Consider the following 57,671-nt stretch of genomic DNA (forward strand, 5'->3'; position numbering starts at 1 on the left):
AGTACCACGATTCACCCTTCAGGTTTTGCGATAGCTGAACAACAGATGACGTGAACGGCCTACCGGCCTGGCGAAGATCCTGGCATAAAAATCGGCTTTAAGAAGCCGATGGGCTTTTTAGGATCGTCAGGCGCGATTCTCATCGTGGCGCTGGGGCATGCCCCAAACAGACGCCGGATAGATTTAAGCAAGCCAACCACACCACCCGTTAATCAGTATTGCAAAAATGGGGGCGACCATAGATTTTTTGTGCTCTCTCGGACAAAGCGAATCAACCCCCGCGCTGTGTGCGGGGGTTGTCGGAACGCTTACTGAGCTTGAATCAGTTTGCTTTCAGCGACGCCGGCGCGGCCGGTCTGGTCGTCGACGACTTGCAGGCTGTTACGCGCCTTGATGAAACCCACTTTCACTTCCTGCCAGACAAAGTAATTTTTGCCCGCTTCTGCGGTGAGTTTCAGTTCCGAATCGTTTTCTGCGGAAGATACCAAGGTCTGCTGACCGGCCGGGACCGAAAGCATCAGATAAGACTTGGCGACGGTCTGGCCTACAGGCTTGCCGTTCAGCGCCACCGGCATTTTCACGCCAGCGCCCATGCTTTCGTTGCGATACACGTAGATGTGGGCTTTATCCGGGGCCACCTGGAATGTTTTGGCCTGAGCGTCCTGGCTTTCATCCGCCATTTTTACCGAAGCACAACCACCAGTCAGAGCGGTCAGTGCCAGCAAAGCGGTGAAGGTTAACTGCTTGAACATCCTGTTTCTCCATAGTTTGATGAATGCAGAAACAATTATCGGCCGACCAGATCAAGGCTAAAGGCCACCACTCAAAATCCACTCTAACAAAACGCTCACCAATGCCAATTGGTGTGGCCAACGGAAATGAAAAAGGCGCCTTTTGGGCGCCCATTCGCAGATTGATCGTCTTGGTATTTGATTCAATCCCTCACGTACTGGCATGTAACTTGAGTCCCAAAGCCTTGATGACTTTCAGTATGGTGCCGAACTCTGGATTCCCATCACCCGACAATGCACGGTAAAGGTTTTCTCGAGAAAGCCCCGCATCGCGGGCGACCTGAGTCATGCCGCGGGCACGTGCAATGGTCCCGAGAGCTTTGGCGATGAACGCCGGATCATCCCCCGCCTCTTCCATGCAAGCGTCCAGATAATTTGCCATGTCCTCTTCGGTCTTGAAGTACTCGGCAGAGTCCCAGCGAGTGAACTGTTCGGTCATGGGTTTTGCTCCTGCCAGGATTTCGCAATAAGCCTGGCTTGTTTGATATCACGAGGTGTAGCGTTTGAGCTACACCCGCTCAATCCGGATTTCTGATCATTCGATGTTTGGTAGTCAGAGCCAACCATTAAAAATAGTCACGCCTGCAACGGCTCAACCTTCCTCGTCAGCAGTTCGACAAACGCCCGCGCCATCGCCGACTTCTGATCCTTGCGCTGCACCAGCCACACCGCCGACACCGCCGCCGGATCGAGCAGCGGGCGGTAGACCACACCGTCAATACGCATCCGCTGATAAGACGCCGGCAGCACCGAAATGCCGAGCCCTGCCGCTACCAGCCCAATGATGGTCATCGCCTCTCCGGCCTCTTGGGCGAAGTGCGGGCTGAAGCCGGCGTCCCGGGCCAGGCTGAGCAGTTGGGCGTACAAGCCACTGCCGTAGCTGCGTGGAAAAAACACGAAAGGTTCTAGGGCCAGGGCTGACAGAAACAAGCCCTCCTTGCTGCCCTCTACCAACGGGTGCTTGGAGCTAAGCACCGCGACCAGCGGTTCACGCATCAGTTCGACCACGCTAAGACAGTCCGGCAACCCGAGCGGCCGCATGATCCCGACTTCAATCGACTCGTCCACCAGCGCATCGGCCACCTGGGTGCTGCTCATTTCCCGCAGGTTCAGTTGGACCGCCGGGAAGCGCTGGCGGAAAGAGAAAATCGCCTGGGGAATGGTCGAGTTGAAGGGGGCCGACGAGGTGAAGCCGATTTTCAGCTCACCCAACTCACCCAACTGCGCCCGTCGCGCGACATCCGCTGCTTTGTCGACCTGCGCCAGCACCAGCCGCGCCTCTTGCAGAAACAGCCGACCGGCCTCGCTCAGCTCGACCCGACGATTGGTACGTTCGAACAGACGTGCTCCGACTTCCTGTTCCAGCGCCTGAATTTGCTGGCTCAGCGGCGGCTGGGAGATGCCCAGCACCTGTGCGGCGCGGCCAAAATGCAGTTCTTCGGCGACGGCGATGAAGTAGCGCAGGTGACGCAATTCCATGGAAAACCCCATTAGGTCGTAAAAGCTATCAAACAGGTCGAACAATATATTGGATTGAATCATTAGCCAGCTATATGATTTTTTCATTGCCTGACCGGCTGCGTCCTCCGAGGTCCAACGTGAAAACTGCTGTCGCCCCACTCGCCCATGAAGTTCCTCCCGCAGCGCCGGACGCTATCGCCGCTGAGCTGGCGGAAATCCACATCGAAAAAGGCACCCCGGCGTTCATGCGCACGGTGCTGGCGTTGTTCTGCGGCGGCTTCGCGACTTTCGCCCTGCTCTACTGCGTACAGCCGATGATGCCGCTGCTGTCCCACGAGTATTCCATCAACGCGGCGCAGAGCAGCCTGATCCTGTCTATCGCCACCGGCATGCTTGCCATCGGCCTGCTGATCACTGGCCCGATTTCCGACCGTATCGGGCGTAAACCGGTGATGGTGGCAGCACTGTTCGCCGCTGCGCTGTGCACCATGGCCAGTGCGATGATGCCGAGCTGGCACGGTGTGCTGCTGATGCGTGCGCTGATTGGATTGTCGTTGAGCGGTCTGGCTGCGGTTGCGATGACTTACTTGAGCGAAGAGATCCACCCACAGCACATCGGCCTCGCCATGGGTTTGTACATCGGTGGCAACGCGATTGGCGGGATGAGCGGACGCTTGATCACCGGAGTATTGATCGACTTCGTCAGCTGGCACACGGCGATGCTGGTGATCGGTGGCCTGGCGCTGATTGCCGCGGCGGTGTTCTGGAAAATCCTCCCGGAATCGCGCAACTTCCGCGCCCGCTCGCTGCACCCGCGCAGCCTGCTCGACGGTTTCACCATGCACTTTCGCGACGCCGGCCTGCCGCTGCTGTTTCTTGAAGCCTTTGTGTTGATGGGCGCGTTCGTCACGCTGTTCAACTACATCGGCTATCGCCTGCTGGCCGCGCCGTACCACATGGAACAGGCCTTCGTCGGGTTGCTGTCGGTGGTGTACCTGTCGGGCATCTACAGCTCAGCGAAAATCGGCTCGCTGGCCGACAAACTCGGTCGCCGCAAAGTGCTCTGGAGCACCATCGCGCTGATGATCGCTGGCCTCGCTTTGACGATGTTCACGCCGCTGCCGCTGGTGATCATCGGCATGCTGGTGTTCACCTTCGGCTTCTTTGGCGCCCACTCGGTGGCCAGCAGCTGGATCGGCCGCCGCGCCACCAGGGCCAAGGGGCAGGCATCGTCCTTGTACCTGTTCAGCTACTACGCCGGGGGGAGCATCGCCGGTACGGCGGGCGGCGTGTTCTGGCATATGGGCGGGTGGAACGGGATCGGGTTGTTCATCGGCTCGCTGCTGGTGATTGCACTGCTGATCGCGTTGAAGCTGGCGAAGTTGCCGCCTCTGGTTAATGTGAAGGCCTGAAGACAAAAACCTGTGGGAGCAACGCCCGGCATAAACCGGGCGTTTTTTAATTGGCTGCCGATCACTCGTGATACTGCGCCGACAATTCATGCACAGCACGCAGGAATGCACCAGCATGCTCCGGATCGACTTCCGGCGTGATGCCATGACCGAGGTTGAACACGTGGCCGCTGCCCTTGCCGTAGCTGGCGAGGATCCGGCCGACTTCAGCGCGGATGGCTTCTGGCTTGGCGTAAAGCACGGTCGGGTCCATGTTGCCTTGCAGGGCGACTTTGTTGCCGACGCGTTGACGGGCTTCACCAATGTCGCAGGTCCAGTCCAGGCCCAGTGCATCAGCGCCGGCGTCGGCGATGCTTTCCAGCCACAGACCGCCGTTCTTGGTGAACAGGATCACCGGCACCTTGCGGCCTTCGTGCTCGCGGATCAGGCCGCTGACGATTTTTTTCATGTAGACCAGGGAGAACTCCTGGTACGCCGCAGCCGACAGGTTGCCGCCCCAGGTGTCGAAGATCTGCACGGCCTGTGCACCGGCCATGATCTGGCCGTTGAGGTAGCTGGTGACCGACTGTGCGAGCTTGTCCAGCAACAGGTGCATGGCTTGCGGGTTGTCGTAGAGCATGGCCTTGGTCTTGCGGAAGTCTTTCGACGAGCCGCCTTCGACCATGTAGGTCGCCAGGGTCCACGGGCTGCCGGAGAAACCGATCAACGGCACACGGCCGTTCAGTTCGCGGCGGATGGTGCTGACCGCGTCCATCACGTAGCCCAGGTCTTTCTGTGGGTCAGGAATCGGCAGGGCTTCGATGTCGGCCAGGGTGCTGACGACTTTCCTGAAGCGCGGACCTTCACCGGTTTCGAAGTACAGGCCCTGGCCCATGGCATCGGGGATGGTCAGGATGTCGGAAAAGAGGATCGCCGCATCCAGCTGTGGATAACGGTCGAGCGGCTGCATCGTGACTTCGCAAGCGAACGCCGGGTTCATGCACAGGCTCATGAAGTCGCCGGCCTTGGCACGGCTGGCGCGGTATTCAGGCAGGTAGCGACCGGCCTGACGCATCATCCACACTGGGGTGACGTCTACGGGTTGCTTGAGCAGGGCGCGCAGGAAACGGTCGTTCTTCAGGGCAGTCATGTCGGCATCCGGAAAAAAAGTGAGGGCATTTTCTCAGAGCCGGGCGCAAAAGGCACGGCAAGAGCGGAGGCTTTTGTCTATCGGGTCAATTTGTCGCAATGAAATACGGAGTTTAGCAACACCGCGAAACAACTGTGGGAGCGAGCCTGCTCGCGAAGGGGCCGGTACATCCAACATTGATGTTGGCTGACAGACCGCTTTCGCGAGCAGGCTCGCTCCCACATTTGATCCCATTTCAAATCGAAATCGGGTTTTAAACGCCCAGGTAATCCAGGATCCCTTCCGCGGCATTACGGCCTTCGAAGATCGCCGTCACCACCAGGTCGGAACCGCGCACCATGTCGCCACCGGCGAAGATTTTCGGGTTGCTGGTCTGGTGCTTGTACTGACCTTGTTCCGGCGCCACTACGCGGCCCTGGCTGTCGGTCTGGATGCTGAACTGCTCGAACCATGGCGCCGGGCTCGGGCGGAAACCGAAGGCGATGACCACGGCGTCGGCCGGGATGATCTCTTCGGAACCCGGGATCGGTTCGGGGCTGCGACGGCCACGGGCGTCCGGTTCGCCGAGACGGGTCTCGACCACCTTCACGCCTTCGACCTTGTCTTCACCGACAATGGCGATCGGCTGGCGGTTGTAGAGGAATTTCACGCCTTCTTCCTTGGCGTTCTTCACCTCTTTGCGCGAGCCTGGCATGTTCGCTTCGTCACGACGATAAGCGCAGGTCACTGACTTGGCGCCTTGGCGGATCGAGGTCCGGTTGCAGTCCATCGCCGTGTCGCCACCGCCGAGTACCACGACCTTCTTGCCTTTCATGTCGACGAAATCTTCCGGCGACTTTTCAAAGCCCAGGTTACGGTTGACGTTGGCGATCAGGAAGTCCAGCGCGTCATACACGCCCGGCAGGTCTTCACCGGCAAAACCGCCCTTCATGTAGGTGTAGGTGCCCATGCCCATGAATACCGCATCGTATTCTTCGAGCAGTTGCTCCATGGTCACGTCCTTGCCCACCTCGGTGTTGAGGCGGAATTCGATGCCCATGCCGCTGAAGACTTCGCGACGATTGCTCAGCACGGTCTTTTCCAGCTTGAACTCGGGGATGCCGAAGGTCAGCAGGCCACCGATTTCCGGGTTCTTGTCGAACACCACCGGGGTCACGCCACCGCGCACCAGCACGTCGGCACAGCCCAGGCCAGCAGGCCCGGCACCGATGATCGCGACACGCTTGCCGGTTGGCTTGACCTTGGACATGTCCGGGCGCCAGCCCATGGCGAACGCGGTGTCGGTGATGTACTTCTCCACCGAACCGATGGTCACCGCGCCGAAGCCGTCGTTGAGGGTGCAGGCACCCTCGCACAGACGGTCCTGCGGGCACACCCGGCCGCAGACTTCCGGCAGGGTGTTGGTCTGGTGCGACAGCTCGGCGGCCTGGAGGATGTTGCCCTCGGCCACCAGTTTCAGCCAGTTGGGAATGAAGTTGTGCACCGGGCACTTCCATTCGCAATACGGGTTACCGCAACCCAGGCAGCGGTGGGCCTGGTCGGCCGACTGCTGGGGTTTGAAGGGTTCGTAGATTTCCACGAACTCTTTCTTGCGTTGACGCAACAGTTTCTTCTTCGGATCCTTGCGCCCGACCTCGATGAACTGGAAGTCATTATTCAGACGTTCAGCCATTTTAAAACCTCATCAAACTCTTCAGGCGCATATCACTGCGGATTGGCACGGGTGCTGGAAAGCAACGATTTCAGGTTGGCAGCCTTGGGCTTGACCAGCCAGAAACGGCGCAAGTAGTCATCGAGGTTTTCGGCGAGTTCACGACCCCACTCGCTGTCGGTTTCCGCGACGTACTCGTTCAGCACGTTCTGCAGGTGGCTGCGATAGGCTTCCATCGCCTCGCCGCTGATCCGCTGGATTTCCACCAGTTCGTGGTTGACCCGGTCAACAAAGGAGTTGTCCTGGTCGAGCACGTAGGCGAAACCGCCGGTCATGCCAGAGCCGAAGTTGTAACCGGTCTTGCCCAATACGCAGACGAAACCACCGGTCATGTACTCGCAGCAGTGATCGCCAGTGCCTTCCACGACGGTGTGGGCACCGGAGTTACGCACGGCGAAACGCTCGCCCGCGGTGCCGGCGGCGAACAGCTTGCCGCCGGTGGCGCCGTACAGGCAGGTGTTGCCGATGATGGCACTGTCCTGTGTCCGGTAGACGCTGCCCTTCGGAGGAACGATCACCAGCTTGCCGCCGGTCATGCCCTTGCCGACGTAGTCGTTGGCGTCACCTTCCAGGTACATGTTCAGGCCGCCGGCGTTCCACACGCCGAAACTCTGCCCGGCCGTGCCTTTGAAACGGAACGTGATCGGTGCGTTGGCCATGCCCTGGTTGCCGTGCTTGCGCGCGATTTCGCCGGAGATCCGTGCGCCGATGGAACGGTCGCAGTTGCAGATTTCCAGGGCGAACTCGGCGCCGCTCAGGTCATTGATCGCCGAGGTGGCCATAGTGACCATTTTCTCGGCCAGCAGGCCCTTGTCGAACGGCGGGTTGCGCTCCACGCCACAGAACTGCGGTTTGTCCGCCGGCACGTGGTCGCTGCCCAGCAACGGGGTCAGGTCCAGGTGATGTTGCTTGGCGGTCTGGCCTTCGAGGACTTCCAGCAGATCGGTACGGCCGATCAGCTCTTCGAGGGAGCGCACGCCCAGCTTGGCCAGCCACTCACGGGTCTCGGTGGCGACGTAGGTGAAGAAATTCACCACCATGTCGACGGTACCGATGTAGTGATCCTTGCGCAGCTTCTCGTTCTGGGTCGCGACGCCGGTGGCGCAGTTGTTCAGGTGGCAGATGCGCAGGTATTTGCAGCCCAGGGCAATCATTGGCGCGGTGCCGAAGCCGAAGCTTTCAGCGCCGAGGATCGCCGCCTTGATTACGTCGAGGCCGGTTTTCAGGCCGCCGTCGGTCTGTACCCGGACCTTGCCGCGCAGGTCGTTGCCGCGCAGGGTCTGGTGGGTTTCGGCCAGGCCCAGCTCCCACGGAGCGCCCGCGTATTTGATCGAGGTCAGCGGCGATGCACCGGTGCCGCCGTCGTAGCCGGAGATGGTGATCAAGTCCGCGTAGGCCTTGGCCACACCGGCAGCGATGGTGCCGACGCCCGCTTCCGCTACCAGCTTCACCGAGACCAGCGCCTGCGGGTTGACCTGTTTCAGGTCGAAAATCAGCTGCGACAAGTCTTCGATCGAGTAGATGTCGTGGTGCGGCGGTGGCGAAATCAGGGTGACGCCCGGTACTGCATAACGCAGCTTGGCGATCAGACCGTTGACCTTGCCGCCCGGCAGCTGACCACCTTCGCCAGGCTTGGCGCCTTGGGCGACCTTGATCTGTAGCACTTCAGCGTTGACCAGGTATTCCGGGGTTACACCGAAACGGCCGGTCGCCACTTGCTTGATTTTCGAGCTCTTGATGGTGCCGTAGCGCGCCGGGTCTTCGCCGCCTTCGCCGGAGTTGGAACGCGCACCGAGGCGGTTCATGGCTTCGGCCAGGGCTTCGTGAGCTTCCGGCGACAGGGCGCCCAGCGAGATGCCGGCGGAGTCGAAGCGCTTGAGCACCGATTCCAGCGGCTCGATTTCGCTCATATCCAATGGAGTATCGAGTGTTTTGACTTTCAGCAGGTCGCGGATCATCGACACAGGGCGGTTGTCCACCAGCGACGTGTATTCCTTGAACTTGCTGTAGTCGCCCTGCTGCACAGCGGCCTGCAGTGTGTTGACCACGTCCGGGTTGTACGCGTGATATTCGCCACCGTGGACGAACTTCAGCAGGCCACCTTGCTGGATCGGCTTGCGCGGACTCCAGGCTTCAGTGGCCAAGGCTTTCTGCTCGGCTTCGATGTCGACGAAACGCGCACCCTTGATACGGCTCGGCACGCCACGGAAGCTCAGGTTGCAGACTTCCTCGGACAGGCCGATGGCTTCGAACAACTGCGCACCACGGTACGAAGTGATGGTCGAGATGCCCATCTTCGACAGGATCTTGAGCAAGCCTTTGGTGATGCCTTTACGGTAGTTCTTGAACACCTCGTAGAGGTCGCCCAGGACTTCACCGGTACGGATCAGGTCACCCAGCACTTCATAGGCCAGGAACGGGTAAACGGCAGAGGCGCCGAAACCGATCAACACGGCGAAGTGATGCGGATCGCGAGCGGTCGCGGTTTCCACCAGGATGTTGGAGTCGCAACGCAGGCCTTTTTCGGTCAGGCGGTGGTGCACCGCGCCAGTAGCCAGGGACGCGTGGATCGGCAGCTTGCCCGGGGCAATGTGACGGTCACTCAGCACGACCTGAGTACGGCCCGAGCGTACGGCTTCTTCAGCCTGATCGGCAACGTTGCGGATCGCAGCTTCCAGGCCGACGCTTTCGTCGTAGTTCAGATCGATGATCGCGCGCTCGAAGCCCGGACGATCGAGGTTCATCAGCGAGCGCCACTTGGCCGGGGAAATGACCGGCGAGCTGAGGATCACGCGCGAAGCGTGTTCCGGCGACTCCTGGAAAATGTTGCGCTCGGCACCGAGGCAGATTTCCAGCGACATGACGATGGCTTCACGCAGCGGGTCGATCGGCGGGTTGGTCACCTGGGCGAACTGCTGGCGGAAATAGTCGTACGGCGTGCGCACACGCTGGGACAGCACGGCCATCGGCGTATCGTCGCCCATCGAGCCCACGGCTTCGTAGCCCTGTTCGCCCAGTGGACGCAGCACCTGGTCGCGCTCTTCGAACGTGACCTGGTACATCTTCATGTATTGCTTGAGCTGATCGACGTCGTAGAACGCCGAACCGTGGTCGTTGTCTTCCATGGTCGCCTGAATGCGCAGGGCATTCTTGCGCAGCCATTGCTTGTACGGATGACGGGACTTCAGGCGGTTGTCGATCGCATCGGTGTCGAGGATCTGACCGGTTTCGGTGTCCACGGCAAAGATCTGGCCCGGGCCCACACGGCCCTTGGCGATCACGTCTTCAGGCTGGTAGTTCCAGACACCGATTTCCGAGGCCAGGGTGATGAAACCGTTCTTGGTGGTGACCCAACGCGCCGGACGCAGACCGTTACGGTCGAGCAGGCACACCGCGTAGCGACCGTCGGTCATTACCACGCCGGCCGGGCCGTCCCACGGTTCCATGTGCATCGAGTTGTATTCGTAGAACGCACGCAGGTCCGGGTCCATGGTCTCGACGTTCTGCCACGCAGGCGGAATGATCATCCGCACGCCACGGAACAGGTCGATGCCACCGGTGACCATCAGCTCGAGCATGTTGTCCATGCTCGAGGAGTCGGAACCGACGCGGTTGACCAGCGGGCCGAGTTCTTCCAGGTCCATCAGATCGTTGGTGAACTTGGTGCGACGGGCCACGGCCCAGTTGCGGTTGCCGGTGATGGTGTTGATCTCGCCGTTGTGCGCCAGGAAGCGGAACGGTTGGGCCAGCGGCCATTTCGGCAGGGTGTTGGTGGAGAAGCGCTGGTGGAACACGCAAATCGAAGTTTGCAGGCGCTCATCGCTCAGGTCTGGATAGAAGGCGGTCAAGTCCGCCGGCATCATCAGGCCTTTGTAAATGATGGTCTTGTGCGAAAAGCTGCAGACGTAGTGGTCGGTGTCAGCGGCGTTGGCCACGGACGAGCGACGACGGGAGGTGAACAGCTTGACGGCCATGTCCTGATCGCTCAGGCCTTCACCGCCGATGAACACTTGCTCGATCTGCGGCAGGCGCTCAAGGGCCAGGCGGCCGAGAACGCTGGTGTCGATCGGCACTTTGCGCCAGCCGACCAGTTGCAGGCCAGCGGCCAGGATCTCGCGGTTCATGTTCTCGCGAGCGGCTTCGGCTTTGACCGGGTCCTGGTTGAAGAAGACCATGCCCACGGCGTATTGCTTGGGCATTTCGACGCCGAAGGTTTCCTGGGCGATGGCTCGCAGGAACACGTCCGGCTTTTGAATCAGCAGACCGCAACCGTCACCGGTCTTGCCGTCGGCATTAATCCCACCGCGGTGGGTCATGCAGGTCAGGGCCTCGATGGCCGTTTGCAAAAGGGTATGACTGGGCTCGCCCTGCATATGGGCTATCAGGCCGAAACCGCAGTTATCCTTGAATTCATCTGGTTGGTACAGACCTGCTTTCATAGACACTTTCTCACCAGGCTGCCTCTGATCGAGGCAAATTTCTTTTCAATTCAACCACTTGCCATCCACGCCGAACGCACGCCAGCTTTGCGGGGGCAAAAGGGAGGTCATTGTACACACCGACACTTAGCCTCACAAATTTGACGACGAAATGTCGCAAATCTATGTCGCATTTGTGAAAGGTTTAAAGCGATCTGCTGTGCTAGTCAAAACTTTTTTTAATTTTGACCGCAACGACTCAAAGACTACTGTGACGCAGACACCACAAGGCACGCAGTCTGTAGAGACGGCGCGCACTTGTAGAAATTTTGAGGTGCTTGGAGAGGCGGCCTGGGTAAGGCCGCCGAATCTTCAGCGAGTTGTTGCCAGTTCCTGTTGGACGCTGGCGACAGTGCGAGGCCAAGGTTTACCAGCCTGAACCTTCGCTGGCAAGGCCTTGATGGCGGAAACGGCTGCATCACGATTGGCGAAGTTGCCGTAGGTGATCACGTAAAGCGGCTTGCCGTTGAGGACTTTCTTGAAGTAACGGTACTCGCCGCCCTGCTCCTTGACGAAGTTTTGTGCGGACGCTTCGGAGCTGGTGCCGAGGATCTGCACCACGTAGTTGCCCGGTGCTTGCCCTGCGTACCAGGTGCCGCCAGCCGCCTTGGCCACCGGGGCTGGTTTCTCTGCAGGCTTGGCCGCAGCAGCAACGGCTGGCTTGGCCGGTGCTGGAGCAGGTTTAGCCACTGGAGCAGGCGCTGGCTTGGCACTGGCGACCTGAGTCGGCGCAGGGGTAGGCTTGGCGGCTGGCGTCGGCGCAGGACCGGCAGGAACACCCACAGGCGGCGCGGTTGTGGTGACGGTCGGCGGCGTAGCGCTGGAACCTTCGACCGGCACGCCATCGTCGCCTTCGGTGATGCCGCCTGCGGCTTCAGCCAGCGGACCTCGCATGACTGGCTGCGAATTGCCGACCAACGGCAATGGCATCGGCTGCGTGTTGCCGGCGAATTCGACGGCTGGAGCACCGCCACTATTCGCTGTTGGCTGGCCCTGACCAAGCGGCAGTTGCGCCTGTTCGTTGGCCGGTGTACCCGTGGTCGGTGCCTTGTTGCGACCCGGCATCAACCAGGCGGCAGCTACCGCGACCACGACCACGGCGGAAATCGCCAATACGTGTTTCTTCGGCATATTGAACCCCATTTTTGGACGCTTGACCGCTGAGCGGCTGGCGATCATGGCTTCGATCATTGCATCGCGGGCGACCTGATTGATGCTGCCAGGCCAACCTTCGGAGCTTTCGTGAATATCAGAGATCTGATCTGCGGTGAAAAGTTCGATACCGCGACCAGCGCCTTCAAGCCGCTGCTCCAGATATTCGCGAGTTTCTTCTTCGGTGTAGGGCTGTAGTTCGATGACGTGGAAACGCTCTTCCTCGAGATGCAAAGCCTCAAGCTGAGCAATCAGCGAGGTTTCACCGAACAGGAACACATGCGGGCGGCCTTCAGGCGCGCCGGCAGCGAGGATCATCAGCGCCTCAAGGGCGGACTCGTCCAGTTGTTCGGCGTCATCGACCAGCAGATAGACTTCCTGCCCGGTCAGTGCAAGCTGCACCACTTGGGCCAGAATAGCGTCGGCATCAGCCTGGGCAACGTTCAGCGCCTGGGCCACCTGACGCAACACTCCGGCCGCATCGCCGGCGCCACGGGCGGACACCACCAGACTTTGTACCGATTGCTTGTTGGTACTGGCGACCAGGGCCTGGCGCAACAGGGTCTTGCCACTGCCCTCAGGACCGGTGACCACCAGCAGTAACTGGCTGTAACGCGCCAGGTGATGCAGTTGTCCCAGCACGGGTTTGCGCTGGGCCGGGAAAAACTTGAAGCCAGGCACCCGAGGAGCAAAAGGGTCATGACTCAACTGGTAATGGCCGAGGAAAGCCTCGTCGGCATGCAAACTAGTCATTGTGTTCTTATTAACCTTTAAGCTGGGCCAGGGCGCGGTAGTCTGCCCCCAGCGTGGCCTGTAGAACCTCTTTCGGATAATCGTCGGTCACCACCGCTTCACCCATGTGGCGCAGTAGCACCAGGCGCAAACGACCGTCGATCACTTTTTTATCAATGGACATGTGTTCGAGGAAATCGGCTTCTGTCATCTCTTCTGGCGGTATGACCGGCAGCCCCGCACGCTGGAACAGGCGAATGCCGCGATCGCGCTCTTGCTCGCTGATCCAGCCCAGTCGCGCGGACATTTCCAGCGCCATTACGGTGCCAGCAGCCACTGCTTCACCATGAAGCCATACACCATAGCCCATGTGGGTTTCGATGGCGTGGCCAAAAGTGTGGCCCAGGTTCAACGTGGCACGAACGCCCGTCTCCTTCTCATCGGCACCGACCACCGCTGCCTTGGCCGCGCAGGAGCGCTCGATGGCATAAGTCAGGGCTTGTTGATCCAGATTGCGCAGACGGTCGACGTTGTCTTCGAGCCAGGTCAGGAACGGCTCATCGCAGATCAGCCCGTACTTGATGACTTCGGCCAACCCGGCGGACAGCTCGCGCGCCGGCAGGGTATTGAGGCTGGCGGTATCGATCAGCACCACGTTCGGCTGATAGAAGGCGCCGACCATGTTCTTGCCCAGCGGATGGTTGATCCCGGTCTTGCCGCCCACCGAAGAGTCGACTTGCGACAACAGTGTGGTCGGAACCTGAATGAAATCGACGCCGCGCTGGTAGCAGGCGGCGGCAAAGCCGGCCATGTCACCGATCACACCGCCACCGAGGGCGATCACTGTGGTGCGGCGGTCATGCCGGGCGGTCAGCAGGCCGTCGAAAATCAGTTGCAGGGTTTGCCAGGTCTTGAAGGCCTCGCCGTCGGGCAGCACCACGGAAATCACCGAGAACTGCGCCAGGCTGCGGGTCAGACGCTCGAGATAGAGCGGCGCAACAGTCTCGTTGGAGATGATCGCTACTTGCCGTCCGCGAATGTGCGGGGCCAGCAGCTCAGGCTGATCCAATAAACCTTCGCCAATATGAATCGGGTAGCTGCGCTCGCCTAGATCGACCTTGAGTGTCTGCATGTGTCCCCACAGTGAAGATGAATCAGGCATCCTGCCCTGAGTTTACGGATATCCACGGCCTCTGCTGGTGTGACGCCGTTCGCAAGCCATCCGCCACAACCTTGAGCGGTCATGGCGCGACGTCGAGGATAGCGCATTTCGCGCGGCGCTTTAACGGGGTGGCAACTGCTGCAAGCGCTCTAGAATGTCGAGTACGACCATTCGTGGCGGTCGCTCATCGGTTTCGACCACCAGGTCGGCAATTTCCCGATAAAGCGGATCGCGGATCGCCAACAGATCCCGAAGGGTCTTGGCCGGATCGGCAGTACGCAATAATGGCCGATTGCGGTCGCGGGCCGTGCGGCCGACCTGCTGTTCGACAGACGCATGCAGATAAACCACCCGCCCACCGGCATGCAGTGCCCGGCGATTGGCTTCGCGCATGACCGCGCCCCCGCCTGTCGCCAGCACCACACCGTCGTAATCGCACAGCTCGGCAATCATTGCCTGCTCGCGATCGCGAAAGCCCGGTTCGCCTTCTTTATCGAAGATCCAAGGGATATTGGCGCCCGTGCGCAATTCAATTTCCTTATCGGAATCTTTGAATGGCAGGCGCAGCTCTTTGGCCAGCAACCGGCCGATGGTGCTTTTTCCAGCACCCATCGGTCCAACAAGAATCAAATTTCGCACAGAATCAATGACTCACAGCAATCGCCTGGTTATTCATGATACGCGGAGTGAGGAATACCAACAGCTCGGATTTTTTCTCCGAAACCACATCACGCCGGAAAAGGCGGCCAAGATACGGCACATCGCCAAGAAATGGCACCTTATCTACGACCTTGCTCTGAGTATTTGAGAAAACACCGCCAATGACGATGGTCTCGCCATCGTTGACCAGGACCTTGGCGTTGACTTCGTTTTTCTTGATGGGCGGCACATCCTGGACCTTGTTCAGGAAGTCCGGTTCGTCCTTGGTCACCTTGACCTCCATGATGATCCGGTTGTCGGGCGTGATCTGCGGCGTCACCTCCAGCGACAGCGAAGCCTCCTTGAACGACACCGAAGTCGCGCCACTGGAACTGGCTTCCTGATAGGGAATCTCGGTGCCTTTGAGGATTTTGGCGGTTTCCTTGTCTGACGTGACCACCTTGGGTTGCGAGACGATTTCCCCGTTGCCGGTTTTCTCCATGGCTGTCAGTTCCAGGTCCAGCAGGACGTTATCGGTGATGAACGCGATGCCGATTCCCGAGGTGTTATTGACCGCGCCCATGTCGACGAACGGTGAATTGGTGCTGGTACTGCCGGGCGTGCCAATGGTTGACGACCCATTGACCCCGTTACTGACACCGGAGGTGTTCCAGTTGCCCTTGTTCTGTATCGAACCGCCCCAGCGCACCCCGAGACTTTTGTCATAGTCGACGTTGGCTTCGACAATGCGCGCCTCGATCATGACTTGACGCACAGGGATATCCAGTTGCGTGACAATCCTGCGCAACTCATCAAGCCGGTCCTGGGTCTGGTAGGCAATGATGTTGTTGGTGCGCTCATCGACGGTGATAGACCCCCGTTCGTCGGATTTCGCTTCGGCACTGGTCACCGACTGGAAGAGCTTGGCGATGTCCGCCGCCTTGGCGTAGTTGACCTGCAACAGCTCCCGACGCAATGGCGCCAGATCGGCAATCTGCTTCTGTGATTCCAGCTCCTGGCGCTCACGAGCAGCAATTTCATCGGCCGGCGCAACAAGCAGGACATTGCCGACCTTGCGCTTATCCAGCCCCTTGGTTTTCAGCACCAGATCCAGCGCCTGGTCCCACGGCACGTTCTGCAAGCGCAAAGTGATGCCACCCTGCACCGTGTCGCTGGCCACCAGATTGAGGTTGGTGAAATCAGCGATCAGTTGCAGCACCGAACGTACATCGATGTCCTGGAAATTCAGCGAAAGCTTCTCGCCGCTGTAGGCGTGTTGCCCGGCATTGCGCTTTTGCGGGTCGTCGACCGTCGCCGGGCGAACGCTGACCGTGAGCTTGCTGTCGGTCTGATAGGTCGAGTAATCGAACCTGCCACCGGGCTCAATGCTGATGGTGGCTCGATCGCCGCTGGCGCTGGCATTGACGAACTGCACTGGCGTGGCGAAATCCTTCACATCCAGACGCACGCGCAACGGCTCGGGCAATCGGGTTTTGGCAAATCCGACGATGATCTTGCCCTCGCGCTCTTGTATGTCGGGCGCCATCGATGGATCCGACAAGTCGATCACCACGTTGCCTTCACCCTGGGTTCCCCGCTGGAAATCCACACCGCGGATGGCCTTGCCTGCCGGCGCAGCGGCTCGTGCCGGAACTGGCATTGCTGCTGTAGCCGCCGGCCTGGATGTCGACGGCTTGACACCCTGCCCGACAACTACCAGCAAATTGTTGCCTTCAATTCGCGAGTCGTATGGGGCCGGCTGGGTCAGGTTGATGATCAATCGTGTACGGTCACGGGCTTCCACTACCGTTGCACTACGGGCATTTCCACTGCCGAGATCGCGAGTCTTGCTGGCCAGCTGACTGGCGACACCCGGCAAATCCAGGGCAATCCGGGCCGGCGACTCCGTTGTGTAGCCGTGGGGCACCGGGGGCGGCTCATCGAACGTCAACTTCAACTCGACACGGTCTCCCGGCAGCGTAGCGACATCCAGCGTCTTGAGATTGGCCGCTTGTACCATCGGCGACAACAGCGCTATCCATAGCGAAAGGCCGAAGGTTGAGAAAATCCGGTTCATTATTCGAGTTCCACTATGAGTGCTCTTTCAAAGGGATGGTCCGGGGACGCTCCAGCCACGCGCCCTGACCATCAGGGACAATTTCAACCACTTCGACTTGCGAGCCATTGATTGCAACGATCCGTCCGTCGTTACGCCCCAGGTAATCGCCGACTTTCATCCGATGGACCCCACCCGCCCCTCGCAGCAAGGCATAAGAGCCCGTTACATTGGAAAGGGTGCCGACCATCTCAAACTGCTCGATGTTGAAACCTTCGAGGTATTGCTTGACCCGACCAGGGTCGGGTTTGACGTTACGTGAACCCCGCCGCTGAGCCGCCAGATCAGTGCTGATCTGCGGCGAAAACGGGCTGCGCAGATTCGCCGCGTTGTAGGTGAATGTCGGGTAAGACCGGAATACCGGCGCTGGCTCAATCCTGCCCGGCCCACGCAGGCGCATTTCGTTCATGTACGCGTCCAGATCGTTGTAGTCATCGCCTGCGCCACAACCGGACAGGGCAGACAGCACCACCACTACCGAAAAACACTGCGCCGGTCTCATTGATGCTGTCCCTTGTCGTTGTAGCGGTAGGTCTTGGCGAGGATGCTCAAGCGCAGTTTCGGACCACCCTGGGGGCTGAGGGGGGCAAGGTCGAAATCGTGCAAGGTGACGATTCGCGGCAATCCGGCCACACCACTGACGAAGGTGGCCAGGTCGTGGTAATCCCCGGTGACCGTGATCTGGATCGGCAGTTCGATGTAGAACGGCTGGGCGACCTCCGGCAGCAGCTTGATCTCTTCGAACTCCAGGCCACTGCCGAGGCCCGTACGCGTGATGTCTTCCAGCAAGCCGGGCACTTCGGTGTCGCCGGGCAGTTGCCGCAACAGCACACCGAAGGCGTTCTCCATCTCCTTCAACTGCCGGGTGTAGAGATCCAGATTCGCCGCCATGCGGGCTTTGTCGGCGAACTGCTCCTTGAGTGTCGACTCTTCCTCGCGCTTGAGATCGAGCTGGCTCACAAGGTCGCGGGTGGAAAAGTTATAGCCAAAGGCCAGCACCAGAAGCACGAGCAAACCAACCACCAGAAACTTGATCGGCGGCGGCCAGGAACCCATGTTGCTGGTATCCAGCTCATTGATGTCGATCTTGCGCAGCCCTTCGAACCATTCGGATGGACTCATTTGCCCCCCTCCGGTGCTGCGGGTTGAGTCTGGCGAACGGTCAACTGGAAGACGTTGGCCGGCTCCACCTGGCCGGCAGCTGTGGCCTTGACTTCGGTCAGGCTCGGCGCATCGAACCAGTCTGATGCCTCAAGGTTGCGCATCAATTCTGAAACACGGTTGTTGGATTGCGCAGCGCCGGTGATGGACAAGGTCTTTGCGGTCATTTTCACTTCGGTGAAATACACGCCGTCAGGCAGTGCTCGCGCCAACTGGTCAAATATTCGCCCGCTGATTTGGCGATTGCCCTGCAGGTCCTGGATGATGCGCATGCGCTCGACCAGTTGCTGACGGCGCGCCTTGAGATCATTGATCTGTTTGATCCGCTCATCGACCACGGCGACTTGCTTGCCGATGTAGTCGTTACGGGCGACTTGCCGGTCGATGGCACCGCTGATGGCCTGGTTCGCGACCAGTACCGCGCCCATCGTGCCCACCATCACGGCCACCAGGACCAGCAGGAAGCGCTTGCGGCGGGCTTCACGCCGCTCCTCGCGCCAAGGTAAAAGGTTGATCCGTGCCATCAGTCGAAGCTCCTGAGGGCCAGACCACAGGCGATCATCAACGCCGGGGCATCACTCGCCAGAGCAGCACCATTGACCTTGCTGCCCAGAGTCATTTCGCAAAAAGGATTCGCAACCTGGGTCGGCGTGCCCAATTGCTGCTCGATCAAACGGTCCAGCCCCGGGATCGACGCGGTACCGCCGACCAACAGGACATGGTCGACGACGCTGTACTGGCCTGAGGCGAAGAAGAATTGCAACGAGCGCGACACCTGCTGCACCAGCGCCTCTCGAAATGGTTGCAAGACCTCACCGGCATAGTCATCCGGCAGACCGCCCTTCTTTTGCGCCAGCCCCGCCTGCTCCAGCGTCAAGCCATAGCGACGCTGGATTTCCTCGGTCAGTTGCCGACCGCCGAACAGTTGTTCGCGGGTGTAGATAATCCGCCCGTTGCGCAGCACGCTCAGGGTGGTCATGGTGGCGCCGATGTCCACCACTGCGACCGTCGAAGACTCCCCGGAAACCGCGAGACGGCTGGCCAGCAATTCGAATGAACGCTCCAGCGCGTAGGCCTCGACCTCGACCACGCGGGCGGTCAGCCCCGCCAGGGTCAGGGCTGCCTCGCGGACTTCGACGTTTTCCTTGCGGCAAGCGGCTAGCAACACGTTGACGCGATCCGGATTGCGCACGGAGGTGCCCTGGACTTCAAAGTCGATCGCGACTTCGTCCAGCGGATAAGGAATGTACTGATCAGCCTCGATCTTCAGCTGGCTTTCCATCTCGTCCTCGGAAAGACCTGCATCCATCTCGATGGTCTTGGTGATCACCGCCGAGCCTGCCACGGCCACGGCCACGCTCTTGAGGCCGGTTCTGGCCCTGATCAGCACGCGCGTGAGGGCCAACCCCACGCTTTCGAGTTCAGCGATGTTCTTTTCGATCACTGCGCCGACCGGCAATGGCTCGACCGCATAGGCTTCGACCCGGTAGCGCTCGCCCTGACGGCTCAACTCCAGAAGTTTCACCGCGGTGGAGCTGATGTCGATTCCCAAGAGCGTATTGGATTTTTTGTTGAAGAGTCCTGGCACTACCAATTCCCTATGACTTTCCGTGAGTTACGGACTCTGCAATATCCATTGCGTTCAATCCACCCGTCTTGACAGCAGCGTCAACCACGCTCCCGGTCAGAAAAATGCTTATAATGCCCAGCGTTTTTTTTCCGCATTTGCTCAAGCGCGGGTCGTTCTCATTTAGCCTGAACCCTGTTGCCCAATTCATTTTTGCCCTGGATATCCAAAAGCCTTGATTCGTCTGCTGAAGTTTTTCGGTTGGTCCATCGTCGCGGTTTTCTGCGGACTCCTTCTGGGTCTGAGCGGGGCGTACCTCTACCTTAGTCCCGGGCTGCCGTCCGTGGAGGCGCTGAGAAGCATCCAGTTGCAGATCCCTTTGCGGGTCTACAGCAGCGATAACAAGTTGATCGCAGAATTTGGCGAAATGCGCCGCACGCCGATCCGTTTCGCCGACATTCCCCCCAATTTCATCAATGCGTTACTAAGTGCTGAAGACGACAATTTCGCCAACCACTACGGCGTCGATCCGAGCAGCCTGATGCGTGCCGCGACCCAGTTGGTCAAAAGCGGACACATCCAGTCCGGCGGCAGCACGATCACCATGCAGGTGGCGAAGAACTTCTTCCTGAGCAGCGAACGCAGCTTTTCGCGCAAGACCACCGAGATCCTGCTGGCCCTGCAGATCGAACGGCAGCTGACCAAGGACGAGATCCTCGAGCTGTACGTCAACAAAATCTATCTGGGTAACCGTGCCTATGGCATCGAGGCGGCGGCGCAGGTCTATTACGGCAAATCGATCCGCGATGTCAGCCTGGCGCAGATGGCGATGATCGCCGGTCTGCCCAAGGCGCCGTCGCGCTTCAACCCGCTGGCCAACCCGGCGCGCAGCAAGGAGCGTCGCGACTGGATCCTGGGGCGCATGTACAAGCTCGGAAAAATCAGCGAGGCCGACTACACCACTGCGGTCAACGAGCCGCTGAACGCCAGCTATCACGTGCCGACTCCAGAAGTGAATGCCCCGTACATCGCCGAAATGGCCCGTGCCGAAATGGTTGGGCGTTATGGCAGCGACGCGTATACCGAAGGCTTCCGCGTCACCACCACGGTGCCGAGCAACCTCCAGGAGCTGGCCAACACCGCGGTCCACGAAGGCCTGATGACCTACGATCAGCGCCACGGCTATCGCGGACCCGAGTCGCGGCTGCCGGGCAAGACTCGCGAAGCCTGGGCCACCGAGCTGACCAAACAACGCACCATCAGCGGCCTGGAACCGGCCATCGTGACCCTGGTCGACAAGAACGGCCTGCAAGTGCTGACCCGCACCGGCCAGGAACACGTGAGCTGGGACACCATGAAATGGGCCCGCCCGTTCCTCAATACCAACAGCATGGGCGCCAATCCGAAGCAGCCTTCGGACGTGGCTCAAGTGGGCGATCTGATTCGCGTGCAGCGTCAGCCGGACAATTCGTTGAAATTCAGCCAGATCCCTCAGGCCCAGGGCGCGCTGGTGTCCCTGGACCCGCAGAACGGCGCCATTCGTTCGCTGGTCGGCGGTTTCGCCTTCGAACAGAGCAACTACAATCGCGCATTGCAGGCCAAGCGCCAGCCGGGTTCGAGCTTCAAGCCGTTCGTCTACGCCGCCGCACTGGATAGCGGCTACACCGCCTCCAGCCTGGTGAACGACGCACCGATCGTGTTCGTCGACGAGTACCTGGACAAGGTCTGGCGCCCGAAGAACGACACCAATACCTTCCTCGGCCCGATTCGCCTGCGCGAAGCGCTGTACAAGTCGCGCAACCTGGTGTCGATCCGCTTGCTGCAAGCGATGGGCGTAGGCAAGACCATCGATTACATCACTCGCTTCGGCTTCAACAAACAGGACCTGCCACCCAACCTTTCCCTGGCGCTGGGCACCGCGACCCTGACGCCTATGGAAATCGCCACCGGCTGGAGCGCCTTCGCCAACGGCGGCTACAAGATCACCCCGTACATCATCGACAAGATCGAAAGCCGCAACGGCGACACACTGTTCGTCGCCAACCCACCAAGCGTGCCTCAGGGCGGTGCTGCCAGCGATGGCATTGCCGCGCCAACCGCCCCTCAAGCCTTCACAGTCAACGCAACGGTGAGCGAAGCCCCAGGCACTACGTCGACGCCACAAGCACCCGCCGTGGCTGAACGCATCATTGACGGGCGCACCACGTACATCCTCAACAGCATGCTTGAGGACGTGATCAAGCTCGGCACCGGTCGCCGCGCACTGGCCCTGGGCCGCCCGGACATTGCCGGCAAGACCGGCACGACCAACGAATCCAAGGACGCCTGGTTCTCCGGTTACAACGCCGATTACGTGACGACCGTGTGGACCGGTTTCGATCAACCGGAAAGCCTGGGCCGCAAGGAATTCGGCGGCACCGTCGCGCTGCCGATCTGGATGAACTACATGGGCCCCGCGCTCAAAGGCAAACCGCCGCATACGCAGCCGGAGCCGGAAGGCATACTCAGCCTGCGAGTCGATCCGGTCAGCGGCCGCGCGGCCAGCCCGGGCACCCCGGGGGCCTACTTCGAGCTGTTCAAGGTCGAAGATACGCCACCGTCGGGGAACGAACTGGGCAACGGCCTGGCACCTGGCAGCCCGCTGCCAGCGGATGAAGCGGCGCCGATCGATTTGTTCTGATAGCGGCAATTTGAAAAGCCCCGCCCTTGAAAGAAGTGCGGGGTTTTTTATTGCGCATCGATTTTTGTGTCGCCTGACCCGGCCTCTTCGCTGGCAAGCCAGCTCCTACAGGTACACGCAGTTCTTGTAGGAGCTGGCTTGCCAGCGAAGAGGCACCCACAGCCAATGCAAAACCTTCAGGCACAAAAAAGCCCCGACTCTCACAAGCCGGGGCTTTTCGTTGAAGCGCTACAACGGCTTAGCCGTTGAACACGTCATCCACGCTTTTCAGCGGGTAGTTCTTCGGATACGGCAGGGTCGCCACACCGGTCTCGATCGCGGCTTTGGCCACGGCATCGGAGATCAGGGTGATCAGGCGGGCATCCATTGGCTTCGGAATGATGTACTCACGACCGAATTCCAGCTTGATGCCGCCGTAGGCGTCGCACACTTCCTGAGGCACCGGCAACTTGGCCAGTTCGCGCAGGGCGTTGGCCGCAGCCACTTTCATTTCTTCGTTGATGCGCTTGGCGCGAACGTCCAGGGCACCACGGAAGATGAACGGGAAGCCCAGTACGTTGTTGACCTGGTTCGGGTAGTCGGAACGACCGGTAGCCATGATCACGTCGTTACGAGTGGCGTGCGCCAGTTCCGGGGAGATTTCCGGATCAGGGTTGGAGCAGGCGAACACGATCGGGTTAGGCGCCATCGACAGCAGGCCTTCAGCGCTCAGCAGGTTCGGACCGGACAGGCCTACAAACACGTCAGCGCCTTGCAGGGCGTCAGCCAGGGTGCGCTTGTCGGTCGCGTGAGCGAACACAGCCTTGTACTGGTTCAGGTCGTCACGGCCGGAGTGGATCACGCCGGTACGGTCGACCATGTAGATGTTTTCGATGTTGGCGCCCATGCTCACCAGCAATTTCATGCAGGAGATGGCGGCAGCGCCGGCGCCCAGGCAGACGATCTTGGCATCAGCCAGGGTTTTGCCAGCGATTTCCAGGGCGTTGATCATGCCAGCGGCGGTCACGATAGCGGTGCCGTGCTGGTCATCGTGGAATACCGGAATATCGCACTGCTCGATCAGAGCGCGTTCGATTTCAAAGCACTCTGGTGCCTTGATGTCTTCCAGGTTGATGCCACCGAAGGTGATGGAGATGCGCTTGACGGTGTCGATGAAGGCTTGCGGGCTTTCGGAGTCGACTTCGATGTCGAAAACGTCGATGCCGGCGAAGCGCTTGAACAGTACGCCTTTACCTTCCATCACTGGCTTGGAAGCCAATGGGCCGAGGTTACCCAGGCCGAGAATCGCGGTGCCATCGGAAATGACTGCAACCAGGTTGCCTTTGCCGGTGTACTTGTAGGCCAGTTCAGGATCGCGGGCGATCTCGCGGACTGGTTCGGCTACGCCCGGGCTGTAGGCCAGCGACAGGTCGCGAGCGGTAGCAGTGGCCTTGGTGAGCTCGACACTCAGCTTCCCTGGACGAGGATTGGCGTGATATTCGAGAGCGGCAGTTTTCAGATCAGACATTTTGGCATTCCGCTTTTACTGTTGGACAGACTGGTCAGCGAGGATACGCGCCTCGCAAAGTCCCCACAAGACTGACCGGTCACCCCTGTCAAGCTCCCGGCCCTACGACTTTGGACCAAGAGCCACGGAACACAAGGGATAGACTGTTCACAATCGACAGAAAAAATGTCTACAATTTTTTATCACTGTGCCGCTTGAAGCATCGCCGGATCGGTCAAGGGCAACATCCAGCGCGCCTGGCCATCCTTGAGACCGCCTTTGCGCGAGCGATCCAGCACCCAGCCGCGCGCCTCGACCTGCTTGCCCTTGAGGCTTTCCAGCGAAATCACATCGAAACGCGCCAACAGATTGGGTGCAACGCGTAATACAACAGAATCCTGTAACTCGATCCAAACCCCGCCGCGATTGCGCTGCACCTTGCTCACACGACCGCTGAGCACGGCAAAACCGGAAGTGCTGATCTGCTCCGCTTTCAGTACAGGCGACTGGCGCCACACACCGAGCCCGGCCTGTCGAGCGTTGCGCTCTGCGGCTTGCTGACAGGCGACCAGATCGACATTCGGTGCCACGGCCACCAGAAAACCCAGGCCCTCGGCGAGCATCTGCGCTTCGAGGTTGGTGCCATCGGCACCGTAGACATGGGCCAGGGTGCGGCCATAATGGTCCTTGCTTTCTTTGCCAGGCACCAACCCAACCCGCCCGTCACTCGCCGCCACCAGGGCTTCGAGGCGTTTGCGCGCGGCCACGGCGAACGGTTCGTCGGAACGGCCTTTTTTGCCCAGCTCCGGCGTGTTCAAGCCGATCATGCGCACGCTGCGGCCATCGCTCAGGCGCAGGGTGTCGCCGTCCACTACCCGCTGCACCGCGACGGGCGTCAGGCCGCTTGGCGCCGGGCAAAAGGCCTGGGCGCCAGACAGCCAAATCGCGGACATAAAAAAGGCGCCCGCCAGGGACGCCTTCTTCATCAGCATGGAAAAACCGTAGCGGCTTCCCAAGTTGATCGGCCTTAGGCCTTTTTCGCGCCGAAAGCACCGAAACGGTCGGCGAACTTCTGTACGCGACCACCGGTGTCCAGAGTCTTCTGCTTACCGGTGTAGAACGGGTGGCATTCGTTGCAAACGTCGATCGCCAGGGCTTTGCCGAAGGTCGAACGGGTTTCGAACTTGTTGCCGCAGCTGCAGGTAACAGCAACTGCCGGGTATTCTGGATGGATATCAGCTTTCATGGTGTCTTCCTCAGGCTAGCGTGCCGCCACCCAACACTATTGTTGAATACCGCACGTAATTAGGCCGCGGATTCTACCAGACAATCCTGATCACGCAAGCTGTCCCTGAAACCAGTCGTCTGCTAGGCTCCCGGCCCAATACGCGATCCCCTGTAGGAGTGAGCCTGCTCGCGATAGCGGTCTGCCAGTCGCCACTATGTTGACTGCAAGATTGCTATCGCGAGCAGGCTCACTCCTACAGGTTATATGTCACGCCCCCTATTGTTTGTTGATCGAGACCCCCCCGCGTGCCCAACGCCATTCTGCGCCTCGCCCTGCCTTCGCCGCTGCGCCGCCTGTTCGACTACCGCGCTCCGGCCGGCGTCCTGCGCGCCCAGTTGCACCCTGGCATGCGCCTGCGGGTACCGTTCGGCCGGCGCGAGATGATCGGGATTCTGGTGGAAGTCACCGACACCAGCGAAGTGCCGGCCGAGAAACTCAAGCCGGCCCTGGCACTGCTCGACGCTACGCCACCACTACCGCCCGCGTTGTTCAAGCTGTGCTTGTGGACCTCCCAGTATTACCAGCACAGCCTCGGCGACACCTTGAGCTGGGCGCTGCCGGTGTTGCTGCGCCAGGGTGAGCTGGCCGAAACGCGCCAGGAACGTTTCTGGTCCGCCGCGCCGGGCGCCAGCCTCGATGATCCGCGCATCGCCCGCGCCCCGCGCCAGCGCGAAGCTCTGGCCACGCTGGCCCAGCATCCCCACGGCGTCGCTCATCAGTTGCTGAGCAAGCTGATGCTGAGCAAGGACAGCCTGGATTTGCTGCTGACCAAGGAGCTGGTGCAGGTCGAGATCCGCCGCCACGCCCCGGGCGTACGCCACGAACACTGGCTGGCGCAACCGGAACTGCCGCTGAACCCGGAGCAACGCGCCGCCTATGAGGCGATTCGCGCCGGCTTCGACAGTTATCACGCGTTCCTGCTGGCCGGCGTCACCGGCAGCGGCAAGACCGAAGTCTATTTACAGTTGATTCGCGAAACCCTGGAGGCCGGCAAGCAAGCACTGGTGCTGATCCCGGAAATCAACCTGGGCCCGCAGACCCTGGCGCGCTTCGAACAGCGTTTCAATGCCCGTATCGCGCTGATCCATTCGGCGGTCAATGACCGTGAACGCCTCGAGGCCTGGCTGGCCGCCCGGGACGGTGAGGCCGACATTATTATCGGCACCCGCTCGGCCCTGTTCACGCCGATGAAGAACCCCGGCCTGATCATCATCGACGAAGAACACGACGGTTCCTATAAACAGCAGGAAGGCTTGCGCTACCACGCCCGTGATCTGGCATTGGTGCGGGCTCGCCAGGAAAACATCCCGATTGTCCTCGGCTCCGCCACCCCTTCGCTGGAAAGCCTGCACAATGCCTACACCGGCCGCTACGGGCTGCTGCGCTTGAACGAGCGAGCCGGCGGCGCCAAACAGCCGCGCTTCCTGCGTCTGGATGTCAAAAGCCGCCCGCTGGACAGTGGTATTTCCGGGCCGATGCAACAAGCCATCGGCCAGACCCTGGCCGCCGGGCAGCAGGTACTGGTGTTCCTCAACCGCCGCGGCTTCGCCCCGACCCTGCTGTGCCATGACTGCGGCTGGATGTCCGAATGCCAGCGTTGCGATGCGCGGATGACCGTGCATCAGCGTCACGGCGAATTGCGCTGCCACCATTGCGGCTACGTCGAACGCGTGCCGCGCCAGTGCCCGAAGTGCAACAAGGTCGATCTGCGCCCCGTGGGCGCCGGCACCGAACGGGCCGAGGAGCGCCTGGCGATTCTGTTCCCGGACTATCCGGTGCTGCGGGTCGACCGCGACAGCACATCGCGCAAGGACGCGATGAACCAGTTGTTCGCAACCATTCAAAAAGGTCAGCCATGCATTTTGATCGGCACGCAAATGCTTGCCAAAGGCCACCACTTTCCACGGGTGACACTGGTGTCGATCCTTGACGCCGACGGTGGCCTGTTCTCCGGCGACTTCCGCGCCAGCGAGCGCATGGCTCAGCTGATCGTCCAGGTCGCCGGCCGCGCAGGTCGCGCCGAAGAGCCGGGCAAAGTGATTATCCAGACGCACCTGGCCGACCATCCGCTGCTGGTGCAATTGACCGAGCAAGGCTATTTCGCCTTTGCCGAACAGGCCTTGAGCGAGCGCCGTGCGGCCGGATTGCCGCCGTTTGCGCACTTGGCGTTACTGAGAGCCGAGGCGCACAAACCGGGTCAGGCCGAAGGCTTCCTGGATGAAGCCTGCAGCGAGGCCGAACGTTTGCTGGCCGAACAGGGTCTGACCGGCATTGAATTGCTGGGACCGGTGCCGGCGCCAATGGAGCGACGGGCCGGGCGTTATCGTGCGCAGCTGTTGTTGCAGGCTACGGCCCGGGCGCCGTTGCATCGATTGCTGGCCAGTTGGCTGTTGGTGCTGGAGCAGATGCCGAGCGGGCGGGCGGTGCGTTGGTCTTTGGATGTTGATCCTGTGGATTTGTATTAAACGCTCAAAAGATCGCAGCCTTCGGCAGCTCCTACAGAAACGCGCAATCCGTGCAGGAGTTGCCGAAGGCTGCGATCTTTGCCTCTTTTGTCACCACACATCCATATCCTGCCTGCTAAGGTTGGCAAGCCCGTCTTCGCAACGGATAATGCCCAGTTTTTCCACCAGCGCATGATGCGCCGCCGCGCCTGCGGTCGAAAGAGAAGACCATGAAAGACACCATTCGCCAGCTGATCCAACAAGCCATCACCCAACTCGTCAACGAAGGTGTGTTGCCTGAAGGCCTGTCGCCGGCGATCCAGGTGGAAAACTCCCGCGACAAGAAGAACGGCGACTTCGCCAGCAACATCGCCATGATGCTGGCCAAGCCGGCCGGTATGAAGCCCCGCGATCTGGCCGAGAAAATCATCGCCGCGCTGCCGGCTGACGAAAATGTCGCCAAGACCGAAATCGCAGGTCCAGGCTTCCTGAACTTCTTCCAGAACACCGACGCCCTGGCGACCCGCCTGGACGCTGCCCTGGCCGACGCCCACATCGGCGTGCGCAAGGCCGGCCCGGTGCAGCGCACCGTGGTCGACCTGTCGGCACCGAACCTGGCCAAAGAGATGCACGTCGGCCACCTGCGCTCGACCATCATCGGCGACGGCGTGGCCCGCGTGCTGGAATTCCTCGGCGACACCGTGATCCGTCAGAACCACGTCGGCGACTGGGGCACCCAGTTCGGCATGCTGATGGCGTATCTGCAGGAAAACCCGATCACCAGCGACGAACTGTCGGACCTGGAAAACTTCTACCGCGCCGCCAAGCAACGCTTCGACGAATCCGCAGAGTTCGCCGACCGCGCCCGTGGCCTGGTGGTCAAGTTGCAGGCCGGCGATGCTGACTGCCTGGCGTTGTGGACCAAGTTCAAGGACATCTCGCTGTCCCACTGCCAGAAGATCTACGAACTGCTTAACGTCAAACTGACCATGGCCGACGTAATGGGCGAAAGCGCCTACAACGACGACCTGATCAACGTGGTCAATGATTTGAAGGCGGCAGGCATGCTGGTCGAGAGCAACGGCGCCCAGTGCGTGTTCCTCGACGAGTTCAAGAACGCCGATGGCGACCCTCTGCCGGTGATCATCGTCAAGGCTGACGGCGGCTACCTCTACGCCACCACCGACCTGGCGGCCGTGCGCTACCGCAGCGGCAAGCTCAAGGCCGATCGTGCGCTGTACTTCGTCGACCAGCGTCAGGCCCTGCACTTCCAGCAAGTGTTCGCCGTGGCGCACAAGGCCGGTTTCGTGACCCATCCGATGGAAATGGAACACATGGGCTTCGGCACCATGAACGGCGCTGACGGCCGTCCGTTCAAGACCCGTGATGGCGGCACCGTGAAGCTGATCGACCTGCTGACCGAAGCCCAGGAACGCGCCTACACCCTGGTCAAGGACAAGAACCCTACACTAGCCGAAGCCGAGTTGCGCAACATCGCCAAGGTCGTGGGCATCGGCGCAGTGAAATACGCCGACCTGTCCAAGCACCGCACCAGTGACTACAGCTTCAACTTCGACCTGATGCTCAACTTCGAAGGCAACACCGCGCCGTACCTGCTGTACGCCTACACCCGTGTGGCCGGCGTGTTCCGCAAACTCGGCAAGGACTTCAGCGAAGTCGACGGCCAGATCGTTCTGGAAGCGGCGCACGAACACGAACTGGCGGCGAAACTCGCGCAATTCGGTGAAATTCTGAACAACGTGTCCGAAAAAGGCACCCCGCACATCCTCTGCACCTATCTGTACGACGTCGCCGGCCTGTTCTCCAGCTTCTACGAGAACTGCCCGATCCTCGCCGCCGATACCCCGGCACAAATGCAGAGCCGCCTGCGCCTCGCCGCGCTGACCGGACGCACCCTCAAGCAAGGCCTGGAACTCTTGGGCCTGGAAACTCTGGAGCGTATGTAAGTTGGCTGCCAAGAAAAAACCTGCACCCAAGCGTGGTGCCAGCCGTTACCAGGCTCCTGCAAAGCAACCGATCCCGGGTTGGTTGTGGATGGCCATCGGCCTGACGGTCGGCGCCTTCATCGTATTTCTGATGAAGCTGGAACCGGGCAAGGGCAGCGACACGGTCAAGCGTGAAAAGGTCGAACAACAGCAACAGCAGAAAGCCAGCAAGATCGCCGAGGCCAACAAGACCCCGCCGAGCCCGACGCAGCCGGTGAAGCCGAAGTACGATTTCTACACCTTGCTGCCGGAATCGGAAGTCATCGTGCCGCCGGATGCCGTGCCGGAAAAAACCCTGCCGACGCCGCAAGTGCCGGTCATCCCGACAACGCCGGTCACCCCGGCCGAAGCGGCGAAGATCGATACGGCCCGCGCCCAGGCAGCTTTGGCCGGGATTACTCCGCCACCTGCGCCACCGGTCAAGGCTGCGCCTGTGACGAAGTTTTTCCTGCAGGCTGGCTCGTTCCGCAAAGAGACTGATGCGGACAAGGTGCGGGCGCAGATCATTCTGCTGGGCCAGGCCGTGGCGGTTGAGTCCGGCACGGTGAAGGACGAAACCTGGTATCGGGTTCTGGTCGGTCCGTTCAGCAACCGCGAACAACTGACCACTGCGCAGAAACAACTGGCCGGTGCCGGTTTCAGCAATTTGTTGTTACAACAACGCCAGAGCCGCTGATCCCGTCAGGGCCACTGCGTCATCGTTCTTCGCTGGCAAGCCAGCTCCTACAGAATATTCGACAAACCCTGTAGGAGCTGGCTTGCCAGCGAATGCGCCTGAAAGGGCACTATATCCAGAACTCGATTCACACCATTCGTCCCTCGTCTCGCCCCACAGTTGAAATCCACTCCAGCACCCCCATATGAATGGGCATAAGGCATTTTCGCCCCGCAGCGTGGAGACTCTTCCCTTGACCACCATCGTTTCAGTTCGCCGCCACGGCAAAGTCGTCATGGGCGGCGACGGCCAGGTTTCCCTTGGTAATACCGTGATGAAAGGCAACGCGAAAAAAGTTCGCCGCCTGTACCACGGCCAGGTCATCGCCGGTTTTGCCGGTGCCACCGCTGACGCCTTTACCCTCTTCGAACGCTTCGAAGGCCAGCTTGAAAAACACCAGGGCCACCTGGTGCGCGCCGCCGTCGAACTCGCCAAGGAATGGCGCACCGACCGCTCCCTGAGCCGCCTCGAAGCCATGCTCGCGGTCGCCAACAAAGACGCCTCCCTGATCATCACCGGCAACGGCGATGTAGTTGAACCCGAAGAAGGCCTGATCGCCATGGGTTCCGGCGGCGGTTACGCCCAGGCCGCTGCCAGTGCACTGCTGAAGAAAACCGATCTGTCGGCCCGGGAAATCGTCGAAACCGCCCTCGGCATCGCCGCCGACATCTGCGTATTCACCAATCACACCCAGACCATTGAGGAGCAGGACTGCGCCGAGTAAGCCCGTGTTGGCCTTCGCGCCACGGCTCATTCTTGCTTGAGGTCCGCTAAATACTATGTCCATGACTCCCCGTGAAATCGTCCACGAACTCAACCGCCACATCATCGGCCAGGACGATGCCAAGCGCGCCGTCGCCATTGCCCTGCGCAACCGCTGGCGCCGCATGCAGCTGCCTGAAGAGCTGCGCGTTGAAGTCACGCCAAAGAACATCCTGATGATCGGCCCGACCGGTGTCGGTAAAACCGAGATCGCCCGTCGCCTGGCAAAATTGGCCAATGCGCCGTTCATCAAGGTCGAAGCGACCAAGTTCACCGAAGTCGGCTATGTCGGCCGCGACGTCGAATCGATCATTCGTGACCTGGCCGATGCCGCGATCAAGCTGCTGCGCGAGCAGGAAATCGTCAAGGTTCGCCACCGCGCCGAAGACGCTGCTGAAGAGCGCATCCTCGACGCACTGCTGCCACCGGCACGCATGGGATTCAGTAGTGACGACGCCCCGACTGCCGACTCCAACACCCGTCAGCTGTTCCGCAAGCGTCTGCGCGAAGGTCAGCTGGACGACAAGGAGATCGAAATCGAAGTCGCCGAAATGGCCGGCGTCGACATCTCCGCGCCACCGGGCATGGAAGAAATGACCAACCAGTTGCAGAGCCTGTTTGCCAACATGGGCAAGGGCAAGAAGAAAGCCCGCAAGCTCAAGGTCAAAGAAGCGCTGAAGATGGTGCGCGACGAAGAAGCCAGCCGCCTGGTCAACGATGAAGAGTTGAAGGCCAAGGCCCTGGAAGCGGTCGAGCAGCACGGCATCGTGTTCATCGACGAAATCGACAAGGTCGCCAAGCGTGGCAATTCCGGCGGCGTCGATGTGTCCCGCGAAGGCGTGCAGCGTGACTTGCTGCCGCTGATCGAAGGCTGCACCGTCAACACCAAGCTGGGCATGGTCAAGACCGACCACATCCTGTTCATTGCTTCCGGTGCGTTCCACCTGAGCAAGCCAAGCGACCTGGTGCCGGAACTGCAAGGTCGTCTGCCGATTCGTGTTGAACTCAAGGCCCTGAGCCCGGAAGATTTCGAGCGCATCCTCAGCGAACCGCACGCCTCGCTCACCGAGCAATATTGCGCACTGCTGAAAACCGAAGGCCTGGACATCGAGTTCCAGCCGAGCGGCATCAAGCGCATCGCGGAGATCGCCTGGCAGGTCAACGAGAAAACCGAAAACATCGGTGCCCGTCGACTGCACACCCTGCTCGAGCGCCTGCTCGAAGAGGTGTCGTTCAGCGCCGGCGACCTGGCCAGCGTCCATGACGGCAAGGTGATCCAGATCGACGCCGACTACGTCAACAGCCACTTGGGCGAATTGGCGCAGAACGAAGACCTGTCCCGTTATATCCTGTAGGTCACCTACTCTCCTGTGAGAACGAAACACTTGTAGGAGCTGCCGCAGGCTGCGATCTTTTGATCTTGCTTCAAAAACCAGATCAAAAGATCGCAGCCTGCGGCAGCTCCTACAGAACGTTCCACATAGACGGACGACCCGCCATGACCCAACTCCCCACCGACATCAAGCTGCACAAAGCCTCGAAAACCCTGACGCTCAAATACGCGTCCGGCGAGGAATACACCCTGCCCGCCGAGTTCCTGCGCGTGCACTCGCCTTCCGCCGAGGTCCAGGGCCACGGCAAACCCATCCTGCAATTTGGCAAGATCAACGTCGGCCTGACCAAGGTAGAACCGGCCGGTCAGTACGCACTGAAACTGACCTTCGATGACGGTCACGACAGTGGCCTGTTCACCTGGGAATACCTCTACGAGCTGGGGCGACGTTATGACGCACTCTGGGAAGATTATCTGGCCGAGCTCAAAGCCGCCGGAAAAACCCGCGACCCGAACGAATCCGTCGTCAAGCTGATGCTCTAATCCGAGCCTCTTGCTCTTTAGAGGGCATTTTCTAATTTCATCTGTTTGAATGCTCCGCTTCAGGGCCACCGACTGGCCTGCTTGCGAAAAAAATTAAACTCGGGTAACCAATGGAACTGGCAAGTTCCCTGCAGTGCTTTCTGCATTAAAAAAGCAGCAATGCAGTATTAACGGTCACCCCGAGCAGTAGTACCTGGCATTGGCTGTGTGACTACACAGCAGGACCCGGTACTCGTCTCAGGACAATGGAGCGTCGTAGATGAGTAAACAGAATAACGATGACTTGAAGTATCAGGCCTCGGAAAACACCTTGGGGCTGAATCCTGTCGTTGGGCTGCGTGGAAAGGATCTACTGGCATCTGCTCGCATGGTACTCAGGCAGGCCATCAGGCAACCAGTGCACAGCGCGAAGCATGTTGCGCATTTCGGCCTTGAACTCAAGAACGTACTGTTCGGCAAATCCGAGCTGCAACCGACCAGCGATGACCGTCGCTTCGCGGATCCGGCCTGGAGCCAGAACCCGCTCTACAAACGTTATCTGCAAACCTACCTGGCGTGGCGCAAGGAACTCCACGACTGGATCGACGACAGTAACCTGCCAGCCAAGGATGTCAGTCGCGGGCACTTCGTGATCAACCTCATGACCGAAGCTTTCGCGCCGACCAACACGGCGGCCAACCCCGCGGCGGTCAAGCGTTTCTTCGAAACCGGCGGTAAAAGCCTGCTCGATGGTCTCTCGCACCTGGCCAAGGACCTGGTGCACAACGGCGGCATGCCGAGCCAGGTCAACATGGGCGCCTTCGAGGTCGGCAAGACCCTTGGCGTGACCGAGGGTGCGGTGGTCTTTCGCAACGACGTGCTGGAGCTGATCCAGTACAAGCCGATCACCGAGCAGGTGCATGAACGCCCACTGCTGGTGGTACCGCCGCAGATCAACAAGTTCTACGTGTTCGACCTGAGCCCGGACAAGAGCCTGGCGCGGTTCTGCCTGCGCAACAACGTGCAGACCTTCATCGTCAGCTGGCGCAACCCGACCAAGGAGCAGCGTGAGTGGGGCCTGTCGACCTATATCGAAGCGCTCAAGGAAGCGGTCGATGTGGTCACCGCCATTACCGGCAGCAAAGACGTGAACATGCTCGGCGCCTGCTCTGGCGGCATCACCTGCACCGCGCTGCTGGGCCACTACGCGGCAATCGGCGAGAACAAGGTCAATGCCCTGACCCTGCTGGTCAGCGTGCTCGACACCACCCTGGACAGCGACGTGGCCCTGTTCGTCGACGAGAAAACCCTCGAAGCTGCCAAGCGCCACTCCTACCAGGCCGGCGTCCTCGAAGGCCGCGACATGGCGAAAATCTTCGCCTGGATGCGCCCCAACGACCTGATCTGGAACTACTGGGTCAACAACTACCTGTTGGGCAATGAACCGCCGGTGTTCGACATTCTGTTCTGGAACAACGACACCACCCGATTACCCGCCGCGTTCCACGGCGACCTGATCGAGATGTTCAAAAGTAACCCGTTGACCCGTGCCGATGCACTGGAAGTGTGCGGCACGCCGATCGACCTGAAGAAAGTCACCGCCGACATCTTCTCGCTGGCTGGCACCAACGACCACATCACCCCGTGGCGTTCCTGCTACAAATCGGCGCAACTGTTCGGCGGCAACGTTGAATTCGTGCTGTCCAGCAGCGGGCACATCCAGAGCATTCTGAACCCGCCGGGCAATCCGAAATCGCGCTACATGACCAGCACCGAAATGCCTGTCAATGCCGATGACTGGCAGGAAGAGTCGACCAAGCATGCCGACTCCTGGTGGCTGCACTGGCAGGCATGGCAGGCGCAGCGTTCGGGCAACCTGAAAAAGGCTCCGCTGAAACTGGGCAACAAGGCCTATCCAGCGGGTGAAGCGGCGCCAGGCACCTATGTGCATGAGCGGTAACTGATACACCTCGCTATCCCTGTAGGAGCTGCCGCAGGCTGCGATCTTTTTTCTTCAACATCAAAAGATCGCAGCCTGCGGCAGCTCCTACAGAGGGTCGAGGAAGAATTCGAGATAGCGACCCACAGGGCCAGAAGCATGCCGCAACCCTTCATATTCCGTACCGTCGATCTGGATGGCCAGACGCTCCGCACGGCGGTACGCCCCGGCAAGCCTCACTTGACGCCCCTGCTGATTTTCAACGGTATCGGCGCCAACCTGGAGCTGGTGTTCCCGTTCATCGCGGCGCTGGATCCGGACCTGGAAGTCATCGCCTTCGACGTACCCGGTGTCGGTGGTTCGTCGACGCCGAACCGGCCGTATCGTTTTCCGGGGCTGGCGAAACTCACGGCGCGGATGCTCGACTATCTCGACTACGGGCAGGTCAACGTCATCGGCGTGTCCTGGGGTGGCGCCCTGGCCCAACAATTCGCCTACGACTATCCGGAGCGCTGCAAGAAACTCGTACTGGCGGCGACGGCGGCGGGTGCGGTGATGGTGCCGGGCAAGCCGAAAGTGCTGTGGATGATGGCCAGCCCTCGACGTTACATCCAGCCATCCCACGTGATCCGCATTGCGCCGATGATCTACGGCGGCGCGTTCCGTCGCGACCCGACGCTGGCCGCGAGCCATGCGGCCAAGGTGCGTTCGGCGGGCAAGCTCGGTTACTACTGGCAGCTGTTCGCCGGCCTCGGCTGGACCAGCATTCACTGGTTGCACAAGATCCGCCAACCGACCCTGGTACTGGCCGGCGACGATGACCCACTGATCCCGTTGGTCAACATGCGCTTGCTGGCCTGGCGGATTCCCAACGCCCAGCTGCACATCATCGATGACGGGCATTTGTTCCTGATTACCCGGGCCGAAGCGGTGGCCCCGATCATCATGAAATTCCTGGAAGAGGAGCGCCAGCGCGCGGTGATGCATCCGCGTCCGGCGCCATTGGGCGGCTAAACCACTGCCTCAGCGGTCGGCAGGACGCCACGCCGCGCAACAACCCGTTACAGCGTCTATGGTGTTCTGGTTCGGTGTATTTGTTTTTGGCCTGAAGACGAAGGAGTGTTGACTCATGCGCGAGAAACCAGCGAGGGATTCCCTACCGACTCCCGCCGCGTTCATCAATGCACAGAGTGCGATTACCGGCCTGCGCGGCCGGGATCTGTTGTCGACCCTGCGCAGGGTGGCCGCCCATGGCTTGCGCAATCCGGTGCACAGCGCCCGACATGCCCTCAAGCTCGGTGGTCAGCTTGGCCGTGTGCTGCTGGGTGAAACCCTGCACCCGACCAACCCGCAGGACGCTCGCTTCGCCGACCCGGCGTGGAGCCTCAACCCATTTTATCGCCGCAGCCTGCAGGCCTATTTGAGCTGGCAGAAACAGGTCAAGAGCTGGATCGACGAGAGCAACATGAGCCCGGACGACCGCGCCCGCGCCCACTTCGCTTTCGCCTTGCTCAACGACGCCGTATCGCCCTCCAACTCCCTGCTCAATCCACTGGCGATCAAGGAAATTTTCAACTCCGGCGGCAACAGTCTGGTGCGTGGCATCAGCCATTTGGTGGACGATCTGCTGCACAACGATGGCCTGCCCCGGCAAGTCACCAAGCAAGCGTTCGAGGTTGGCAAGACGGTCGCCACCACTACCGGTGCCGTGGTGTTTCGCAACGAGCTGCTGGAGTTGATCCAGTACAAGCCGATGAGCGAAAAGCAGTATTCCAAGCCCCTGCTGGTAGTACCGCCGCAAATCAACAAGTACTACATTTTCGACCTGAGCCCGCACAACAGCTTCGTCCAGTACGCCCTCAAAAACGGCCTGCAAACCTTCATGATCAGTTGGCGCAATCCGGATGTGCGTCACCGCGAATGGGGGCTCTCGACCTACGTGGAAGCCGTAGAAGAGGCCTTGAATGTCTGCCGGGCGATCACCGGCGCACGCGAGGTCAACCTGATGGGCGCCTGCGCCGGCGGGCTGACCATTGCCGCGTTGCAAGGTCACTTGCAGGCCAAGCGGCAGCTGCGCAGGGTGTCCAGCGCGACCTATCTGGTGAGCCTGCTCGACAGCCAGCTGGACAGCCCCGTTTCGCTGTTCGCCGACGAACAGACTCTGGAGGCAGCCAAGCGCCGCTCCTATCAGAAAGGTGTGCTGGACGGCCGCGACATGGCCAAGGTCTTCGCCTGGATGCGCCCCAATGATCTGATCTGGAGCTACTTCGTCAACAACTACCTGCTGGGCAAGGAGCCACCGGCGTTCGACATCCTCTACTGGAACAACGACAACACGCGTTTGCCGGCCGCCCTGCATGGCGACCTGCTGGACTTCTTCAAGCACAACCCGCTGACCCACCCGGGCGGGCTGGAAGTGTGTGGCACGCCGATCGATTTGCAGAAGGTCACCGTCGACAGCTTCAGCGTCGCTGGCATCAACGATCACATCACACCGTGGGATGCGGTGTATCGCTCGACGCTGCTGCTGGGTGGCGAGCGGCGCTTCGTGCTGTCCAACAGCGGACATGTGCAGAGCATCCTCAACCCGCCGAGCAACCCGAAAGCCAACTACGTCGAGAACGGCAAACTGAGCAGCGATCCCCGCGCCTGGTACTACGACGCCAAGCATGTCGACGGCAGTTGGTGGACCCAATGGCTGAGCTGGATTCAGGAACGTTCCGGCGCGCAGAAGGAAACCCACATGGCGCTCGGCAACCAGAACTATCCACCGATGGAGGCAGCACCCGGTACTTATGTGCGCGTGCGCTGACGTTCAACGCGCCACGGCCTCTGCCGGCCGTGGCAAGACCCGATCATTAAGAAGACTGGATGAAAACCCGCGACCGGATCCTCGAATGTGCCCTGCAGTTGTTCAATCAAAAGGGCGAACCGAATGTCTCCACCATGGAAGTTGCCAATGAAATGGGCATCAGCCCGGGCAACCTCTACTACCACTTCCACGGCAAGGAACCGTTGATTCTCGGGCTGTTCGAGCGCTTTCAGGGCGAACTGACCCCCTTGCTCGACCCACCGGCCGATGTCGAACTGGCACCGGAAGACTACTGGCTGTTCCTGCACCTGATCGTCGAACGCCTGTCCCACTACCGGTTTCTCTTCCAGGACCTGTCGAACCTCGCCGGACGCCTGCCGAAACTGGCCAAGGGCATTCGCAACCTGCTCAATGCACTCAAGCGCACACTGGCGTCGTTGCTGGCGCGACTGAAGGCACAAGGACTGCTGATCAGCGATACCCAGGCACTGGGGCAATTGGTGGAGCAGATCACCCTGACGCTGCTGTTCTCACTGGATTACCAGCGGATTCTCGATCGCGAAGGCGAGGTGCGGCTGGTGGTTTACCAGATCATGATGCTGGTGGCGCCACACTTGCTGCCACCGATCAAGGTCGCGACTGAGCAGATGGCGATGGAGTACCTGGAAGAGCATTAAGATCAAAAGATCGCAGGCTGCGATCTTTTTTCTATACACAAACAAAAACGCCCGACCTTCACAGGCCGGGCGTTTTCTAGAGCCCTGAGAATCAGGACTGACTGGTTGGCGTCGATGGAGCTGGCGCGGCAGTCGGGGTGACAGCAGGGGTTGGCGCGGCAGCGGAGTTCGATGCGCTGACCAGAGCTGCCGGCGTTGCCGGTTTGGCAGCTGCCACTGCTGGTTTTGGCGCGGCGGCTTTTGGAGCTGCCGGCTTTTTCACCGCTGGTTTTTTTGCCGCAGCGGGTTTGGCCGCTGCAGTTTTCGCTGCAGGCTTGGCGGCCGGTTTAGCCGCTGGTTTGGCAGCGGCTTTTGCGGCGGCCGGTTTGGCGGCTGCAGTTTTAGCCGCAGGCTTGGCAGCAGGTTTAGCCGCTGCTTTTGCCAGTGGCTTGGCTGCGGTTTTGGCGGCCGGCTTGGCAGCAGGTTTGGCCGCCGCGGTTTTCGCCGCAACAGGCGCAACCTTGGCACCGGTCAGTTTTTCGATTTGCTTGGTCAGTGTTTCGACCTTGCTGTGCAGTGCCTTCACTTCGTTGCGGCTCGGTACGCCCAGACGCGAAATGGCGCTGTTCAGACGCTTGTCAAAGGCGCCTTCCAGCTCATCCCACTTGCCCAGTGCGCGATCTTTCACGCCGCTGATGCGCGACTTGGCCGAGGAAGCAGAGTCCTTGGCGGCGTCGACTGTCTTGCCAACAGCGCTCTTGGTGAGCTTCTCGGCTTTCTCGCCGTCCTTAACCAATGCATCGAAGAGCTTGCTGCCGTCAGTGTCGATCTTCGAGTACACGCCTAAACCAGCCAGCCAGATTTTTCGGGAGTAATCTTCAACCTTCCCGATCCACGAGCTGCCTTCTTTTTCGGTTTTCTTTTTAACAGCCATCCCGTTCTCCTTAAGATTTACGCGCGACACGTTCGAGCAATGCCGTCAGCTCATCGAGCTTAGCAGAGAGTGTCTCAACGTCATGTTTAGACGGAATGCCGATACGATTCAAGGCACTTGCGACACGCGTGTCGAACGCCTTCTCGACCTTCTCGAGTTGAACTTCGACGCGTCCTTTGAAAGTGCTGACTTCACTCTTGGCTTCATCGATTTCGGCATTGGCCGCTTCCAGTTTCTCGGCGACTACTTTTTTGCCTTTCTTTTCAACAACCTGACCAGCCTTGATCAACTCTTGAAAGTATTCGCTGCCCTCTTGACCGACCTTGGCGTAGGCGCCCAGGCCTGCCAGCCAGATCTTGCGGGCATAGGATTTGACGTCGCTCAGCGTGCCGGTCGACGGGTCGGTTTTTTTCTTCAAAATAACTTTGGCCATGGTGCACCTCACGCGCAGAAGGTTTGAGGAACTGCCCGGATAAGTGTCGGGCTCTGGCACAAAGTAGGGAGAAAAATTAGAAACGGCACCCTAACAACTGACATGAACCTTTGAACACACCACATCAAAAACTGTAGGAGCGGGCTTGCCCGCGAAGGGGCCGGTACATCCACCATATTGTCTGTGGCTGAACTACCGCCTTCGCGGGCAAGCCCGCTCCTACAGGGGTATCGGTTCGGTGCGAAGGCGGGATCAGACCAACGCTTTATCCAGCGCCTTTTCGATTTCCGCTTTGATCATGCCACTCATGGCCGACATCATCAGGCCCAGTTCCACGTCGACCTTGATCGAATCTTCACTGACATGCACCGCGCCCTTCACACCCGAGCGCTTGAGATTCAGGGTGTCGCCGGACCACTGCGGCTCCAGGCCATACTGATCGGAAAGTTTCTGCGCCAGCTTGTCGGCCTTCTCGCGAGCCGCTTCCTTACCCAGGCCATGGGCACGTTCAACACTAATACGGGCCATCAAATAACTCCTGCTTTATGGATGCTTTCCCGAGGCATCTTGACCCCTGCTGTGTCAAAACGTCCCGATGGTTACCCATCTTACCTTCAGCCTTGCCAAGACAAAGCATGCCTTGGGGATTAGAATGTCGCGCATTCTCTTTTGGTGACAGCGATATGACTGATCAGCGCAAAGGCAGCGATGCCGAACCCACCACTCACTTCGGCTTCAAAAACGTTCCGGAAAGCCAGAAAGCGGAAAAAGTCGCTGAGGTTTTCCACTCGGTAGCCGCCAAATATGACCTGATGAACGACCTTCTGTCGGGCGGCATGCACCGTCTGTGGAAGCGTTTCGCGATCGAACTGTCGGGCGTGCGCACCGGCAACCGCGTGCTGGATATCGCCGGCGGTACCGGCGACCTGACCCGCAAGTTCTCGCATCTGGTAGGCCCGACCGGCCAGGTCGTGTTGGCCGATATCAACGAATCCATGCTCAAGGTCGGTCGTGACCGCCTGCTGGACCTCGGTGTGGCCGGCAACGTCGAATTCGTCCAGGCCGATGCGGAAAAACTGCCGTTCCCGGACAACCATTTCGACTGCGTGACCATCGCCTTCGGCCTGCGCAACGTGACCCACAAGGAAGATGCCCTGCGCTCGATGCTGCGTGTGCTCAAGCCTGGCGGCCGTTTGCTGGTGCTGGAATTCTCCAAGCCGACCAACGCGCTGATGTCCAAGGCCTACGACGCCTACTCGTTCGCCTTCATGCCGCTGATGGGCAAGCTGATCACCAACGACTCGGAAAGCTATCGCTACCTGGCCGAATCGATCCGCATGCACCCGAACCAGGAAACCCTGAAGTCGATGATGGTCGAGGCCGGTTTCGACCGCGTGACCTATCACAACATGACCGCAGGCATCGTTGCCCTGCACCGCGGCATCAAGCCCTGATGCTGCTCGCCGGCCTGCTCGCCAGCGTTGAACTCGGCCTGAACCGGGTGCTGCGTCTCGACAGCACGGCGCTGCCGCGGCTGGCGCATTTGAGCGGCAGAGTGATTGCCGTCGACTGTCGCAGCCCGGCGCTGCAACTGTTCATCCTGCCCAGCGACGAAGGCCTGATGCTCGCTTCCCAGTGGGAAACCGGCGCCGACTGCACCTTGCGTGCACCGGCCTCGAGCCTGTTGAAACTGGCCATGAGCAAGGACAAGACTTCTGTTCTGCACGCCCCTGAAGTCGAACTCGACGGCGACAGCGGCGTGCTGCTGGAACTGGCGGCGATCCTCCAGGACCTGGAGCTGGACTGGGAGTACGAACTCTCGCGCTGGCTGGGGCCGGTGGCCACGCAACTGCTCGGCAGTCATCTGCGCAGCCGCGCCCGCTGGTATCAGCAAGGTTTTGCCAGCCTGGGCCAGAACCTGGGCGAATACCTGGCAGAAGAATCGCGCACCCTCGTCGGCCAGCGCGAAGCCGAAGCCCGATTCAGTGAGCTGGACCAGATCAAGCTCGATCTGGAACGTCTCGAGGCGCGTTTCGAGCGTCTTTCCCGATCCCTCGACCCAAGCGATAACGCATGAAGCTGCTTGCCGTCCGCCGTTTGTTGCGCATCCAGCGCGTCGTGATCCGCTACCGCCTCGATGACCTGCTGTTCGCCCTGCCACTGCCCTGGTTCCTGCGGGCGCTGCGTTATGTCCTGCCGTGGCGCTGGTTCCCGCGCAAGACCCTGGACCTCAGCCGTGGCGCGCGCTTGCGCCTGGCGTTGCAGGACCTGGGGCCGATTTTCATCAAGTTCGGGCAGATCCTGTCCACCCGCCGCGACCTGTTGCCCGAAGACATCGCCGACGAACTGATGAAGCTGCAGGACCGCGTTCCGCCGTTCGACTCGCAAGTGTCGATCAAGCTGATCGAAGAACAGCTGGGCAAGAAAATCAGCGACGTGTTCAGCCGTTTCGACGTCGAACCGCTGGCCTCGGCCTCAGTGGCGCAGGTGCATGCCGCGCAACTGAAAACCGGTGAAGAAGTGGTGGTCAAGGTGATCCGCCCTGGCCTCAAACCGGTGATTGCCCAAGACCTGGCGTGGCTGTTCATCCTCGCTCGCGCCGCCGAAAAACTCTCGGCCGATGCGCGCCTGCTGCACCCGGTGGACGTGGTCAGCGATTACGAAAAAACCATCTACGACGAACTCGACCTGCTGCGCGAGGCGGCCAACGCCAGCCAGTTGAAGCGCAACTTCGACGGTTCGCCGCTGCTGTACGTGCCGCAAGTCTATTGGGACTGGTGCCGCCCGAAAGTGCTGGTGATGGAACGCATCTACGGTATTCAGGTTACCGATCTGGCGACCCTGGCCGACCAGCGCACGGACATGAAGATGCTCGCCGAGCGTGGCGTGGAGATTTTCTTCACCCAGGTGTTCCGTGACAGCTTCTTCCACGCCGACATGCACCCAGGCAACATTTTCGTCAGCACCGTGAATCCGTGGAGCCCGCAGTACATTGCGATCGACTGCGGCATCGTCGGCAGCCTGACCCCGGAGGACCAGGATTACCTGGCGCGCAACCTGTTCGCCTTCTTCAAGCGCGATTACCGTCGCGTGGCGCAGTTGCACATCGATTCGGGCTGGGTGCCGGCGGAAACCAAACTCAACGAATTCGAAGCAGCGATCCGCACCGTGTGCGAGCCGATCTTCGAAAAACCGTTAAAAGATATTTCCTTCGGTCAGGTGCTGATGCGCCTGTTCCAAACTGCGCGCCGCTTCAACATGGAAGTGCAGCCGCAGTTGGTCTTGCTGCAAAAAACCTTGTTGAACATCGAAGGCCTGGGCCGCCAGCTGTACCCGGACCTCGATCTGTGGAACACCGCGCAGCCGTTCCTCGAACGCTGGATGCGCGAGCGAGTCAGCCCCAAAGCCCTGCTCGGCAACGTGCACAGCCAGTTCGAACAGATCCCGCACCTGGCCAACATGGCCCGCGACCTGCTCGAACGCATGTCCCAACCCCACGCCTACGACCCGCCGCCAGCGTGGCACCGACGCCGCGATGACTGGTTCCTGCGCCTGCTCGGCACGGCGCACCTGGCCGGGGGCGCCATCCTTGCCGCTGGCGGCCCGCTGAACCAGTTGGCTTACTGGCCGGCCGGCATCATGATGGCGGTCGGCTTGTATCTGGTCGTGCGCCGATAGCCAGTTGGCTGAACGACTGGCACACTGTTTCAACGCCTGAGCTCGACTATTGAAGTGTCGAGCCCGCTGTCGGAGTCGAAGATGAAAAACTGGCTGGACGAGATCAAGTGGGACGCCGACGGCCTGGTGCCGGCGATTGCCCAGGATCACAAGACCGGGCGCGTCCTGATGATGGCCTGGATGAACCGCGAAGCACTGGAACTGACCGCTGCCGAGAACCGCGCCATCTACTGGTCGCGCTCCCGTGGCAAGCTGTGGCGCAAGGGCGAAGAGTCCGGCCACGTGCAAACCCTGCACGAGATGCGTCTGGACTGCGACGCCGACGTCATCATCCTGATGGTTGAGCAGGTCGGCGACATCGCCTGCCATACCGGCCGCCAAAGCTGCTTCTACCGCGTCTTTGAAAACGGCGACTGGACAACGGTCGACCCGGTGCTCAAAGATCCGCACGCCATCTACTGCGCAGGGCACACACATGAGTGACACACTGACCCGTCTGGCCGAGGTACTGGAAGAGCGCAAAGGCTCCGCCGCCGACAGCTCGTATGTCGCCAGCCTGTATCACAAGGGCTTGAACAAGATTCTGGAAAAAGTCGGCGAAGAGTCGGTCGAAACCATCATTGCCGCCAAGGACGCCGCCATCAGCGGCGACTGCAGCGATGTGATCTACGAAACCGCCGATTTGTGGTTCCACAGCATGGTCATGCTCGCCCAATTGGGGCAGCATCCACAGGCTGTACTCGATGAACTGGACCGTCGCTTCGGTCTCTCCGGACACGCCGAGAAAGCCTCGCGCCCGTCCGCCTGAATAACTATTAGAGAGGAGCAGCAGCATGGGCATTTTTGACTGGAAACACTGGATCGTCATCCTGGTTGTCGTGGTACTGGTGTTCGGCACCAAGAAACTGAAAAACCTCGGCACTGACGTCGGCGAATCGATCAAGGGTTTCAAGAAAGCCATGAACGACGACGAAAAACCGGCTGACCCGAATGCGAACCCGGCCCAACCGGTGCCACCGGTACAGCCACAGGCCTCGGTGAACCAGCCGCACACCATCGACGTGCAGGCACAGAAAGTCGAAGAGCCGATCCGCAAAGACGTGTGAGCACTGACTAATGTTTGGTATCAGCTTCTCTGAACTGCTGCTCGTCGGCCTCGTCGCCCTGCTGGTGCTGGGCCCCGAGCGTTTGCCGGGCGCTGCGCGCACCGCTGGCCTGTGGGTCGGGCGTCTGAAGCGCAGCTTCAACGCGATCAAACAGGAAGTTGAACGTGAAATCGGTGCCGACGAGATTCGTCGGCAACTGCACAACGAGCACATCCTGTCGCTTGAGCAGGAGGCGCGGAAAATCTTCACCCCGACCCAGCAGGAGCCGACGCCGGTGGAGCATGTGGGAGAGCAGACGATTCATTCGCCTGCCGCTGCCGCCGCGACAACACCTGCACCTGCTGTTTCGGCCGCGCAACCCGCGCCCGTTGTGGCAGCGACTCCGGTTGAACCCGTTGCTCCAGCCGCTGCGCCGACAACGACGGCGCCTAACGACACCACTTTGCCGCCGCGAGCCCCATGAGCGATCTCCCTGAAAACGACCAGCACATGCCGCTGGTTTCGCACCTCACCGAGTTGCGTACCCGTCTGCTGCGCTGCGTAGCGGCGATCTTCATCATCTTTGCCGGGCTGTTCGCCTTCACCCAGCAGATCTACACCTTCGTCTCCACTCCGCTGCGCGCGTACCTGCCCGCCGGCGCGACGATGATTGCCACCGACGTGTCGTCGCCGTTCCTGACGCCACTGAAGCTGACCATGATGGTCTCGCTGTTCCTGGCCATCCCGGTGATCCTGCACCAGATCTGGGGTTTCATCGCCCCGGGCCTGTACAAGCATGAAAAACGCATTGCTGTGCCGTTGCTGATGTCCAGCATCGTGTTGTTCTATGCCGGCATGGCGTTCGCCTACTACCTGGTGTTCCCGCTGATCTTCAAGTTCTTCGCCGCTGCCACCCCGGCCGGCGTGGAAATGATGACCGACATCACCAGCTACCTCGATTTCGTCATGACGCTGTTCTTCGCTTTTGGCGTGGCGTTCGAAATCCCGGTGGCCGTGGTGCTGCTGGTGTGGATCGGCGTAGTCGACGTCAAATACCTGAAGAAAATCCGCCCGTACGTGGTCATCGGCTGCTTCGTGGTCGGCATGATCCTGACGCCGCCGGACATCTTCTCGCAGACCCTGCTAGCCGTGCCGATGTGGTTGCTGTTCGAAATCGGCATCCTGTTTGGCAGCCTGATCAGCAAGCGTGGCGAGCACCCGGACGACCAGCCGGCTGACGACAACAACGACCAGCCGCCAGCGACTCAACCGTGAACCTGCTGCTGCTCGAAGAAGCCGATTTCATTGCGGCCGACCGGGTGATCCTGCGTGATCGCCGGTTGACCCACATGCAGGAAGTCCACCGCTGCGAAGTGGGCGACAGCATGCGTGTCGGGCGGATCGGCGGGCTGATGGGCTCGGCCGAAGTGCTGCGCCTGGACACCGGCGAAGCGGAATTGCGCGTCACCCTCGACCAGCCACCACCAACCAAGCTGCCATTGACCCTGGTATTGGCCCTGCCACGCCCCAAGATGCTGCGCAGGGTGTTCCAGACCGTGGCGGCCATGGGTGTGCCGCGGATCGTGCTGGTCAACAGCTATCGCGTCGAGAAGAGCTTCTGGCAGACCCCGTTCCTGGAGCCCGAGGCGATTCGCGAGCAGTTGATCCTCGGCCTCGAACAGGCCCGGGACAGCGTGCTGCCGCAAGTCGTCATCGAGAAGCGCTTCAAGCCGTTCGTCGAAGACCGTTTGCCGGCGATTACCGAGGGCACCCTCGGCCTGGTGGGGCATCCGGGCAATTACCCGCCCTGCCCTCGCGCACTCAGCGAACCGGTGACCCTGGCCATCGGCCCCGAGGGTGGCTGGATTCCCTACGAGATCGACCTGCTGGGCAAGTCTGGCCTGCAACCGGTGCAACTGGGCGAGCGCATTCTCCGGGTCGAAACCGCCGTAACCGCGCTGCTGGCACGACTTTTCTAACACTGCGCGCCCTCTGTAGGAGCTGCCGAACGCGGCCCGAGCCTTCGGCAGCTCCTACAGAATCTCTGCATGCCGCCGATATACCCCCCACAAAACCAAATTGTGGTCCGGGGAGTTTCAGCATGTACCAATGGCTAGCCGAGAATCTGGGAAACGTCAGCGTCAAACGCAAGCTGGGGATCGGCTTCGGCCTTGTGCTGTTACTGACCCTGCTGATCACCTTCACGGGCTGGAGTGGCCTGAGCGGTGTGACCAGCCGTGGCGATAAACTGGGGTTCATCGCCAGTCTCAACGACCTGACCAAGGACCTGCGCATTGCTCGCCTGGATTACGAGATGCGTCGCGGCGAACAAGGCCCCGGCGCCGTCAACGAGCTGTTGGGCAAACTCGAAAGCGGCCTGCAGACCGCCCGCGGCCTGATCGAGCAACCGGCTGATACGGCCATGGTCGATCAACAACTGGCCGCTGTCGCCGAATACCGCCGTGCCTTCAGCGACATGAACCAGGCCGGCGCCCAGCGTGAAGACGCCCGCAGCAAACTCGGCGCCACCGCCGACAATGCCGTGGCCCGCGTCGCCGAAGTGGAAAAATCCATGCTGCAAGGTGACAGCGTGACCGCCTTCAATAGCGTGATCGACCTGAGCAAACTGATCCAGCAGGCGCGTTTCCAGGTTCGCGGCTACACCTACAGCGGCAAGAGCGAAGCCGAACAGCCAGCCCTCGACGCGATCGACAACGCCCTGAAGAACCTCGAGAGCCTGCCGGCCAAACTGCCTGAAGAACACATCGCCAACCTGCAACAGGCGACTGATTCACTGAAGGCCTACCGCGCCGCCGTCAGCCAGTTCCGCGACTCCCAGGTGGCCAGCGCCAAGGCTCTGGTACGCATGTCTGCCCAAGGCGACATCCTGTTGGGCATGAGCCAGAAACTCACCGTCTCGCAAACCGTCGTGCGTGACACCGACGCCGCCCATGCCAAGAACATGCTGACCCTCGCCACTGTACTGGCCATCGCCTTCGGCCTGCTGGCCGCCTGGGCGATCACCCGGCAGATCATCATTCCATTGAACCAGACCCTGGCCGTCGCCGAGCGCGTCGCCAGTGGCGACCTGACCCACAACCTGACGTCGCAGCGCCGCGACGAACTCGGCCAGTTGCAGCGCGCCATGCAGAGCATGACCCAAGGCCTGCGCGAACTGATTGGCGGCATCAGCGATGGCGTCACGCAGATCGCCAGCGCCGCCGAAGAACTGTCTGCGGTCACCGAGCAGACCAGCGCCGGGGTCAACAGCCAGAAGGTCGAGACCGATCAGGTCGCCACCGCCATGAACGAAATGGCCGCCACCGTGCAGGAAGTCGCGCGCAACGCCGAAGAAGCCTCCGAAGCTGCCGTCGCCGCCGACCAGCAGGCCCGCGAGGGCGACAAAGTGGTGGGTGAAGCCATCGCCCAGATCGAACGCCTGGCCGCGCAAGTCGGTCACTCCACCGAGGCCATGGGCGAACTCAAGCGCGAAAGCGACAAGATCGGCAGCGTGCTCGACGTGATCAAATCCGTGGCCCAGCAAACCAACCTGCTGGCCCTCAACGCGGCGATTGAAGCCGCCCGCGCCGGTGAAGCCGGGCGTGGTTTTGCCGTGGTGGCAGACGAAGTCCGCAGCCTGGCCCAGCGCACCCAGAAGTCCACCGAAGAGATCGAAGAGCTGATCGTCGGCCTGCAAAGCGGCACGCAACAAGTGGCGACCATCATGGACAACAGCCGCAACCTGACTGACAGCAGTGTCGAACTGACCCGCCGCGCCGGCGGCTCACTGGAAAGCATCACCCGCACCGTCTCGGCGATTCAGGCGATGAACCAGCAGATCGCCGCTGCCGCCGAACAACAAAGCGCCGTGGCCGAAGAGATCAACCGCAGTGTGCTCAATGTGCGAGATGTGTCGGATCAGACGTCGGCGGCAAGTGAAGAGACGGCGGCGTCCAGCGTTGAGCTGGCGCGGTTGGGGACGCATTTGCAGATGCTCGTGGGCAGGTTCAAGGTATGAGTGAAACCCCATCGCGGGCAGGCTCGCTCCCACACTGACCGGCTCAGACACAACGCCTGTGCCAGGCGCCGGCCCTGTGGGAGCGAGCCTGCTCGCGATTGGAACGACGCGGTGTAACTTTGAACCCCCCAAAAAAAACCCGCTTTCGCGGGTTTTTTCATCATGCCAACTGAGGCTGTTCGCTCATCGGTTTGAGCGGCAGCAGCGGCGCGTGGGGATCGGCCTTGACCGATTTGCGCCATGCGCCCAGCCACTCCGCGTGGCCTTCGCTCCAGACCTGCTCATGCAAGCGAGCCAAGGCCACCGGGTCGCTCAACAGTTGCACACGCTCGTTGTTGGTCAGGCCTTCAGGTCCAACCTTCATCGCGTGTCGCACCCGCTCGACCCGCAGCCATTCGATCGGCTCGGCCTGACGGTGACGGGAGGTCGCCAGCGAGCACGCCAGGGCGTTCTGCTGTGGATCGACCACCGAACGGACGAAGCCGTCGTTCAGCGCATGCCAGCGGTTTTCGTGGGTGTACTGGTCGGTGGCCAGCAACGCCTGCGGCGGATTGTATTCCTCAGGGATCAGGAACAGGCTCTCATCACGGGACTTCAGGCCCAAACCGACGCGACTGGAGATCACCGATACCGGGATCGACAGCATCAACGAACCGACAATCGGCACCAGCCACCACAGGAAGCTCGGGTTCAGCCAGATCACCAGCATGGCCCAGAAGAAGCCCAGCAAGGTCTGCGGGCCGTGGCGCTTGACCGCTTCGCTCCACGGCGTGGAGTCGTCGTCACGTTGTGGCGAGTTCCAGGTCGCGGCCCAGCCGAGGAATGCGGCGAGGACGAAACGAGTGTGGAAGATCATCCGCACCGGCGCCAGCAGCATGGAGAACAGCATCTCCAGCAGCATCGACAGGGTCACCTTGAACTTGCCGCCGAACTCTTTCGCACCCTTGGCCCAGATCAGGATGATGCTCAACAGTTTCGGCAGGAACAGCAGCACGATGGTGGTCGAGAACAGCGCAATCGCCTTGTCCGGGTGCCATTGTGGCCACAGCGGATAGAGCTGGCGCGGTTCGAGGAAGTACTGCGGCTCCATCAGCGTATTGACCGCCAGCAGCGCGGTCGACAGCACCAGGAAGAAGAACCACAACGGCGCCGACAGGTAGGACATCACGCCGGTCAGGAACACCGCGCGGTGCACCGGGTGCATGCCCTTGACCAGGAACAGGCGGAAGTTCATAAGGTTACCGTGGCACCAGCGACGGTCACGCTTGAGTTCGTCCAGCAGGTTTGGCGGCAGTTCTTCATAGCTGCCCGGCAGATCGTAGGCAATCCACACGCCCCAGCCGGCACGGCGCATCAACGCGGCTTCAACGAAGTCGTGGGACAGGATCGAGCCGGAGAACGCGCCTTTACCCGGCAACGGCGCCAGGGCGCAGTGGTCGATGAACGGCTTCATGCGGATGATCGCGTTGTGGCCCCAGTAGTGCGACTCGCCCAGTTGCCAGAAGTGCAGGCCGGCGGTGAACAGCGGGCCGTACACGCGAGTGGCGAACTGCTGCATGCGCGCATACAGGGTGTCCATGCCCGACGCCCGTGGCGCGGTCTGGATGATCCCGGCGTCCGGCGTGGCTTCCATCAGGCGCACCAGACTGGTCAGGCACTCGCCGCTCATCACGGAGTCGGCATCGAGTACGACCATGTACTTGTAGTCACCGCCCCAACGACGGCAGAAGTCGTCGAGGTTGCCGCTTTTACGTTTTACGCGACGACGGCGGCGGCGGTAGAAGATCTTGCCGAAGCCCCCGGCTTCACGACAGACATCCAGCCAGGCCTGTTGCTCGGCGACACAGATATCGGCGTCGTTACTGTCGCTGAGGACAAAGAAGTCGAAGCGGTCCAGGTCACCCGTGGCCGCAACCGACTCGAAGGTCGCCCGCAGACCGGCGAATACCCGAGGCACGTCTTCATTGCAGATCGGCATCACCAGGGCGGTGCGCGCATCTTTCGGTATCGGCTCGTTGCCGGCACTTTTACCGGAGATACGGTATTTATCGTGGCCGGTCAGCAACTCCAGGAAGCCCATCAGCGCGGTCCAGAAACCGGCCGATACCCAGCAGAACAGAATCCCGAACAGGATCAGGATGCTGGTCTGCAAGGCATACGGCAGCACTTGCGTGGCGGTTTGCAGCAGCGGTTGGTGCAGCACTTCGTTGAGGTCGACGAACGACCAGCCCTGGTACGGCATGATGCCTTTCATGTACCAGCCGGCGACGATGGTCTGGCCGAGCATCAGCAGCAACAGAATGTAGCGACGGATCGAACCCACGGTACGCCAGCGCGCTGCCGGCAGGACACGTTCGTCCTTCGGCGGCGCCGGCGGGTTGGTACGACCGGTCATCCGACGCCAGCCACGCACCAGAATGTTGGTGCGCCACGGCTCCGGCACGACCTTGGTCCGCCGAATCGGCGGGGTCGCCTTGAGGCAAACCCGGCCGTTGGCGTCGAGCGCCAGCATTTCCGCGTCCTGCAGCTCTTCGGCGGTGCTCAGGGTCAGGCGTTTGCCGACCGAAGCCTGGGCGGCTTCGGTCGGGGCGTCGAACGTCGATGACGACAGGCGTTCGTGCAATTCGCTGAAAGACTGGCAGCCCGCGAGTTCCGCGCGCTGCTGGTCGGTCATCGGCAGATGCGCCAGATACTCGGAGAGAGTTTCTGGCCGTACTTGAGAGTTACTCATCGGCAGGCAACTGATAGCTCCAGGTCTCGGTCAGGACTTCTTCAGTCGGGGCCGATTCCGGTGTGGCTGGGGCCGCGTCGGCAGCGGCAGGCTGCTTGGCGTCTTTATTGGCCTTGTCCTTGGCATCTGCAACAGGCTTCGCTTCAGCCTGCTTGGCCTCCGCTTGCCTGGCTTCCTTGTCCGCTTTCTCTTGTTGCTTGGCGGCAACCTTGTCGGCCTTGGCAACCGACGAGTTCGACGCTGGAATCGAAGTCTTGGCCAGATCCGCCGGCACGATGTTCTGTACCAGTGCGGCACGCATCTCGGTGGACTTGCCCGGGTCCTTGATCTTCATCCGCAGGGTCAGGCGCCAGCCCTTGGTTTCAGGGTTATAGCGCACGCTGTTTTCCACCAGCTCGGCATTGTCGCCGACGCTGACCTGGCTGCGAACGTCCGTATCGGCCGGCAATGCCGCCAGGGATGGGCCTTCGAAGTCCACCAGGTAGGCAACGCTGCCGTCCGGCTGACGAATCAGGTTGGACTGTTTGACGTCACCAGTGGAACGCAGGGTCTGTTTGACCCAGGCGCTGTCCGGCGCGTGAATCGAGTCTTCATCCATGGTCCAGTGCATACGATAAGCGACATCGAGCGGCTGGCCAGGTTCCGGCAATTTTTCCGGATTCCAGAAGGCTACGATGTTGTCGTTGGTTTCGTCGGCGGTCGGTATCTCGACCAGGTCGACAGTGCCCTTGCCCCAGTCACCCTTCGGCTCGATCCAGGCGCTTGGGCGCTTGTCGTAACGATCGTCGAGGTCTTCGTAGTGGCTGAAGTCGCGGCCACGTTGCAGCAGACCGAATCCGCGCGGGTTTTCCACGCTGAAGTTGCTCACAGCCAGGTGTTTCGGGTTGTTCAGCGGACGCCAGATCCACTCGCCGTTGCCGGCATGGATCGCCAGACCGCTGGAGTCGTGCAGTTCGCGACGGTAGTTCAGTACCTTCGACGGCTGGTTGGCGCCGAACAGGTACATGCTGGTCAACGGGGCGATACCCAGTTTGCCGACCTTGTCACGCAGGAACATCTGCGCCTTGACGTCGACGATGGTGTCGCTGCCCGGACGCAGGGTCAGGCGATAGGCGCCGGTGGCACGAGGTGAGTCCAGCAGGGCGAAGATCACCAGGTGCTTGTCGCCTGGCTTGGGCTGCTGAATCCAGAACTCGCGGAAACGCGGGAATTCTTCGCCGGATGGCAATGCGGTATCAAGTGCCATGCCGCGAGCGGACAAACCATAGACGTGACCCTTGCCGACGACGCGGAAGTAGCTCGCGCCGAGCATGGTCATGATTTCGTCTTGCTTGTCGGCCTTGTTGATCGGGTACAGCACACGGAAACCGGCATAACCCAGTTGTTCGGTGGCCTTGGGATCGAACTGCATGTCGCCGAAGTCGAAGCGACTCGGGTCGTATTTGATCTCTTCGACGGTGTTCGCGGTGATTTCGTTGATTTTCACCGGCGTATCGAAATGCATGCCCTGGTGATAGAAGGACAGCTTGAACGGCGTCTTCTGATCAGCCCACTCGGCTTTTTCCGTCAGAAAGCGAATTTTCTGATAGTCCGCGAATTTCATGTCGCGGAACTCGTTCGGCAGGTTACTGCGCGGCGCTTCGTATTTCTGCCCGGCCAGCTCTTTTGCCTTGGCCGATACATCATCCAGACTAAATGCCCAAAGCTGGCCGGCGCTGAGCAGGCAGAGCAATGCAGAGCCCGCTACCAGGGCGCTGCGTAGCCGTTTGGCAGACAATTTTGGTGCGTTACAGGGACTAACAATCACGAGCAACCCTCGCCGAAAACAGATCAAAAAACCAACGGCCAGTTAAAGGGTCTGCTCGGTGTACGGTATGAAAAAACCGCCCTTGCAAACCACTCTTGCCAAGTTGGCGAGCATTGTTCCGACTCCGCTGGGGCGAAATGATTCCCCAATCGGATCCGGACAAGTCTCTACCTAAGTCAAAATGGACCAACGAACGCTGATCCCCGTAGCGCGCGATTATCTAGTAGGCCGCGTTACAACGCATCAGGGGTAACAAAGTATTTATCGCGAAAAAGTCCTGTTTTCAGTCGAATTGAGCGTAAAAACTTGTTTCAAACGCTTTCAGGCCTGTAACAGGAAGGTTACCGGGCCATCATTGACCAGGTGCACCTGCATATCCGCGCCGAATCTACCTGATGCCACAGTGCCATGCACCTGTTTCGCTTTGCTTAATAAATAGTCGAATAGCTCCTCGCCCAGCGCCGGAGGGGCCGCGGTCGAAAAACTCGGACGCAGCCCGCTTTTGGTATCGGCAGCCAGAGTGAACTGAGAGACCAGTAGCAGCCCGCCACCCACATCCGCCAAGGACAGATTCATCTTGCCCTCAGCGTCACTGAACACCCGATAGTTAAGCAGCTTATTGAGAAGTTTGTCGGCGCTGGCCCGCGTGTCGTCGGGCTCGACGGCCACCAGGACCAGCAATCCCTGATCGACGGCACCTACGACTTCGCCCGCGACCTCGACCCGCGCGCCACGCACCCGTTGCAACAGGCCCTTCATGCTTCTTCAGGCGGCAGGTCAAGCAGTCGCCGGGCCATCAGATTGGCGGCGCGCACCAGCGCGTCAGTGATGCCCGGCTCGGAAGCGGCATGACCGGCGTCGCGGATGACCTGCAGTTCGCTGTTCGGCCAGGCTTGATGCAGTTCCCAGGCGTTATCCAGCGGGCAGATCACGTCATAGCGACCATGGATGATCACACCGGGCAAATGGGCGATCTTGCCCATGTTGCGGATCAACTGGTTCTGCTCCAGGAAGGCGTGGTTGCTGAAGTAGTGGCATTCGATGCGGGCAATCGACAATGCACGCTGTGGCTCGGAGAAGCGATCGACCACCAGCGGGTTAGGACGCAGGGTCGCGGTGCGGCCCTCCCAGGTGGACCAGGCCTTGGCCGCGTGCATCTGGGCAATCTGGTCGTTGCCGACCAGACGCTTGTGGAACGCGGCAAGCAAGTCATCGCGCTCGTCCAGAGGGATCGGCGCGATGTAGTCCTGCCAGTAATCGGGGAACAGGCGGCTGGCGCCGGCCTGGTAGAACCATTCGATTTCCTGCGGACGGCAGAGAAAGATTCCGCGCAGGATCAGACCGTGTACACGTTCAGGATGGGTTTGTGCGTAGGCCAGCGCCAGGGTCGAACCCCATGAGCCGCCAAACAGCACCCATTTGTCGATGCCCAGGTGCTGGCGAATCCGCTCAAGGTCGGCGACCAGATCCCAGGTGGTGTTGTTTTCCAGGCTGGCGTGGGGGGTGGAGCGACCGCAACCGCGCTGATCGAACGTGACAATGCGATAGAGATTGGGATCGAAGAAGCAACGACTCTGGGCATCACATCCGGCACCGGGACCACCATGGATGAACACCACGGGCAAACCTTCCGGTGAACCGCTTTCGTCGACATACAGCGTGTGAGTCTCGTCGACGGCCAGATCGTGCCGGGCGTGGGGTTTGATCTGCGGGTACAAAGTCTGCATTGCGCACTCCGTAAGGGGTCAAGGTCATCCCTGGGGGGACTTCTATTATTCTGCCGTCCGGCATCATAAACCCGAATTACGTCAATGAGCATGCCCGTGCGAAGTCAGAGTTTCGCCGCCAGATATCCGAACAAGGTTTTGTACAGCGCATCGACCTCGTCCGCCTGCCCTCGGGCCCGCAAACAGCCATGAACCAAACCCTCGCCGACATACAGCGTGGCAGCCACGCCCGCAGCCTTCAGTCGCTCGGCATACAGCACGCCGTCATCGCGCAACGGGTCGAATTGCGCCACCGCGATCCATGCCGGTGGCAGACCGCTGAAATCCGTGGCGAGCAATGGCATCGCGTAGGCGTTCGGGTGGCGGGTGCCTTGCAGGTAAAGCGCGTGATAGCAATCGACGTCACTGCTGCTGAGTAACGGCGCGTCGATGCACTCACTGCGCGACGGCAGGCGGTGATCGCCGCCCAACCCCGGATAAATCAGAACCTGCGCGCACGGCAGCGGCTCGCCGGCATCGCGCAGCGCCAGGCACAACGCCGCCGCAAGATTGCCACCGGCACTGTCGCCGGCCACCAGCATGCGCTCCGGATCGAGTTGAAACGCCCCGGTGCGCAGTGCCCGCCAGACCTTCAGGCAATCATCGAACGCAGCGGGAAACGGATACTCCGGTGCCCGGCGGTAATCGACGGCGATCACCCGTACACCGAGTGTCGATGCCAATTCGGCGCAGATGAAGTCGTGGGAATCGAGGTCCCCCACCACCCAGCCACCGCCATGCAGGTAAACGATGCACGACGCACCACTGGCCGGTGGTTGATAGGAACGAACAGCAACACCGGCCAACTCGAAATCAATCACAGACAACCCGGCGGGGGGCGCCGGGGTAAACGCCCGGCACATCTCGCTGTAAGCCCGGCGCAACCCGGTGATACTGCTGTCGCTGCTGTTGAAACTCAGGGTTTTGTCGACGAATGCTGTCATTTGCCTGGAAAGCGGGTAAGGAGCCATAAACATGGTGCCCGTTCAGGGGAATGTATGGCCCCTGTAGGAGCGAGCTTGCTCGCGATGATCGTCAACGATAACGCGGGAATCCTGATACCCCGCGGCGTTCTCGGGTTTATCGCGAGCAAGCTCGCTCCTACAGGGGTTTGCTGTCAGTTTTTCAGGCTGGCCTGAACCGTGGCTACGCCATCCTTGCCATCAAAGCTACTGACACCGGCCAGCCAGCGCTGCAAGTCCTCCGGATGGTCACGCAGCCATTTTTTCGCGACATCCTGAGCCGTTTGGCGCTCCATGATCGGCACCATCAACTGGCTTTCCTGGGCGGCGCTGAACGTGAGGTTCTCCAGCAGGCGATTGACGTTCGGGCAACGCTGGGCGTAATCCGGCGCGGTCACGCTGGAGACCGTCGCGGCGCCTTCATTCGGCCCGTAGACGTCTTCGCTGCCGGTCAGGTAGTCGATCTTCATGTTGATGTTCATTGGGTGCGGGGTCCAGCCGACAAACACCACGAACTCCTTGCGATTCACCGCCCGCTGCACGGCCGCCAGCATCCCGGCCTCACCGGACTCGATCAGTTTGAAATCCTTCAGGCCGAAGTGATTGGTCTCGATCATGGTCTTGATCGTGGTGTTCGCGCCGCTGCCCGGCTCGATGCCGTAGATCTTGCCGCCGAGCTGATCCTTGAATCTGGCGATGTCGGCGAAGGTTTTCAGCCCGGCCGCTGCCACATAGTCCGGGACCGCGAGGGTGGCCTGGGCATCGGCCAGGCTCGGTTTGTCCATGACCTTGACCTGATTGGCAGCCACGAAGGGTGCAATGTTTTTATCCATCGCCGGTTTCCAGTAACCGAGGAAGATGTCCAGGCGCCTGTCGCGGATGCCGGCGAAGATGATTTGCTGCACGGCGCTGGTTTGCTTGCTTTCGTAGCCGAGACCGTTGAGCAGCACATCGGCCATGCCACTGGTGGCGATCACGTCGGTCCAGTTGACCACGCCCATGCGCACGGTTTTACAGGAAGCGTCGTCCGCGGCCATGGCGCCGGCGCTCAACAGAGCAGTGCCGCAGAAGATTGAGAGACAGCGGGTGAACAGACCTTTGGGGCTTGTCATAGAGAGCATTCTCGTGCGGCAGCGGATTATTGTCGGGGCGGTGTCTTTGTGCACCGTGGCCAGAACATTACGCAGCAGACGAGCGGTAGAAGCGACCTGTGGCGACCGTGTTTTGCACGGTGGCGACAAAAAAAGATCGCAGCCTTCGGCAGCTCCTACAGGTGTTCGCAAAACAATGTAGGAGCTGCCGAAGGCTGCGATCTTTTGATTCTCAACCCTTGTAGTGCTGCTGCCCCCAGGCCAGCAACCCTTGCAGCAACTCCTTGAGCACCTCCCGCGTCGGCTCCGCCAGGTCCGGGCGATAACGGAACGGCTCGAACTCTTCCATGTACGTGCACTGCCCCAGCTCCAGCTGCACGGCGTGGATGTTCTCGACCGGGTTGCCGTAATGGCGGGTGATGTGGCCACCCTTGAAGCGTCCGTTCAGCACGTGGGTGTAGTTTTCGTGACGTGCGCAAATCGCTTCCAGTTGGGCCGCAAGCTGTGGATCGCAACTGGCGCCATTGAAGGTACCAAGGTTGAAGTCCGGCAGTTTGCCGTCGAACAGGTGCGGGATGATCGAGCGGATCGAGTGCGCATCGAACAGCAGTGCATAGCCGAACTCGGCTTTCAGTCGCGCCAGTTCCTGCTGCAAGGTGCTGTGGTATGGCGTCCAGATTTGCTCAAGATAGGTTGCGTGCTCTTGTTTCGAAGGCTCCAGCCCTTCGCGGAACAATGGCACGCCGTCGAACAGCGTGGCCGGATACAAACCGGTGGTCGCGCCCACGTACAAGGGTTTGTCGTCGGACGGCCGGTTAAGGTCAATGACAAACCGCGAATACTCGGCGGCCAGGGTACTGGCGCCCAGTTCAGCGGCGAAATCGTACAGCTGCGGGATATGCCAGTCGGTGTCCGGCAGGCTTTTCGCCTGCGGGATCAACCCGGCCTCGACTGCCGGAGTCAGGCGCACACCGGCGTGGGGCATGCTGATCAGCAGCGGCACGCGGCCTTG

General features: G+C 60.6%; 49 protein-coding genes and 1 pseudogene (1 of these 50 running past the window's edge). 23 read left to right on the top strand and 27 right to left on the bottom strand.

Translation table 11 applies throughout. The features are described from left to right. Window positions 1-308: 308 nt before the first annotated feature. The 3 genes from AC1DWG_RS13030 to AC1DWG_RS13040 all read right to left on the bottom strand — a co-directional run bounded on the left by AC1DWG_RS13030 (window position 309) and on the right by AC1DWG_RS13040 (window position 2,270). Window positions 309-752: a DUF2846 domain-containing protein gene (locus AC1DWG_RS13030; protein WP_429489064.1), complete on the bottom strand. Its 444-nt coding sequence runs from the start codon at window positions 750-752 to the stop codon at window positions 309-311. A 190-nt stretch (window positions 753-942) separates the two neighbouring features. Further along, window positions 943-1,230 (bottom strand): addiction module antidote protein, encoded by a 288-nt coding sequence (locus tag AC1DWG_RS13035; RefSeq protein ID WP_477763831.1) that lies wholly within the window; start codon window positions 1,228-1,230, stop codon window positions 943-945. A gap of 137 nt (window positions 1,231-1,367) precedes the next feature. Further along, a complete protein-coding gene (locus tag AC1DWG_RS13040) occupies window positions 1,368-2,270 on the bottom strand; it encodes a LysR family transcriptional regulator (RefSeq protein ID WP_477763830.1) in 903 nt (300 codons plus the stop codon). A 74-nt stretch (window positions 2,271-2,344) separates the two neighbouring features. Between AC1DWG_RS13040 and AC1DWG_RS13045 the strand changes: the two genes are divergently transcribed. Next, a complete protein-coding gene (locus AC1DWG_RS13045; RefSeq protein WP_477787870.1) occupies window positions 2,345-3,664 on the top strand; it encodes an MFS transporter in 1,320 nt (439 codons plus the stop codon). Window positions 3,665-3,725: 61 nt separating this feature from the next. Here AC1DWG_RS13045 and hemE read toward each other — a convergent pair whose 3' ends face one another. The 11 genes from hemE to AC1DWG_RS13100 all read right to left on the bottom strand — a co-directional run bounded on the left by hemE (window position 3,726) and on the right by AC1DWG_RS13100 (window position 19,532). Next, complete coding sequence (gene hemE / locus AC1DWG_RS13050; protein ID WP_477787871.1) at window positions 3,726-4,793, bottom strand: uroporphyrinogen decarboxylase; 1,068 nt, start codon at window positions 4,791-4,793, stop codon at window positions 3,726-3,728. 253 nt (window positions 4,794-5,046) lie between these two features. Next, window positions 5,047-6,465 (bottom strand): FAD-dependent oxidoreductase, encoded by a 1,419-nt coding sequence (locus tag AC1DWG_RS13055; RefSeq protein ID WP_477752169.1) that lies wholly within the window; start codon window positions 6,463-6,465, stop codon window positions 5,047-5,049. Between the two features lie 32 nt (window positions 6,466-6,497). Beyond that, complete coding sequence (gene gltB / locus AC1DWG_RS13060; protein WP_477763827.1) at window positions 6,498-10,943, bottom strand: glutamate synthase large subunit; 4,446 nt, start codon at window positions 10,941-10,943, stop codon at window positions 6,498-6,500. Between the two features lie 351 nt (window positions 10,944-11,294). Further along, the gene (locus AC1DWG_RS13065; protein WP_477752171.1) at window positions 11,295-12,887 is read right to left on the bottom strand and encodes an ExeA family protein; all 1,593 of its coding nucleotides are present in this window, start codon (window positions 12,885-12,887) and stop codon (window positions 11,295-11,297) included. A 10-nt stretch (window positions 12,888-12,897) separates the two neighbouring features. Continuing rightward, a complete protein-coding gene (gene aroB, locus AC1DWG_RS13070) occupies window positions 12,898-13,998 on the bottom strand; it encodes a 3-dehydroquinate synthase (protein ID WP_477787872.1) in 1,101 nt (366 codons plus the stop codon). A gap of 150 nt (window positions 13,999-14,148) precedes the next feature. Then, on the bottom strand, window positions 14,149-14,667 hold the full coding sequence (gene aroK, locus AC1DWG_RS13075) for a shikimate kinase AroK (RefSeq protein ID WP_015093141.1): 519 nt from the start codon (window positions 14,665-14,667) through the stop codon (window positions 14,149-14,151). A gap of 4 nt (window positions 14,668-14,671) precedes the next feature. Further along, window positions 14,672-16,744, bottom strand: coding sequence for a type IV pilus secretin PilQ (locus AC1DWG_RS13080; RefSeq protein WP_477763825.1), 2,073 nt, complete (start codon window positions 16,742-16,744; stop codon window positions 14,672-14,674). Window positions 16,745-16,757: 13 nt separating this feature from the next. Next, on the bottom strand, window positions 16,758-17,285 hold the full coding sequence (locus AC1DWG_RS13085) for a pilus assembly protein PilP (RefSeq protein ID WP_477752173.1): 528 nt from the start codon (window positions 17,283-17,285) through the stop codon (window positions 16,758-16,760). Next, window positions 17,282-17,905, bottom strand: coding sequence for a type IV pilus inner membrane component PilO (locus AC1DWG_RS13090; RefSeq protein ID WP_477763824.1), 624 nt, complete (start codon window positions 17,903-17,905; stop codon window positions 17,282-17,284). The genes AC1DWG_RS13085 and AC1DWG_RS13090 overlap by 4 nt, the downstream gene beginning before the upstream one ends. Beyond that, window positions 17,902-18,468: a PilN domain-containing protein gene (locus AC1DWG_RS13095; RefSeq protein WP_477752175.1), complete on the bottom strand. Its 567-nt coding sequence runs from the start codon at window positions 18,466-18,468 to the stop codon at window positions 17,902-17,904. Before AC1DWG_RS13095 ends, AC1DWG_RS13090 begins: the two co-directional genes overlap by 4 nt. After that, complete coding sequence (locus tag AC1DWG_RS13100; protein WP_477787873.1) at window positions 18,468-19,532, bottom strand: pilus assembly protein PilM; 1,065 nt, start codon at window positions 19,530-19,532, stop codon at window positions 18,468-18,470. Before AC1DWG_RS13100 ends, AC1DWG_RS13095 begins: the two co-directional genes overlap by 1 nt. 217 nt (window positions 19,533-19,749) lie before the next feature. Here AC1DWG_RS13100 and AC1DWG_RS13105 point away from each other — a divergent pair, with 217 nt between their 5' ends. Next, complete coding sequence (locus AC1DWG_RS13105) at window positions 19,750-22,191, top strand: penicillin-binding protein 1A (RefSeq protein WP_477763836.1); 2,442 nt, start codon at window positions 19,750-19,752, stop codon at window positions 22,189-22,191. Window positions 22,192-22,429: 238 nt separating this feature from the next. On the opposite strand, the gene AC1DWG_RS13110 is transcribed toward AC1DWG_RS13105, so the two are convergent. The 3 genes from AC1DWG_RS13110 to rpmE all read right to left on the bottom strand — a co-directional run bounded on the left by AC1DWG_RS13110 (window position 22,430) and on the right by rpmE (window position 24,923). After that, entirely contained in the window at window positions 22,430-23,698 is a 1,269-nt protein-coding gene (locus AC1DWG_RS13110) for a malic enzyme-like NAD(P)-binding protein (RefSeq protein ID WP_053153375.1), read from the bottom strand. Window positions 23,699-23,880: 182 nt separating this feature from the next. Further along, a complete protein-coding gene (locus AC1DWG_RS13115; protein WP_477763823.1) occupies window positions 23,881-24,669 on the bottom strand; it encodes a thermonuclease family protein in 789 nt (262 codons plus the stop codon). Window positions 24,670-24,704: 35 nt separating this feature from the next. After that, a complete protein-coding gene (gene rpmE / locus AC1DWG_RS13120) occupies window positions 24,705-24,923 on the bottom strand; it encodes a 50S ribosomal protein L31 (protein WP_007975586.1) in 219 nt (72 codons plus the stop codon). Window positions 24,924-25,210: 287 nt separating this feature from the next. Here rpmE and AC1DWG_RS13125 point away from each other — a divergent pair, with 287 nt between their 5' ends. From AC1DWG_RS13125 to AC1DWG_RS13170, 10 genes are all read left to right on the top strand, one after another. Then, complete coding sequence (locus tag AC1DWG_RS13125) at window positions 25,211-27,430, top strand: primosomal protein N' (protein ID WP_477752178.1); 2,220 nt, start codon at window positions 25,211-25,213, stop codon at window positions 27,428-27,430. Between the two features lie 209 nt (window positions 27,431-27,639). Then, a complete protein-coding gene (gene argS / locus AC1DWG_RS13130; protein ID WP_477752179.1) occupies window positions 27,640-29,376 on the top strand; it encodes an arginine--tRNA ligase in 1,737 nt (578 codons plus the stop codon). Window position 29,377: 1 nt separating this feature from the next. After that, complete coding sequence (locus tag AC1DWG_RS13135; RefSeq protein ID WP_218429685.1) at window positions 29,378-30,091, top strand: SPOR domain-containing protein; 714 nt, start codon at window positions 29,378-29,380, stop codon at window positions 30,089-30,091. A 232-nt stretch (window positions 30,092-30,323) separates the two neighbouring features. After that, complete coding sequence (gene hslV, locus AC1DWG_RS13140) at window positions 30,324-30,854, top strand: ATP-dependent protease subunit HslV (RefSeq protein ID WP_046031180.1); 531 nt, start codon at window positions 30,324-30,326, stop codon at window positions 30,852-30,854. A gap of 55 nt (window positions 30,855-30,909) precedes the next feature. Continuing rightward, window positions 30,910-32,247, top strand: coding sequence for an HslU--HslV peptidase ATPase subunit (hslU, locus tag AC1DWG_RS13145; protein WP_477763821.1), 1,338 nt, complete (start codon window positions 30,910-30,912; stop codon window positions 32,245-32,247). Window positions 32,248-32,390: 143 nt separating this feature from the next. Beyond that, window positions 32,391-32,768, top strand: coding sequence for a gamma-butyrobetaine hydroxylase family protein (locus AC1DWG_RS13150; RefSeq protein ID WP_477752181.1), 378 nt, complete (start codon window positions 32,391-32,393; stop codon window positions 32,766-32,768). A 259-nt stretch (window positions 32,769-33,027) separates the two neighbouring features. Beyond that, on the top strand, window positions 33,028-34,707 hold the full coding sequence (gene phaC / locus AC1DWG_RS13155) for a class II poly(R)-hydroxyalkanoic acid synthase (protein ID WP_477763820.1): 1,680 nt from the start codon (window positions 33,028-33,030) through the stop codon (window positions 34,705-34,707). A gap of 138 nt (window positions 34,708-34,845) precedes the next feature. After that, window positions 34,846-35,700 carry a poly(3-hydroxyalkanoate) depolymerase gene (gene phaZ / locus AC1DWG_RS13160; protein WP_347910147.1) on the top strand — a complete coding sequence of 285 codons (855 nt, stop codon included), beginning with the start codon at window positions 34,846-34,848 and terminating at the stop codon, window positions 35,698-35,700. 115 nt (window positions 35,701-35,815) lie between these two features. Next, window positions 35,816-37,498, top strand: a complete 1,683-nt coding sequence (gene phaC / locus AC1DWG_RS13165; protein ID WP_477763819.1) for a class II poly(R)-hydroxyalkanoic acid synthase — start codon at window positions 35,816-35,818, stop codon at window positions 37,496-37,498. A gap of 59 nt (window positions 37,499-37,557) precedes the next feature. Beyond that, window positions 37,558-38,175 (top strand): TetR/AcrR family transcriptional regulator, encoded by a 618-nt coding sequence (locus AC1DWG_RS13170; protein WP_477763818.1) that lies wholly within the window; start codon window positions 37,558-37,560, stop codon window positions 38,173-38,175. Window positions 38,176-38,266: 91 nt separating this feature from the next. Here AC1DWG_RS13170 and AC1DWG_RS13175 read toward each other — a convergent pair whose 3' ends face one another. The 3 genes from AC1DWG_RS13175 to AC1DWG_RS13185 form a co-directional block, all read right to left on the bottom strand. Next, entirely contained in the window at window positions 38,267-39,088 is an 822-nt protein-coding gene (locus AC1DWG_RS13175; protein ID WP_477763817.1) for a phasin family protein, read from the bottom strand. 10 nt (window positions 39,089-39,098) lie between these two features. Continuing rightward, the gene (locus AC1DWG_RS13180) at window positions 39,099-39,521 is read right to left on the bottom strand and encodes a phasin family protein (protein WP_477752186.1); all 423 of its coding nucleotides are present in this window, start codon (window positions 39,519-39,521) and stop codon (window positions 39,099-39,101) included. Between the two features lie 252 nt (window positions 39,522-39,773). After that, on the bottom strand, window positions 39,774-40,049 hold the full coding sequence (locus AC1DWG_RS13185; protein ID WP_015093124.1) for a polyhydroxyalkanoic acid system family protein: 276 nt from the start codon (window positions 40,047-40,049) through the stop codon (window positions 39,774-39,776). A 155-nt stretch (window positions 40,050-40,204) separates the two neighbouring features. On the opposite strand from AC1DWG_RS13185, the gene ubiE reads away from it, so the two are divergent. The 11 genes and pseudogenes from ubiE to AC1DWG_RS13240 all read left to right on the top strand — a co-directional run bounded on the left by ubiE (window position 40,205) and on the right by AC1DWG_RS13240 (window position 48,302). Then, on the top strand, window positions 40,205-40,975 hold the full coding sequence (ubiE, locus tag AC1DWG_RS13190; RefSeq protein ID WP_007989286.1) for a bifunctional demethylmenaquinone methyltransferase/2-methoxy-6-polyprenyl-1,4-benzoquinol methylase UbiE: 771 nt from the start codon (window positions 40,205-40,207) through the stop codon (window positions 40,973-40,975). Then, on the top strand, window positions 40,975-41,598 hold the full coding sequence (locus AC1DWG_RS13195; protein WP_477787874.1) for a ubiquinone biosynthesis accessory factor UbiJ: 624 nt from the start codon (window positions 40,975-40,977) through the stop codon (window positions 41,596-41,598). Before ubiE ends, AC1DWG_RS13195 begins: the two co-directional genes overlap by 1 nt. Further along, complete coding sequence (gene ubiB / locus AC1DWG_RS13200; RefSeq protein WP_477752188.1) at window positions 41,595-43,199, top strand: ubiquinone biosynthesis regulatory protein kinase UbiB; 1,605 nt, start codon at window positions 41,595-41,597, stop codon at window positions 43,197-43,199. Before AC1DWG_RS13195 ends, ubiB begins: the two co-directional genes overlap by 4 nt. 81 nt (window positions 43,200-43,280) lie before the next feature. Continuing rightward, window positions 43,281-43,682, top strand: a complete 402-nt coding sequence (gene hisI / locus AC1DWG_RS13205) for a phosphoribosyl-AMP cyclohydrolase (RefSeq protein ID WP_477752189.1) — start codon at window positions 43,281-43,283, stop codon at window positions 43,680-43,682. Then, the gene (locus AC1DWG_RS13210) at window positions 43,675-44,007 is read left to right on the top strand and encodes a phosphoribosyl-ATP diphosphatase (protein WP_477787875.1); all 333 of its coding nucleotides are present in this window, start codon (window positions 43,675-43,677) and stop codon (window positions 44,005-44,007) included. The genes hisI and AC1DWG_RS13210 overlap by 8 nt, the downstream gene beginning before the upstream one ends. A gap of 25 nt (window positions 44,008-44,032) precedes the next feature. Continuing rightward, window positions 44,033-44,305 (top strand): twin-arginine translocase TatA/TatE family subunit, encoded by a 273-nt coding sequence (locus AC1DWG_RS13215; RefSeq protein ID WP_108216223.1) that lies wholly within the window; start codon window positions 44,033-44,035, stop codon window positions 44,303-44,305. A gap of 10 nt (window positions 44,306-44,315) precedes the next feature. Further along, the gene (tatB, locus tag AC1DWG_RS13220) at window positions 44,316-44,768 is read left to right on the top strand and encodes a Sec-independent protein translocase protein TatB (RefSeq protein WP_477763815.1); all 453 of its coding nucleotides are present in this window, start codon (window positions 44,316-44,318) and stop codon (window positions 44,766-44,768) included. Next, entirely contained in the window at window positions 44,765-45,559 is a 795-nt protein-coding gene (tatC, locus tag AC1DWG_RS13225; protein ID WP_477759706.1) for a twin-arginine translocase subunit TatC, read from the top strand. The genes tatB and tatC overlap by 4 nt, the downstream gene beginning before the upstream one ends. Then, on the top strand, window positions 45,556-46,263 hold the full coding sequence (locus tag AC1DWG_RS13230) for a 16S rRNA (uracil(1498)-N(3))-methyltransferase (RefSeq protein WP_477763814.1): 708 nt from the start codon (window positions 45,556-45,558) through the stop codon (window positions 46,261-46,263). Before tatC ends, AC1DWG_RS13230 begins: the two co-directional genes overlap by 4 nt. Window positions 46,264-46,385: 122 nt before the next feature. Then, window positions 46,386-47,447: pseudogene (locus tag AC1DWG_RS13235) on the top strand (methyl-accepting chemotaxis protein); the annotation flags it as partial. Window positions 47,448-47,588: 141 nt separating this feature from the next. Further along, the gene (locus AC1DWG_RS13240) at window positions 47,589-48,302 is read left to right on the top strand and encodes a methyl-accepting chemotaxis protein (RefSeq protein ID WP_477787931.1); all 714 of its coding nucleotides are present in this window, start codon (window positions 47,589-47,591) and stop codon (window positions 48,300-48,302) included. 160 nt (window positions 48,303-48,462) lie between these two features. On the opposite strand, the gene mdoH is transcribed toward AC1DWG_RS13240, so the two are convergent. The 7 genes from mdoH to hutG all read right to left on the bottom strand — a co-directional run. Further along, complete coding sequence (mdoH, locus tag AC1DWG_RS13245) at window positions 48,463-51,033, bottom strand: glucans biosynthesis glucosyltransferase MdoH (protein WP_477752193.1); 2,571 nt, start codon at window positions 51,031-51,033, stop codon at window positions 48,463-48,465. Then, window positions 51,026-52,840, bottom strand: a complete 1,815-nt coding sequence (locus AC1DWG_RS13250; RefSeq protein ID WP_477763813.1) for a glucan biosynthesis protein — start codon at window positions 52,838-52,840, stop codon at window positions 51,026-51,028. Before AC1DWG_RS13250 ends, mdoH begins: the two co-directional genes overlap by 8 nt. 321 nt (window positions 52,841-53,161) lie before the next feature. Next, complete coding sequence (gene dtd, locus AC1DWG_RS13255) at window positions 53,162-53,599, bottom strand: D-aminoacyl-tRNA deacylase (RefSeq protein WP_477752195.1); 438 nt, start codon at window positions 53,597-53,599, stop codon at window positions 53,162-53,164. Continuing rightward, complete coding sequence (gene pip, locus AC1DWG_RS13260; protein WP_477752196.1) at window positions 53,596-54,567, bottom strand: prolyl aminopeptidase; 972 nt, start codon at window positions 54,565-54,567, stop codon at window positions 53,596-53,598. Before pip ends, dtd begins: the two co-directional genes overlap by 4 nt. Window positions 54,568-54,671: 104 nt before the next feature. Continuing rightward, window positions 54,672-55,577, bottom strand: coding sequence for an alpha/beta hydrolase (locus AC1DWG_RS13265; protein WP_477763812.1), 906 nt, complete (start codon window positions 55,575-55,577; stop codon window positions 54,672-54,674). A gap of 146 nt (window positions 55,578-55,723) precedes the next feature. Further along, window positions 55,724-56,680, bottom strand: a complete 957-nt coding sequence (locus AC1DWG_RS13270) for a choline ABC transporter substrate-binding protein (RefSeq protein WP_477787876.1) — start codon at window positions 56,678-56,680, stop codon at window positions 55,724-55,726. Between the two features lie 211 nt (window positions 56,681-56,891). Continuing rightward, window positions 56,892-57,671, bottom strand: the 3' portion of a protein-coding gene (gene hutG / locus AC1DWG_RS13275; RefSeq protein ID WP_477787877.1) for an N-formylglutamate deformylase. 24 nt of this gene lie beyond the right edge of the window; the window shows 780 of its 804 coding nt (coding positions 25-804); the start codon falls outside the window, past its right edge; its stop codon occupies window positions 56,892-56,894.

This window comes from Pseudomonas sp. P4_B3 (assembly GCF_056402295.1).

Coding starts and splice junctions, on each gene's coding strand:
- AC1DWG_RS13110 (WP_053153375.1), bottom strand. CDS start 23,698: ATGTCTGATCTGAAAACTGCCGCTCTCGAATATCACGCCAATCCTCGT.
- phaC (WP_477763820.1), top strand. CDS start 33,028: ATGAGTAAACAGAATAACGATGACTTGAAGTATCAGGCCTCGGAAAAC.
- AC1DWG_RS13030 (WP_429489064.1), bottom strand. CDS start 752: ATGTTCAAGCAGTTAACCTTCACCGCTTTGCTGGCACTGACCGCTCTG.
- AC1DWG_RS13210 (WP_477787875.1), top strand. CDS start 43,675: ATGAGTGACACACTGACCCGTCTGGCCGAGGTACTGGAAGAGCGCAAA.
- AC1DWG_RS13180 (WP_477752186.1), bottom strand. CDS start 39,521: ATGGCCAAAGTTATTTTGAAGAAAAAAACCGACCCGTCGACCGGCACG.
- AC1DWG_RS13045 (WP_477787870.1), top strand. CDS start 2,345: ATGATTTTTTCATTGCCTGACCGGCTGCGTCCTCCGAGGTCCAACGTG.
- AC1DWG_RS13080 (WP_477763825.1), bottom strand. CDS start 16,744: ATGAACCGGATTTTCTCAACCTTCGGCCTTTCGCTATGGATAGCGCTG.
- hisI (WP_477752189.1), top strand. CDS start 43,281: ATGAAAAACTGGCTGGACGAGATCAAGTGGGACGCCGACGGCCTGGTG.
- AC1DWG_RS13240 (WP_477787931.1), top strand. CDS start 47,589: ATGAACGAAATGGCCGCCACCGTGCAGGAAGTCGCGCGCAACGCCGAA.
- AC1DWG_RS13090 (WP_477763824.1), bottom strand. CDS start 17,905: ATGAGTCCATCCGAATGGTTCGAAGGGCTGCGCAAGATCGACATCAAT.
- tatB (WP_477763815.1), top strand. CDS start 44,316: ATGTTTGGTATCAGCTTCTCTGAACTGCTGCTCGTCGGCCTCGTCGCC.
- rpmE (WP_007975586.1), bottom strand. CDS start 24,923: ATGAAAGCTGATATCCATCCAGAATACCCGGCAGTTGCTGTTACCTGC.
- AC1DWG_RS13085 (WP_477752173.1), bottom strand. CDS start 17,285: ATGAGACCGGCGCAGTGTTTTTCGGTAGTGGTGGTGCTGTCTGCCCTG.
- AC1DWG_RS13035 (WP_477763831.1), bottom strand. CDS start 1,230: ATGACCGAACAGTTCACTCGCTGGGACTCTGCCGAGTACTTCAAGACC.
- dtd (WP_477752195.1), bottom strand. CDS start 53,599: ATGAAGGGCCTGTTGCAACGGGTGCGTGGCGCGCGGGTCGAGGTCGCG.
- AC1DWG_RS13115 (WP_477763823.1), bottom strand. CDS start 24,669: ATGCTGATGAAGAAGGCGTCCCTGGCGGGCGCCTTTTTTATGTCCGCG.
- phaC (WP_477763819.1), top strand. CDS start 35,816: ATGCGCGAGAAACCAGCGAGGGATTCCCTACCGACTCCCGCCGCGTTC.
- pip (WP_477752196.1), bottom strand. CDS start 54,567: ATGCAGACTTTGTACCCGCAGATCAAACCCCACGCCCGGCACGATCTG.
- AC1DWG_RS13170 (WP_477763818.1), top strand. CDS start 37,558: ATGAAAACCCGCGACCGGATCCTCGAATGTGCCCTGCAGTTGTTCAAT.
- argS (WP_477752179.1), top strand. CDS start 27,640: ATGAAAGACACCATTCGCCAGCTGATCCAACAAGCCATCACCCAACTC.
- ubiE (WP_007989286.1), top strand. CDS start 40,205: ATGACTGATCAGCGCAAAGGCAGCGATGCCGAACCCACCACTCACTTC.
- mdoH (WP_477752193.1), bottom strand. CDS start 51,033: ATGAGTAACTCTCAAGTACGGCCAGAAACTCTCTCCGAGTATCTGGCG.
- AC1DWG_RS13065 (WP_477752171.1), bottom strand. CDS start 12,887: ATGACTAGTTTGCATGCCGACGAGGCTTTCCTCGGCCATTACCAGTTG.
- tatC (WP_477759706.1), top strand. CDS start 44,765: ATGAGCGATCTCCCTGAAAACGACCAGCACATGCCGCTGGTTTCGCAC.
- AC1DWG_RS13265 (WP_477763812.1), bottom strand. CDS start 55,577: ATGGCTCCTTACCCGCTTTCCAGGCAAATGACAGCATTCGTCGACAAA.
- hslU (WP_477763821.1), top strand. CDS start 30,910: ATGTCCATGACTCCCCGTGAAATCGTCCACGAACTCAACCGCCACATC.
- aroB (WP_477787872.1), bottom strand. CDS start 13,998: ATGCAGACACTCAAGGTCGATCTAGGCGAGCGCAGCTACCCGATTCAT.
- ubiB (WP_477752188.1), top strand. CDS start 41,595: ATGAAGCTGCTTGCCGTCCGCCGTTTGTTGCGCATCCAGCGCGTCGTG.
- AC1DWG_RS13270 (WP_477787876.1), bottom strand. CDS start 56,680: ATGACAAGCCCCAAAGGTCTGTTCACCCGCTGTCTCTCAATCTTCTGC.
- AC1DWG_RS13040 (WP_477763830.1), bottom strand. CDS start 2,270: ATGGAATTGCGTCACCTGCGCTACTTCATCGCCGTCGCCGAAGAACTG.
- hemE (WP_477787871.1), bottom strand. CDS start 4,793: ATGACTGCCCTGAAGAACGACCGTTTCCTGCGCGCCCTGCTCAAGCAA.
- AC1DWG_RS13215 (WP_108216223.1), top strand. CDS start 44,033: ATGGGCATTTTTGACTGGAAACACTGGATCGTCATCCTGGTTGTCGTG.
- gltB (WP_477763827.1), bottom strand. CDS start 10,943: ATGAAAGCAGGTCTGTACCAACCAGATGAATTCAAGGATAACTGCGGT.
- AC1DWG_RS13150 (WP_477752181.1), top strand. CDS start 32,391: ATGACCCAACTCCCCACCGACATCAAGCTGCACAAAGCCTCGAAAACC.
- phaZ (WP_347910147.1), top strand. CDS start 34,846: ATGCCGCAACCCTTCATATTCCGTACCGTCGATCTGGATGGCCAGACG.
- AC1DWG_RS13055 (WP_477752169.1), bottom strand. CDS start 6,465: ATGGCTGAACGTCTGAATAATGACTTCCAGTTCATCGAGGTCGGGCGC.
- AC1DWG_RS13175 (WP_477763817.1), bottom strand. CDS start 39,088: ATGGCTGTTAAAAAGAAAACCGAAAAAGAAGGCAGCTCGTGGATCGGG.
- AC1DWG_RS13195 (WP_477787874.1), top strand. CDS start 40,975: ATGCTGCTCGCCGGCCTGCTCGCCAGCGTTGAACTCGGCCTGAACCGG.
- AC1DWG_RS13095 (WP_477752175.1), bottom strand. CDS start 18,468: ATGGCACGGATCAACCTTTTACCTTGGCGCGAGGAGCGGCGTGAAGCC.
- AC1DWG_RS13185 (WP_015093124.1), bottom strand. CDS start 40,049: ATGGCCCGTATTAGTGTTGAACGTGCCCATGGCCTGGGTAAGGAAGCG.